52 protein-coding genes are annotated in these 48446 nt (G+C 76.5%); 27 read left to right on the top strand and 25 right to left on the bottom strand.

Annotated elements, in window-relative coordinates:
* Nucleotides 1–363 precede the first annotated feature (363 nt).
* The 4 genes from lepB to ACRYR7_RS07365 all read right to left on the bottom strand — a co-directional run bounded on the left by lepB (nucleotide 364) and on the right by ACRYR7_RS07365 (nucleotide 4649).
* Entirely contained in the window at nucleotides 364–1113 is a 750-nt protein-coding gene (lepB, locus tag ACRYR7_RS07380) for a signal peptidase I (RefSeq protein WP_432571429.1), read from the bottom strand.
* A gap of 114 nt (nucleotides 1114–1227) precedes the next feature.
* Nucleotides 1228–2910, bottom strand: coding sequence for an alpha/beta hydrolase domain-containing protein (locus tag ACRYR7_RS07375; RefSeq protein WP_432571428.1), 1683 nt, complete (start codon nucleotides 2908–2910; stop codon nucleotides 1228–1230).
* A gap of 208 nt (nucleotides 2911–3118) precedes the next feature.
* Entirely contained in the window at nucleotides 3119–3289 is a 171-nt protein-coding gene (locus ACRYR7_RS07370; protein WP_432571427.1) for a DUF1059 domain-containing protein, read from the bottom strand.
* A 151-nt stretch (nucleotides 3290–3440) separates the two neighbouring features.
* Nucleotides 3441–4649, bottom strand: coding sequence for an EAL domain-containing protein (locus ACRYR7_RS07365; protein ID WP_432571426.1), 1209 nt, complete (start codon nucleotides 4647–4649; stop codon nucleotides 3441–3443).
* A gap of 94 nt (nucleotides 4650–4743) precedes the next feature.
* On the opposite strand from ACRYR7_RS07365, the gene ACRYR7_RS07360 reads away from it, so the two are divergent.
* Together ACRYR7_RS07360 and ACRYR7_RS07355 are read left to right on the top strand one after the other, a co-directional pair.
* The gene (locus ACRYR7_RS07360) at nucleotides 4744–6360 is read left to right on the top strand and encodes a diguanylate cyclase domain-containing protein (RefSeq protein WP_432571425.1); all 1617 of its coding nucleotides are present in this window, start codon (nucleotides 4744–4746) and stop codon (nucleotides 6358–6360) included.
* Nucleotides 6361–6482: 122 nt separating this feature from the next.
* Nucleotides 6483–7910 carry a sugar porter family MFS transporter gene (locus ACRYR7_RS07355; RefSeq protein ID WP_432571424.1) on the top strand — a complete coding sequence of 476 codons (1428 nt, stop codon included), beginning with the start codon at nucleotides 6483–6485 and terminating at the stop codon, nucleotides 7908–7910.
* A gap of 334 nt (nucleotides 7911–8244) precedes the next feature.
* On the opposite strand, the gene ACRYR7_RS07350 is transcribed toward ACRYR7_RS07355, so the two are convergent.
* The 3 genes from ACRYR7_RS07350 to ACRYR7_RS07340 all read right to left on the bottom strand — a co-directional run bounded on the left by ACRYR7_RS07350 (nucleotide 8245) and on the right by ACRYR7_RS07340 (nucleotide 10535).
* Nucleotides 8245–9087: a hypothetical protein gene (locus ACRYR7_RS07350; protein WP_432571423.1), complete on the bottom strand. Its 843-nt coding sequence runs from the start codon at nucleotides 9085–9087 to the stop codon at nucleotides 8245–8247.
* 133 nt (nucleotides 9088–9220) lie between these two features.
* Nucleotides 9221–9457, bottom strand: coding sequence for a DUF4926 domain-containing protein (locus tag ACRYR7_RS07345; protein ID WP_432571422.1), 237 nt, complete (start codon nucleotides 9455–9457; stop codon nucleotides 9221–9223).
* Nucleotides 9458–9509: 52 nt separating this feature from the next.
* Nucleotides 9510–10535: a hypothetical protein gene (locus ACRYR7_RS07340; RefSeq protein WP_432571421.1), complete on the bottom strand. Its 1026-nt coding sequence runs from the start codon at nucleotides 10533–10535 to the stop codon at nucleotides 9510–9512.
* A 200-nt stretch (nucleotides 10536–10735) separates the two neighbouring features.
* Here ACRYR7_RS07340 and ACRYR7_RS07335 point away from each other — a divergent pair, with 200 nt between their 5' ends.
* Together ACRYR7_RS07335 and ACRYR7_RS07330 are read left to right on the top strand one after the other, a co-directional pair.
* On the top strand, nucleotides 10736–11077 hold the full coding sequence (locus ACRYR7_RS07335) for a hypothetical protein (protein ID WP_432571420.1): 342 nt from the start codon (nucleotides 10736–10738) through the stop codon (nucleotides 11075–11077).
* A 442-nt stretch (nucleotides 11078–11519) separates the two neighbouring features.
* Entirely contained in the window at nucleotides 11520–11942 is a 423-nt protein-coding gene (locus tag ACRYR7_RS07330) for a hypothetical protein (protein ID WP_432571419.1), read from the top strand.
* 22 nt (nucleotides 11943–11964) lie between these two features.
* Here the strand turns inward: ACRYR7_RS07330 and ACRYR7_RS07325 are convergent, their stop codons facing one another.
* Entirely contained in the window at nucleotides 11965–12153 is a 189-nt protein-coding gene (locus ACRYR7_RS07325) for a hypothetical protein (RefSeq protein WP_432571418.1), read from the bottom strand.
* Nucleotides 12154–12253: 100 nt separating this feature from the next.
* Here ACRYR7_RS07325 and ACRYR7_RS07320 point away from each other — a divergent pair, with 100 nt between their 5' ends.
* The 4 genes from ACRYR7_RS07320 to ACRYR7_RS07305 all read left to right on the top strand — a co-directional run bounded on the left by ACRYR7_RS07320 (nucleotide 12254) and on the right by ACRYR7_RS07305 (nucleotide 14992).
* Nucleotides 12254–12730, top strand: a complete 477-nt coding sequence (locus ACRYR7_RS07320; RefSeq protein ID WP_432571417.1) for a DUF6508 domain-containing protein — start codon at nucleotides 12254–12256, stop codon at nucleotides 12728–12730.
* 380 nt (nucleotides 12731–13110) lie between these two features.
* Entirely contained in the window at nucleotides 13111–13899 is a 789-nt protein-coding gene (locus ACRYR7_RS07315) for a hypothetical protein (protein WP_432571416.1), read from the top strand.
* A gap of 136 nt (nucleotides 13900–14035) precedes the next feature.
* Nucleotides 14036–14434 carry a hypothetical protein gene (locus ACRYR7_RS07310; protein WP_432571415.1) on the top strand — a complete coding sequence of 133 codons (399 nt, stop codon included), beginning with the start codon at nucleotides 14036–14038 and terminating at the stop codon, nucleotides 14432–14434.
* 138 nt (nucleotides 14435–14572) lie between these two features.
* Nucleotides 14573–14992, top strand: coding sequence for a hypothetical protein (locus tag ACRYR7_RS07305; protein WP_432571414.1), 420 nt, complete (start codon nucleotides 14573–14575; stop codon nucleotides 14990–14992).
* A gap of 110 nt (nucleotides 14993–15102) precedes the next feature.
* Here ACRYR7_RS07305 and ACRYR7_RS07300 read toward each other — a convergent pair whose 3' ends face one another.
* Nucleotides 15103–15564 (bottom strand): hypothetical protein, encoded by a 462-nt coding sequence (locus ACRYR7_RS07300; protein ID WP_432571413.1) that lies wholly within the window; start codon nucleotides 15562–15564, stop codon nucleotides 15103–15105.
* 152 nt (nucleotides 15565–15716) lie between these two features.
* On the opposite strand from ACRYR7_RS07300, the gene ACRYR7_RS07295 reads away from it, so the two are divergent.
* On the top strand, nucleotides 15717–16148 hold the full coding sequence (locus ACRYR7_RS07295; protein ID WP_432571432.1) for an SDR family NAD(P)-dependent oxidoreductase: 432 nt from the start codon (nucleotides 15717–15719) through the stop codon (nucleotides 16146–16148).
* A 37-nt stretch (nucleotides 16149–16185) separates the two neighbouring features.
* Here the strand turns inward: ACRYR7_RS07295 and ACRYR7_RS07290 are convergent, their stop codons facing one another.
* Nucleotides 16186–16659, bottom strand: coding sequence for a hypothetical protein (locus tag ACRYR7_RS07290; RefSeq protein ID WP_432571412.1), 474 nt, complete (start codon nucleotides 16657–16659; stop codon nucleotides 16186–16188).
* A 53-nt stretch (nucleotides 16660–16712) separates the two neighbouring features.
* On the bottom strand, nucleotides 16713–17291 hold the full coding sequence (locus ACRYR7_RS07285; protein ID WP_432571411.1) for a TetR/AcrR family transcriptional regulator: 579 nt from the start codon (nucleotides 17289–17291) through the stop codon (nucleotides 16713–16715).
* Nucleotides 17292–17350: 59 nt separating this feature from the next.
* On the opposite strand from ACRYR7_RS07285, the gene ACRYR7_RS07280 reads away from it, so the two are divergent.
* From ACRYR7_RS07280 to ACRYR7_RS07260, 5 genes are all read left to right on the top strand, one after another.
* The gene (locus ACRYR7_RS07280; protein ID WP_432571410.1) at nucleotides 17351–18232 is read left to right on the top strand and encodes an SDR family oxidoreductase; all 882 of its coding nucleotides are present in this window, start codon (nucleotides 17351–17353) and stop codon (nucleotides 18230–18232) included.
* Nucleotides 18233–18479: 247 nt separating this feature from the next.
* On the top strand, nucleotides 18480–19025 hold the full coding sequence (locus ACRYR7_RS07275; RefSeq protein WP_432571431.1) for an MOSC domain-containing protein: 546 nt from the start codon (nucleotides 18480–18482) through the stop codon (nucleotides 19023–19025).
* Between the two features lie 225 nt (nucleotides 19026–19250).
* Complete coding sequence (locus ACRYR7_RS07270; RefSeq protein WP_432571409.1) at nucleotides 19251–19670, top strand: VOC family protein; 420 nt, start codon at nucleotides 19251–19253, stop codon at nucleotides 19668–19670.
* 83 nt (nucleotides 19671–19753) lie between these two features.
* The gene (locus ACRYR7_RS07265; RefSeq protein ID WP_432571408.1) at nucleotides 19754–20098 is read left to right on the top strand and encodes a hypothetical protein; all 345 of its coding nucleotides are present in this window, start codon (nucleotides 19754–19756) and stop codon (nucleotides 20096–20098) included.
* Nucleotides 20099–20195: 97 nt separating this feature from the next.
* The gene (locus tag ACRYR7_RS07260; protein ID WP_432571407.1) at nucleotides 20196–20876 is read left to right on the top strand and encodes an NADPH-dependent F420 reductase; all 681 of its coding nucleotides are present in this window, start codon (nucleotides 20196–20198) and stop codon (nucleotides 20874–20876) included.
* Nucleotides 20877–20996: 120 nt separating this feature from the next.
* On the opposite strand, the gene ACRYR7_RS07255 is transcribed toward ACRYR7_RS07260, so the two are convergent.
* Nucleotides 20997–21620, bottom strand: coding sequence for a TetR/AcrR family transcriptional regulator (locus ACRYR7_RS07255; RefSeq protein WP_432571406.1), 624 nt, complete (start codon nucleotides 21618–21620; stop codon nucleotides 20997–20999).
* Between the two features lie 105 nt (nucleotides 21621–21725).
* Between ACRYR7_RS07255 and ACRYR7_RS07250 the strand changes: the two genes are divergently transcribed.
* Together ACRYR7_RS07250 and ACRYR7_RS07245 are read left to right on the top strand one after the other, a co-directional pair.
* A complete protein-coding gene (locus ACRYR7_RS07250; RefSeq protein WP_432571405.1) occupies nucleotides 21726–22523 on the top strand; it encodes an SDR family NAD(P)-dependent oxidoreductase in 798 nt (265 codons plus the stop codon).
* Nucleotides 22524–22635: 112 nt separating this feature from the next.
* Entirely contained in the window at nucleotides 22636–23646 is a 1011-nt protein-coding gene (locus ACRYR7_RS07245) for an aldo/keto reductase family protein (protein WP_432571404.1), read from the top strand.
* Nucleotides 23647–23674: 28 nt separating this feature from the next.
* Here ACRYR7_RS07245 and ACRYR7_RS07240 read toward each other — a convergent pair whose 3' ends face one another.
* Nucleotides 23675–24049 carry a MerR family transcriptional regulator gene (locus tag ACRYR7_RS07240; RefSeq protein WP_432571403.1) on the bottom strand — a complete coding sequence of 125 codons (375 nt, stop codon included), beginning with the start codon at nucleotides 24047–24049 and terminating at the stop codon, nucleotides 23675–23677.
* A gap of 84 nt (nucleotides 24050–24133) precedes the next feature.
* Between ACRYR7_RS07240 and ACRYR7_RS07235 the strand changes: the two genes are divergently transcribed.
* The gene (locus ACRYR7_RS07235) at nucleotides 24134–24823 is read left to right on the top strand and encodes an SDR family oxidoreductase (RefSeq protein ID WP_432571402.1); all 690 of its coding nucleotides are present in this window, start codon (nucleotides 24134–24136) and stop codon (nucleotides 24821–24823) included.
* 85 nt (nucleotides 24824–24908) lie between these two features.
* Here the strand turns inward: ACRYR7_RS07235 and ACRYR7_RS07230 are convergent, their stop codons facing one another.
* A complete protein-coding gene (locus ACRYR7_RS07230; RefSeq protein WP_432571401.1) occupies nucleotides 24909–25211 on the bottom strand; it encodes a helix-turn-helix domain-containing protein in 303 nt (100 codons plus the stop codon).
* 64 nt (nucleotides 25212–25275) lie between these two features.
* Here ACRYR7_RS07230 and map point away from each other — a divergent pair, with 64 nt between their 5' ends.
* Nucleotides 25276–26064 carry a type I methionyl aminopeptidase gene (gene map, locus ACRYR7_RS07225; protein WP_432571400.1) on the top strand — a complete coding sequence of 263 codons (789 nt, stop codon included), beginning with the start codon at nucleotides 25276–25278 and terminating at the stop codon, nucleotides 26062–26064.
* Between the two features lie 66 nt (nucleotides 26065–26130).
* Here map and ACRYR7_RS07220 read toward each other — a convergent pair whose 3' ends face one another.
* The gene (locus tag ACRYR7_RS07220) at nucleotides 26131–27141 is read right to left on the bottom strand and encodes an NAD-dependent epimerase/dehydratase family protein (protein ID WP_432571399.1); all 1011 of its coding nucleotides are present in this window, start codon (nucleotides 27139–27141) and stop codon (nucleotides 26131–26133) included.
* 216 nt (nucleotides 27142–27357) lie between these two features.
* Here ACRYR7_RS07220 and ACRYR7_RS07215 point away from each other — a divergent pair, with 216 nt between their 5' ends.
* The 4 genes from ACRYR7_RS07215 (at nucleotide 27358) to ACRYR7_RS07200 (ending at nucleotide 32043) form a co-directional block, all read left to right on the top strand.
* Nucleotides 27358–27843 carry a Chromate resistance protein ChrB gene (locus ACRYR7_RS07215; RefSeq protein ID WP_432571430.1) on the top strand — a complete coding sequence of 162 codons (486 nt, stop codon included), beginning with the start codon at nucleotides 27358–27360 and terminating at the stop codon, nucleotides 27841–27843.
* Nucleotides 27840–28271: a chromate resistance protein ChrB domain-containing protein gene (locus ACRYR7_RS07210; RefSeq protein ID WP_432571398.1), complete on the top strand. Its 432-nt coding sequence runs from the start codon at nucleotides 27840–27842 to the stop codon at nucleotides 28269–28271. The genes ACRYR7_RS07215 and ACRYR7_RS07210 overlap by 4 nt, the downstream gene beginning before the upstream one ends.
* Before the next feature lie 73 nt (nucleotides 28272–28344).
* The gene (chrA, locus tag ACRYR7_RS07205) at nucleotides 28345–29751 is read left to right on the top strand and encodes a chromate efflux transporter (protein WP_432571397.1); all 1407 of its coding nucleotides are present in this window, start codon (nucleotides 28345–28347) and stop codon (nucleotides 29749–29751) included.
* 150 nt (nucleotides 29752–29901) lie between these two features.
* On the top strand, nucleotides 29902–32043 hold the full coding sequence (locus ACRYR7_RS07200; RefSeq protein ID WP_432571396.1) for a GMC oxidoreductase: 2142 nt from the start codon (nucleotides 29902–29904) through the stop codon (nucleotides 32041–32043).
* A gap of 116 nt (nucleotides 32044–32159) precedes the next feature.
* On the opposite strand, the gene ACRYR7_RS07195 is transcribed toward ACRYR7_RS07200, so the two are convergent.
* A complete protein-coding gene (locus ACRYR7_RS07195; RefSeq protein WP_432571395.1) occupies nucleotides 32160–34796 on the bottom strand; it encodes a rhamnogalacturonan lyase in 2637 nt (878 codons plus the stop codon).
* Between the two features lie 457 nt (nucleotides 34797–35253).
* Here ACRYR7_RS07195 and ACRYR7_RS07190 point away from each other — a divergent pair, with 457 nt between their 5' ends.
* A complete protein-coding gene (locus ACRYR7_RS07190; RefSeq protein ID WP_432571394.1) occupies nucleotides 35254–36186 on the top strand; it encodes a hypothetical protein in 933 nt (310 codons plus the stop codon).
* A 67-nt stretch (nucleotides 36187–36253) separates the two neighbouring features.
* Here ACRYR7_RS07190 and ACRYR7_RS07185 read toward each other — a convergent pair whose 3' ends face one another.
* On the bottom strand, nucleotides 36254–36763 hold the full coding sequence (locus ACRYR7_RS07185; RefSeq protein WP_432571393.1) for a putative immunity protein: 510 nt from the start codon (nucleotides 36761–36763) through the stop codon (nucleotides 36254–36256).
* A gap of 34 nt (nucleotides 36764–36797) precedes the next feature.
* Nucleotides 36798–37622, bottom strand: a complete 825-nt coding sequence (locus tag ACRYR7_RS07180; protein ID WP_432571392.1) for a hypothetical protein — start codon at nucleotides 37620–37622, stop codon at nucleotides 36798–36800.
* Nucleotides 37623–37835: 213 nt separating this feature from the next.
* On the opposite strand from ACRYR7_RS07180, the gene ACRYR7_RS07175 reads away from it, so the two are divergent.
* Nucleotides 37836–38666: a CPBP family intramembrane glutamic endopeptidase gene (locus ACRYR7_RS07175; RefSeq protein ID WP_432571391.1), complete on the top strand. Its 831-nt coding sequence runs from the start codon at nucleotides 37836–37838 to the stop codon at nucleotides 38664–38666.
* Nucleotides 38667–38792: 126 nt separating this feature from the next.
* Here ACRYR7_RS07175 and ACRYR7_RS07170 read toward each other — a convergent pair whose 3' ends face one another.
* The gene (locus ACRYR7_RS07170; protein WP_432571390.1) at nucleotides 38793–39560 is read right to left on the bottom strand and encodes a TetR/AcrR family transcriptional regulator; all 768 of its coding nucleotides are present in this window, start codon (nucleotides 39558–39560) and stop codon (nucleotides 38793–38795) included.
* An 81-nt stretch (nucleotides 39561–39641) separates the two neighbouring features.
* Here ACRYR7_RS07170 and ACRYR7_RS07165 point away from each other — a divergent pair, with 81 nt between their 5' ends.
* The gene (locus ACRYR7_RS07165) at nucleotides 39642–40502 is read left to right on the top strand and encodes an NAD(P)H-binding protein (RefSeq protein ID WP_432571389.1); all 861 of its coding nucleotides are present in this window, start codon (nucleotides 39642–39644) and stop codon (nucleotides 40500–40502) included.
* A gap of 165 nt (nucleotides 40503–40667) precedes the next feature.
* On the opposite strand, the gene ACRYR7_RS07160 is transcribed toward ACRYR7_RS07165, so the two are convergent.
* The 3 genes from ACRYR7_RS07160 to ACRYR7_RS07150 all read right to left on the bottom strand — a co-directional run bounded on the left by ACRYR7_RS07160 (nucleotide 40668) and on the right by ACRYR7_RS07150 (nucleotide 43000).
* Nucleotides 40668–41681 carry an alpha/beta hydrolase gene (locus tag ACRYR7_RS07160; RefSeq protein ID WP_432571388.1) on the bottom strand — a complete coding sequence of 338 codons (1014 nt, stop codon included), beginning with the start codon at nucleotides 41679–41681 and terminating at the stop codon, nucleotides 40668–40670.
* Between the two features lie 78 nt (nucleotides 41682–41759).
* Nucleotides 41760–42548, bottom strand: coding sequence for an SDR family oxidoreductase (locus tag ACRYR7_RS07155; protein WP_432571387.1), 789 nt, complete (start codon nucleotides 42546–42548; stop codon nucleotides 41760–41762).
* Between the two features lie 56 nt (nucleotides 42549–42604).
* Complete coding sequence (locus ACRYR7_RS07150) at nucleotides 42605–43000, bottom strand: nuclear transport factor 2 family protein (RefSeq protein WP_432571386.1); 396 nt, start codon at nucleotides 42998–43000, stop codon at nucleotides 42605–42607.
* A 78-nt stretch (nucleotides 43001–43078) separates the two neighbouring features.
* Here ACRYR7_RS07150 and ACRYR7_RS07145 point away from each other — a divergent pair, with 78 nt between their 5' ends.
* Nucleotides 43079–43873, top strand: coding sequence for a MerR family transcriptional regulator (locus ACRYR7_RS07145; protein ID WP_432571385.1), 795 nt, complete (start codon nucleotides 43079–43081; stop codon nucleotides 43871–43873).
* 25 nt (nucleotides 43874–43898) lie between these two features.
* Here ACRYR7_RS07145 and ACRYR7_RS07140 read toward each other — a convergent pair whose 3' ends face one another.
* Nucleotides 43899–44714 carry an aminoglycoside 6-adenylyltransferase gene (locus ACRYR7_RS07140; RefSeq protein ID WP_432571384.1) on the bottom strand — a complete coding sequence of 272 codons (816 nt, stop codon included), beginning with the start codon at nucleotides 44712–44714 and terminating at the stop codon, nucleotides 43899–43901.
* Nucleotides 44715–44757: 43 nt separating this feature from the next.
* Nucleotides 44758–46254 carry a glycoside hydrolase family 15 protein gene (locus ACRYR7_RS07135; RefSeq protein ID WP_432571383.1) on the bottom strand — a complete coding sequence of 499 codons (1497 nt, stop codon included), beginning with the start codon at nucleotides 46252–46254 and terminating at the stop codon, nucleotides 44758–44760.
* A 151-nt stretch (nucleotides 46255–46405) separates the two neighbouring features.
* Here ACRYR7_RS07135 and ACRYR7_RS07130 point away from each other — a divergent pair, with 151 nt between their 5' ends.
* Nucleotides 46406–48028, top strand: a complete 1623-nt coding sequence (locus ACRYR7_RS07130; protein WP_432571382.1) for a peptide chain release factor 3 — start codon at nucleotides 46406–46408, stop codon at nucleotides 48026–48028.
* 57 nt (nucleotides 48029–48085) lie between these two features.
* Here the strand turns inward: ACRYR7_RS07130 and ACRYR7_RS07125 are convergent.
* On the bottom strand, nucleotides 48086–48446 hold a 361-nt coding region (locus ACRYR7_RS07125; RefSeq protein ID WP_432571381.1), incomplete at its 5' end, for a substrate-binding domain-containing protein.

Genomic DNA, 48446 nt, shown 5'->3' with positions numbered 1-48446 from the left:
CGCCTACCCAGTCCGGACCGACGGGGGCCCCCCCGCCGCCGGGCCGCCGCCCCCCCAGCCCCCAGGCCGTCCCGGGGGTGAGGACGGTGGCCGAGCCGGCGGCGAGCGTCGTCATCACGGCGCGGCGGGACGGGGTACCAGGCACGGTGGGCCTCCAGGACGCGAAGCTCGAGTGACGTCGTCATCACTACCGGTGACACCTCAGCACTTCCCGGTCCTGCGCACAAGCACCGGGCGTTCACGCGTGCCGGGTCCGCCGCTCGCTCGCCCCCGGTCCAGCGCCGTGGCGCGGGACCGCGACGGCAGGCTCGCCCGCGCGCTCGACGCCGTCGCTGAGCGACCCCCTCGACGTGCTCGAGGCCGTCAGCTGCGGACGGCGTCGAAGGCGGCCGGGGTGCCCAGCCACGCCCAGTGCCCCACCGGCCACACCACCGCGTGCGCGCGCCCCACCACCAGCTCCACCGGGACGAACCCGCCGTACGGGGCGTCGGGGTGCGCGCGCGAGTCCGCGGAGTTCGCGCGGTTGTCCCCCATCACCCACAACCGCCCCGCCGGCACGGTCACGTCGAAGGCCTCCCCGCTGGGCGCCACCCCCGCCGCCAGGTACTCGGCCTCGTCGACCGGAACGCCGTTGACGGTGACCGGGCCCCGCCCGTCGCAGGCCACGCGGTCACCGGGCAGGCCGACCACCCGCTTGATGAGGTGCTCGCCGGAGTCATCCGGCAGCAGCCCCACGAACGTCAGCGCCCCGGTCACCGCAGCACCCACCGGCCCGCGCTCGACGCGGACCGTCGGCGGCAGCCAGCCGCCGGGGTCGACGAAGACGACCACGTCACCGCGGTGCAGCTCGAAGGGGCCCGGGGTCAGCTTGCTGACCACCACCCGGTCGCCGACGTCCAGGGTCTGCTCCATGGAGCGCGAGGGGATGGAGAACGCCTGCAGCAGGAACGTCTTGACCACCAGGGAGACCACCAGCGCCACCACCACGACCAGCACGGTCTCCTTGACCGCGGCCAGCACCCCACCGGCAGCGCCACGCCGCCGCGGTGCTCCCGGGCGCGCCGCACCGCTGGAGGACTGCTCCGCCGGCCGATCCCGGTCCGCACCGCTCACGGCACCGATCATCGCCATGACCGGGTGCCCGACGGCACCGCCCGCCCGGCGGAGGGCTCACCCGTCGCGCCGGGGCCGAGCCGGGTCGGTGGAGCGACCCGGCTCGGCGGCGGTTCAGCCGCGCCCGACCTGCCGGGCCTCGCGCACCAGGCGCCGGGCGTCGGAGGCGGTGAGGAAACCGGCGCGCTGCAGACCGCGGACGTTCTCGCGCACCCGGCGCACGTACTCCCCGCGCGTGGGGTACAGGCGGTCCAGGACGGCGTCGTCGAAGGGCACCTCGTAACCGGCGATGAAGCAGAACGAGGCGCCGGTGGCCGTGCCGTACCAGGTGCTGCGCGGGACGTCGAGGTACGGCGAGCGCAACCCGCCCCGCACGTTGCCGAAGCGGTCCAGGACGGGCTGGCCGTAGCGGACCGCGATGGGGTCGGCGCGCGGGGGTGCGACGTCGTCGCGCACCCAGCGGTCCAGGTTGCGCAGCGCGGCGTCGAAGAAGATGGAGCTGGGGAAGCGGCTGCGCGGGCCCTGGTCGCAGGAGGCCGGGGGCACCTCGCGCCCGGCGGCGACGATGTCCACCGCGGAGGCGGAGAAGGCGAGCTCGTCGGGGGTGGCGTGGCCGGCGCCGGCCATCTCGTAGTGGCGGAACTCGTCGCCCTCCTGGTCGCTGTCCGGGCGGCGCGAGCCGATGCCGCGCAGGTAGTCCGACTGCGACATCATCTGGATGACGGGCACGCCGATGCCGTAGAGCTGCCGGCGCGGGTCCCCGGCGGGGGGTGCGGCCTCGCACTGGTTCATGGGGTAGGCGCCGGCGAACGCCCCCCCGGCCACGCCGACGAGGTAGGCGTCGTAGGTGGGCCGCCCCTGCTCCTGCACGACGAGCGGGTGCACGGCCTTCACGTAGTTGACGAGGTACCCGCCGGTCTGGGAGTACCCGAACCCGTAGGCGTGCTCGACGCGGGTGCGCTCGCCGCCGTAGGTGAGCGGGTTGCCCGCCCCGTCCCCGCGCAGCCAGTTGCCGACCTGGGTGTAGACGTCCCAGACCAGGCCGTTCTCGCTGGAGCGGGAGGTGTCCGCGGGCAGGGCGGCGGGCGGGGTGGCGGGGTCCGCGTCGGAGTCCACCGTCGAGCAGTTCGCGGGGTCGTCCAGCGGCAGGGGGTTGGCGAAGGAGAGGGCGGCGTAGCGCTCGGCGTCGAAGTTCTTCAGCGCGTCCACGGCGACGGGCTTGGCGGTGATGCCGACCCACGCGTCGCCGTTCTCGACGATCTGCCGGTGCGCCACCGCCCAGCCGATGTTGAGGTCGAACAGGTTGGAGGGGTTGAGCATCTCCACGACGACGTTGCCGCTGAAGCGCTGCGCCGAGGCGGGACGGCGCACGAGCACGCGCGTGGTGTAGGGCGCGTCGGCGGTGCGCACCACGGCGGGGCCGTCGGTGGGCCAGCTGTACACGTTCGACGTGCCGCTGGCGAGGAACTCCTCCTCGACGTACCCGGACCTCGACAGGTCCTGGGGTTCCTGGGTGCGGTCGGCGGCGCCGAAGGGGTGGCTGGTGGCGGTGACCGGCAGCGGGCCGGTGACCCGCGGGACCGGCGCGCTCGCGGCGGCCGCCGCCGGCTCGGGCGCGCTCGGAGCGGGCGCGCTCGGAGCGGGCGCGGGTGCCGCGGGAGCGGGTGGAGCGGGGGCGGGTTGCCCGACGGCGGTGACCGCGCCGGTGCTCACGAGCCCGGCGACCAGCGCCGTGGCCACCGCGGTGCGCGCCGCCAGGCGCGGTGCGCGGGTGCGACGCAGCGGGTGGGTGCTCACGTCTGCTCTCCTCCCGGGGGCCGGGTGGTGAGCTGCGCTGCGCACCGGCGACCTGACCCCTCGGCAGGTGACCGTCCCACGGGAAGGTGCTCGGCGCAACCACGGCGGCGGGGCGCGCCCGGCCCCGCGCGCGCCCCGCGGGCGGGGTGCGCGGTACCCGCTGGTCCTCGGCCCAGCACCCGTCCCGGGCGGTGGCGCAGCGGAACCCTCAGGCGTCCACCACGGCGCCGCGCACCTGCGCGAGCAGCGGCTCGGGTACCTCGGCCAGCCCGTGGTCGGCGCGGGCGTGGGCGGCCACGGCCAGCAGGATCTCGTCGACGGAGCCGGTGAAGGCCCTCGTGCAGCCGGGCACCACGTCGCCGCAGCGGAACTTCTTCATCGTCGCCTCCTCGGGAGTGCGCGCACGGCTGCTCGCCGGTGCGTCGCACCGGGCATCGGGTCGTCGGGCGACCACCTTGACGGGGTCTCCCCCGGGCGGCTCAGCACCCGGTGCGGACCCCCACGGGCCCCACCGGGCCCTCACCGGGTCCTCACCGGGCGCGGGCCAGGGCCAGCAGGAGGTCCGCGTGCGTGACCACCCCGACGACGACGCCCTGCCCGTCGGTGCACACCAGCGGCGCGGTCACGTCCGCGGCGTGGCGGGTGGCCGCGCGGCGGGCCACCTCGGGCAGCGGGGCGGAGGGGGCCACCAGCAGCGCCGGGGACCAGCGCACCGGGTCGTCCGGTCCGCTGCCGCCCCAGCGCACCGCCCGCGCGCGCCCGTCGGCGCCGAGCAGGACCTCGCAGGTCGCCGGGTCGGTGCCCACCCGCGCGGTGCGCACCAGGGACAGGACGTGCTCGTCGAGGGCGGCGCGCGCGGCGCCGCGCTGGACGCGGCGCACCAGCTCCTCGTCGAGCTCGGGCAGCATCACCGGGCCCGGGCGCGCCAGGGCGTAGCCCTGCCCCAGCGCCACCCCCAGGGCGACCACGGCGTCTAGCTCGGCCAGGGTCTCCACGCCCTCGGCCAGCACCCAGCCGTCCATGCGGCCCACCAGGTCCCCGATGACCTCCACCAGGGCCCGCTTGACCGGGTCGGTGTCGATGCCGGAGATCAGCTCGCGGTCCAGCTTGACGACGTGCGGGCGCAGGCTCAGCAGCTGGCTGAGGCCGGCGTAACCGGTGCCGGCGTCGTCCATGGCGATCAGCGCTCCGCGCCGGCGCAGCTGCTCGAGCACCTCGTGCAGCCGGGCGGGGTCCTGCGCGCGCGAGTGCTCGGTCAGCTCGACCACCAGGCGCGTCAGGTCGCCGTGCTCCAGCAGGGCGCCGTGCACCCGCTCGTCGGTGAGCAGGTGCGGCTCGACGTTGACGGTGAGGAAGGTGTCCGCCGGCAGCACCGCCCGCATGGCCACCGCGCCGGCCAGGACCCGCGACTGCAGCTGCGGGTTCACGCCCCAGTGCTCGGCGGCGGCGAACCAGCGGTCCGGTCCGGCGGTCAGCCCCACGTCGCGGAAGCGGGACAGGGCCTCGTAGCCGGCCACCGCGCCGCTGGTCAGCTCCACGATGGGCTGGGTGTGCAGGCTCAGCAGGCCCGGGTCGTGCAGCACCGCGTGCAGCGCGCTGCGCCAGCGCCGGTCGTGCACGGGGGGCACCAGCGCACCCGGCGCGGCGAGCGCCCCGCCCGCCCCCGCCGCGGTGGGCGCGGCGGCGTGCCCGGCGGCGTGCTGGGGTCCAGGAGTGGGCACCCACCCCCATCGGCGCACCGCGCGCGCACCTTGAGCCGCGCGCCGGGCCGCCTCCCCCGACGCGGGCGCCCCGCGGCGTTCGAGGACGGCGGGGTTCAAGGACGGCGGGCCGGTGGCCGATGCCCGGGAGGTGGACCGGTTCGAGCGGGAGGTCGAGGCGCAGCGCGTGGCCGCCGTGCACCGCTACCGCCTGCTCGGCGGCACCCCCGGCGACGGCCCCCGCACCGCCCCGGGCACCGACCCCGGCACCCAGGAGCAGATCGACGCCGTCGCCCGCGTGGCGGCCGCCGTCGCCGGCGTGCCCACCGCGGTGGTCAACCTCATCGACGAGCGCTCCCAGTGCTCGATCGGCGCGGCCGGCGCCCCGCGCGGCACCATCGCCCGCGGGGAGTCGCTGTGCGCGACCCACTTCACCGCCGGTGAGCCGGTGCACGTGCCCGACGCCAGCCGCGAGCCGCGGTACGCGGGCAACCCGTGGGTCGACGGGCGCCGGGGCTCCATCCGCTCCTACACCTCGGTGCCCCTGATCAGCCCCGACGGTCACGTGCTGGGCACCCTGTGCGCCCTGGACGGCGAGCCGCGGCGGCTCAGCGCCGGGCAGCTGGCGCGCCTGGGCGACCTGGCCGGCGTGCTGGTGGCGCTGTTCGAGCGGCACCGGCAGGCCGCGCTGAACGCGCAGCTGGCCGTCGACGCCGAGCACCAGCGCGCCGAGGCGGAGGAGCAGCGCGCCCTGGCGCAGGCGCTGGTGGCGCGCGAGCAGCGCCGCGCCGAGCAGCTGGCCGCCCTGGCGCGCGCCTCGCGCGCGGTGGCCAGCGCCGAGGACCCCCGCGAGGCCATCTGCGCCGCGGCGCGCGACCTCGCCGGCGCCGACGCCGCCTACCTGATGCAGCCGGAGAGGGGCCCGGACGGGCACGGGCGCCTGGTGGCCACCGCCGCGGTCGGCTTCGCCGAGCACGCGGCGCTGAGCGTGGACCTGACCGCCGGGCGGGCCCTGCCGCTGAGCGCCTTCCGCGGGGCCCGGCAGGTGTTCGTCGCCGACGTCACCGGGCACCCGGACGCCGACCCCGCGCTGGTGGAGGCGTCCGGCACCGTCTCGGGGTTGTGGCAGCCGGTCCTGCTGCGCGCGGGCGCCTGCACCGGCGTCCTGGGCGTCGTCTGGCGCCGGCGCGTGCCGGCGCTGGAGGAGGCGCTGGCGTCGGTGCTGCACACCCTGGCCGGCCAGGCGGCCCACACCATCGAGCGCGCCGAGCTGCTGGCCCAGCTGCGCCGGGCCTCCGAGCGCGACCCGCTGACCGGCGTGGGCAACCGCCGGTACTGGAACCAGGTGGCGGCCCGCGAGGTCAGCGACGCCGAGGGCAGCGGGCGGCCGGTGACGTTCGCCCTGATCGACCTGGACCACTTCAAGGCCTACAACGACGCCTACGGGCACCCGGCCGGCGACGACCTGCTGCGCGAGTTCGCCAGCGCCGCCCAGCGGCAGCTGCGCGAGGGGGACACCCTGGCGCGCTGGGGCGGGGAGGAGTTCGCCCTGGCCCTGCCCGGGCGCACCGTGAGCCAGGCGCGCGCCGTCGCCGAGCGCATCCGCGCCGCCGTCCCGCACGCCCAGACGGCGACGATCGGCCTGGCGGCGTGGACCCCGGGGACCAGCGCCTCCACCGTGCTGGCCCGCGCCGACGCCGCGCTCTACCGCGGCAAGCGCCAGGGCCGCGACACCACCGTGGTCGCGTAGCCGCGGCACCCCGGCGACCCGGCCGGTGCAGCGCGTCGGCGGGCGGCGCGTCACCGGGAGTGCTTTCCTGAGCGCGGTCCGATCACGAACCGTCACTGGCCGCGCCGACGCCGGGAGAACCGATGGCTGAGCCCCACGAGCACGAGCGCACCTCCACCGCGAGCCCGGGGGACGGCGGTGGCCTGACCGGCGCCGTGGTGGTCGTCGCGCTGGTGTCGGCCATCTCGGGCCTGCTGTACGGCTACGACACCGGCATCATCTCCGGCGCCCTGCTGCAGATCAGCGACGACTTCGACATCGGCAACGGCTGGGAGCAGGTGATCGCCGCCTCGATCCTGGCCGGTGCCGTCACCGGGGCGCTGGTGTGCAGCCGGCTCGGCGAGCGGCGCGGCCGCCGGGGCACCCTGCTCGTGGTGGCGGTGGTGTTCGTCGTGGGGACGACCGGCGCCTCGCTGGCGCCCGACCCCGTGACGCTGTCGCTGGCGCGCCTGGTGCTCGGCTTCGCCGTCGGCGGGGCGACGCAGACCGCGCCCGTGTACGTCGCCGAGCTGGCACCGACGAAGTACCGCGGACGGCTGGTGCTGTGCTTCCAGATCGCCATCGGCGTCGGCATCCTCACCGCCACCGTCGTCGGTGCGAGCCAGCGGGTCGACTGGCGCGTGGCGATCGGTGCGGCCGCGGTGCCGGCGCTGCTCATGCTGCTGCTGATGCTGCGCCTGCCCGAGAGCCCCCGCTGGCTCATCAAGGCCGACCAGGTGGACCGCGCCCGCCGCGCGCTCGAGCGCGTCCGCCCCCGCGGCGCCGACGTCGCGGGCGAGCTGGACGAGATCGGCGCCCTGGTCCACGCCGAGGGCGAGGCGAGCACCAGCGGCTGGCGGGGCCTGCGCGAGGCGTGGGTGCGGCCGGCGCTGGTCGTGGGGTGCGGGCTGGCGATCTTCACCCAGCTGTCCGGCATCGAGATGATCGTCTACTACTCCCCCACGATCCTCACCGACAACGGGTTCTCCGACAGCGCGGCGCTGCGCGTCTCCGTCGCCCTGGGCGCGACCTACCTGCTCACCCAGCTCATCGGGCTGGCCGTCATCGACCGCGTGGGCCGGCGGCGGCTGACCCTGCTGACCCTGCCCGGCGCCGCGCTGTCGCTGGTGGTGCTGGGGACCTTCTTCGTGACGGGCAACGCCGGGCCGGAACAGGTGCCGTTCATCGTCGCCACGCTGGTGGCGTTCATGGCCTTCACCGCCGGCGGCATCCAGCTGATGGGCTGGCTCACCGGTTCGGAGATCTACCCGCTGGCGACGCGCTCCGCCGGCGCCGCGGCGCAGTCGGCCTCGCTGTGGGGCACGAACCTGCTCATCACCCTCACGCTGCTGAGCATCATCGACACGATCGGCACCGGGCAGACCTTCTGGTTGTACGCGGCCTTCAACGTCATCGCCTTCGTCTTCCTGTACCGGCGGATGCCGGAGCTGACCGGTCGCAGCCTGGAGCAGATCGAGGAGCGGTTGTCCTCCGGCCGCTTCCGGCCCGCGGACTTCGCCGCGCAGCGCTGAGACCGCGGCGCGCGGCCGGGGCACCGCCTTCCCGGCCGGGGTCCTGGGCACCGACCGACCCGCCGCTCGCCCTGCGGCGGAACCCGCCGGACGGGCCCCGGCCGGTGCGCTCACGAGGCCGGTACCGACGGGTTCACCGCAGCGCGGCGCCGGGAGGAGGTGCTCCGCTCGACGAGCAGGCGGTTGACGCGGGCGACGGGGTCGTCGGCGGCCCGGACGCGGCGCCACGAACTCCTCGAACCCCTCGGCGGGTCGCCTTCTCACGCCGCTCCCCCGCCCTCCGTCTGCTCGTCCGGTGGACATGCTGTCGGCGGGCACGCCGTGCGCGCTTCCGTCAACCGACTGCAGGTGGCCGGCCCGGCACCGCCGCGGCGCGCGGGTCACCGGCCGCAGCCGGCGCGGGCGCGCAGCGCTGGCGCTCCCGCTGCTCGAACTGCGCGGGCGGCACCGGCGGGCCGTGCAGGTGGCCCTGGCCGAGGTCGCAGCCCATCCGGCCCAACGCGGCCCACTCCCCGGCGGGGGCGTCGGGTTCCAGGCCCAGGGCCAGGCGCAGCTGGCCGGCCAGCAGCAGGTCGCCCCCCTCGCCCGCGCCGCTCCCGGCGTCGCGGCCGTCGCCGGGCTCGTACGGGTGCAGCGCCGCGCCCCAGGGATTCGTTGGGGGCAGCGCCCGGCGCGGGCGCGTGGCGGCCACGGCGAACAGGACGATCCCCGCGACCCACAGCACGTCCAGCCCCGAGCCGAACGGCGGCTCCCCCCGCACGCTCAGGACGCTGAAGGCGACGTCGCCGACGGCGAAGACGCCCGTGCCTGCGGCCAGCAGCCACCAGCGCGGCTCGCGGCGGGCGCCGACGGCCACGACGGCGGCGCTGAGCGCCACGAGCAGGTCCACCGAGGGCAGCAGCACCCAGTACGTGAGGAACAGCACCGGCGCACCGCTGGCCCGGCTGAGCGGGACGACGGCGAACTGCTGCAGCAGCGCGGTCAGCAGCAGCAGCGAGGTGACCTCCGCGGCGTAGCCGACGCCGCCGGTGCGCTGCGGCCACAGCAGCTGCCCGAGCGCGCGCAGCAGGTACACGTGACCCAGCAGGTGGAAGACCTCCAGGCCGGTGACCGCGGCGTGCACCGGCAGCACGAGCAGCACCACGTCGAAACCGACTTCGGCGGTGTCGTCGGGCACGCTGTTCACCGTGTCGGTACCGGCACCCTGCGGGCGCGTCCGCTCGTGGCAGCGTCCGCACTGCCGCGAACCCCCGACGACCTCCGGCAGGCCCGCACAGCCCGCACAGCCCGCACAGCCCGCACAGCCCGCGTCAGGATCCTCCCGGCCCGCACGGCCGGTGCGGCGCGAGGTCCGCGTGGGCGACCGGCCCCCACCACAGGGTCCGGCCGCCGTCGTCGGCCACCTCGACCTCGCAGTGCGTGGAGGAGGGGTCGGGGACGTGCACGACGGTGCCCACCGCGCCGGCAGGCACTCCCGCACCGGGGACGCCCTCGGTGAGGACGACGACGTCCAGGAGCGAGAAGCGCACCGGCACGGGTGCCTGCACGTGCTGGTCCCCAGCGGACGGACCCACCGGCACCGGCTCTGTGCTGTCGGCCTCAGCCACGTGGTGCTCGCCCGCCGCGCACCCGGGTCCACCAGCTGCGCCGGGACGCGGGCGCCTGCCGCCGGCCGGCGTGCTGCGCCCGCGCCGCCGCTGCTGCCTGTGCCTCGCGCGCCACGAGCACCTCCAGCGTCGTCGCGGGGTACGCCCCCGCACCGTAGGCCGCTGCGACCTCCTTGACCGTGCGCCCCACCGTGCGCCGGAACAGCGCCACGTCCGCAGCGTCGGTCGGGCCGAACTCGGCCAGCTCCCGCCGTCCGGGCTCCTCGTCCCCCGCTCGCCACACCGCCGCCCAGCCGTGGCGGTGCTCCACTGCGATCCCGGCGACGGGGTCGGGCAGCGCTGAGCCGCCGACGAGCGTCGAGCCGACCAGGGCCACCAGCCAGGGCGCCACGACCTCGTCGGCGTGCAGGTGGCCCCGCACCCCGTGGGGGGTCCGGACCCAGGTCGTCGGGCGGGAACGCTGGACCGTCCACACCTCCTGCCCGATGAACAGGCGGCAGACGTCCTCGGTGTGCACGTCGACACGGGCCCCCAGAGCGGTCAGGACCTGGACGGTGGCCGGGTCCAGCAAGTGCGTGACGACGAAGGGCTCGTGGGCGCGCAGCGCCGCCACGGCGCGCTCCTCGGCGACCGCCTCCCACCGCGCCCGCAGCGCCCGCTGGTTCAGGGGTTGGCCGGCGCGCAGCTGCGCCGGGAGCCAGTCGGGGTCCACCTGCTGCCAGTACCGGAGGACCAGGCGCGGGGTGCGCACGTCAGCACCCTCCCCGGCCGGCAGGTCGGCCAGGGTGCGGTAGCGCGCCTGCCACACCCTGCCCTCCCCCCACGCCGAGGCGTGCACGGCGAAGGGCACGTCGTTCCAGCAGCAGATCCCGGTCGATCCGCTGTTCACGCAGACGTCCGGGGTGACCGTGCGCAGCAGTTCCTCGACGGTGAGGTCGTCGGGGACCTCCACGGTGCGCTGGTGGCCCTCGACGTCGTCTCCCACGTGGACGCTGTCGCGGTCGACGAGGAGGTGCACGCTGCGATCCTGCCCGACTGCCCGGGGCCGGGACGCGCTCCTCGCGCACCGCGACCGGGGTTCCAGCCCCGCGCACGGGCCGGTTCCACCCGAACGGGCGCACCCGCGCGGTGGACCTGCACCGCCCCGCGCCCCGGGGCCGCCGGTGCGCACCCCGTCGCCCGGGCGGAGCGCTGTCTCGACCTCCCTACCCTGCATCGGTGACCTACGAGCGCTACAGCGCGCGGCAGCGCACCGAGCAGCTGCGCGCCCTGGCCGAGCTGTGCGCTCGGCTCGAGAGCCTGCTGAGCTTCGAGGGCCGAGGCGGCGAGCACTTCGGCCGCTACCGGCGGGTGGTGCAGAGCCTGCTCGACGAGGGCTGGAACGCCGACGACCTGCAGCAGCTGGGCCCGCACCTGCCCGCCCTGCCCGTGCAGACCAACGGCAAGGCGCTGGACAGCCCCGGGGCGTGGACGCCCTGGCTGGAGGAGGTCGCCGCGACGCACCGGCGTGCGCAGGACGTCGCCCTGCACCTGCGCGCCGCCGGCGGCGTGTGGCCCTGAGGCCCGCACGAGCAGCCGCGGTCAGCGCAGACCCGGCAGGCGCGGCAGCGCCGACGCTCAGGCGACGGGCCTGCTCGTCGGTGACGGGCGCCTCGCCGACGACCCCCTCGTGGAAACAGCGTCCGAACCCGCTGCTGACGTCCGCTCCGGGGGTCACCGGGAAGAGGGTGAGGGGTCGCAGGCGCAGGCCGGGCGGGAGTTCCTGGATCGCTGGTCGTCGTGCCACTGGTCGTCGTGCCGCTGCTCGGCTGGTGGCCGCTGCGCGGAGGTCGACGCGGCTGCGGCGAACGGGTGGTGCAGGACGGTGCCGTGCACTGGTGCACAGGCACACTGCTGCCGTGGGTGCCGCCTCGAGGAACCGTCCGGGGCGGGAGCCGGACGAGCGCACCGCGCCGCCGGCTGCTGTCCGGAACCCGGTGGGCCGCGATCGGGAGGTCGTCCCGTGCTGCACTCGGTGAGCGGAGTCCTGGCCTTCCTGACCCTCACCGTCGTGCCGCTGGTGCTGGTGCTCGGGCTCCTGTACGCCCGCCGCACGATGCCGCAGGTGGCCCGGGCGTACAGCGCGCGGACCACGGCGAGCGTCACCGCCGTCCAGCTCAGCGTCAGCGGCTCCCCCGTGCCGTCCGTCACGTACGCCGCCACCTTCACCTACCGCGACGGCGCCGGGCAGCAGCACACCCTGATCGACCACGTGCCCTGGTACGCCGGTCGCCCCGGGACCGGGCAGACCCGCGAGGTCGCCTACATCCCCGACCTGCCCTCCGCCGGGACCTTCACCAGCGACCTGCGCGTGCCGCTCAGGCTGCTCGCGCTCCCCTGCGCGTTGATCGCCTTCGCGCTCACCGTCGGCATCGCCACCTGGTGATCCGCTCAGGGCACCGGCGCTCTCACGCCGGCCAGCTGGGCGCCGAGATCGACGAGACCGCATCGGCCAGGCCCAGCCGGGCACCCGCGCGGCGCAGCACGCGCACCTGCTCCACCCGGGAGGAACCAGCGGCGCCGGCCGCGGCCAGGGCCTGACGCGCCCGCGCCGGGGACCACTGCTGCACGGCCCGCGCGCAGGCCCGCAGGCGCACGTCGAGTCACGACCGCAGGGCGCGACACGACCCCGCCCGGCCGCGTGGTCCGCGGGACACGTCCAGACCCGCCCACCCGGTCGGCGCTTACGCTGGCGCGGTGCAGCAACCCAGCGACGCCGACTACGAGGCCGTGCTGGCCGCGGTGCCCGAGCAGCTGTGGCGCGAGATCGAGCAGTCCCTGCGCGCGCTGCCGGAGTCCACCGCGGGCAACGAGTGGAAGGGCGGGCACGAGACCCGGCCGGGCGTGCGTCACCTCCCCTACGTCCAGTACAGCCCCGGGATCGAACTGCTGCGCACCCAGCTCAACCGCTCGGGGGTGCTGCTGCCGCACGACTGGGTGCACTGGCACGGGCGCAGCACGTACACCGACGCGGCCTCGATGCGTCAGGCGCCGGTGGCCGACGCGGTGCGCTACCTCGTCGGTCTGCTGCGCAACGAGCGCTTCAACGAGGGCGCCATCGACGCCGAGCTGCGCGTGGGCAGGGTGGCGGCAGCGCTGGAGAACATGAGCGCCTGGCGGCAGCAGCACACCGGCGACCACGCCGACGCCGCCCCGGACAGCGGTGGTGGCTGAGCACGGTCGTCAGGAGGCCACGCGCGGCCCCGGCAGACCCCAGAAGCAGACGCGGTAGACCGGCCGATCGATCTCCCAGCCGGTGTCTCGCGGGTCCACGCCGTCGACGTCCACCTCGGCGTGCTCTCAGGACTCGTCACCGCTCGAACGGGCACGCGCGGTCGCGTCGCTGACCGAGGCGTTCCTCGAAGCCTCCGGGTCGATCCGGCCCCCGTGACCGGCCACCGCCCCGCGGCCGCCGAACGCCCTCCTGCGCGAGGACCTGCTGAGCACCGCCGGTCCCCAGAGCACCGGAGGCCGGGTTCCCCGCCCGCTCCCCCGCAGCCAGCGGTTCCCGGGAGGCCCTCGGGGGGGTTCGCGTCCCCGGTAACGTCCGCCGGGTGGACGAGGCTCCGGGGACACCCGCGCTGTGGTCGGCCCTGCGGCGGGGCCGCCGCGACGAGACCGTCGAGGTGCTGCTGTCGATGCCCGCGGCACAGCGCCGGCGCCTGCGCCCGGCGGTGCGCGCTCACGAGCGCCTCGTCACCGCCCACCCCGACAGCGCCCGCGCCCCCGACCGGGAGTGGTCCGGTCCGCTGCGGTCCGGGCACTGGTCCGCGGCCGCCGCCGCGGTCCTGGCCTGCTCCACGCTGCCGCAGGCGGTGAAGTACTGGCCCTTGGACGTGCCGGACGCCGTCGACCTGCCCAGGGCCTTCTTCCCCGACGACCTCGACGCCTTCGTCGAGGAGTGGTCCGCCCGCTTCCTGCGCAACCCCAAGGCCTGGGACCGCATCCGCGGCCTGGAGGCGATGTTCGACTGGGCGCACCAGGGCCTGGTGCCCGCCCCGACGCAGCGCGGGGCCGTGCTGCACCTCATCACCAGCGTGCCCCGCACCCACACCGGCACCCTCCTGCTGCGCTACCTGGAGCAGCGGCCCTGCCTGATCGAGGTCACCTTCGCGAGGATCTTCGACGTGGACGGCATCGAGGGCGCCTCGCTGGCGCAGCGCGACGAGACCACCCCCTGGCGCAGCCGACGGCTGGACAACCACGTCATCCCGCAGCTGATCCGGCGCGGGCACTGGAGCCGGCAGATGGTCCTCGAGGGCATCGACCGCGCCCTCGGCCGCGGCCAGACGCCGTACCTGCAGCGCTGGTTCCACGGCCTCGCGCAGATCGTCGGTCCCTGACGAACCCGCGGACACGGCGCCGGCTCCGCGCGTCCGCCGCAGGGCGCGGTCGTCAACACGCGGCCGTCGCGGCGGGACGTGCCGCCAGAACGGTGGAGGCCCTGCTGGGCGCCTGCCCGTGGGGCATCCTGGGCCGGTGGAGGAACGCCGCCGCTACCGCCCCCGCGGCGGCGCGGGCCCGAGCCCGTGGTGGCGAGCGGAGGTCGGCACCAGGCCCCTGGAGAGCCAGCGGGCACCACGCCCGGGACCGCTCACCGATGCCGACGACGAGCGGCTGGCCACGCTGCGCCGACGGGTCGTCGAGCCGGTGGTGAGGAGCGTGCTGGAGCCGGAGGAGATCGAGGGCCTGAGCGTGCACTGGGGCGTCGACGGCCGCGAGGGCGACGTCTGGGTGCGCATCGACGTCCCCGACGAGCGGCACGAGGAGCTCCTCCTGTCGCCCTGGTGGGTTCCCGTCCCCGGTGAGCCCGGCGAGGACGTGGACGTGCCCGCCGGGGAGGCCCGGATCGCCGCCCGGCTGGCCGACCGCCTGTAGGACTGGGTGTGCGAGACGGGTTTCGCTCGGGGCCGGCAGCGACGGGCGCGCTACGAGCTGCCCGAGGCGTAGGAGGGCACGACCCGCACCACCGACTCGCCCGTCGCGGCCCTGGCCGCTCAGCGCACCCCCGAGGCGATGCGGCAGCTGTGCGCCGAGAACGACGGCTGCCCGGGCACGTCCGGCTCCATCGAGCACACCCCGCAGCAGGCCCCCGGCCCGCAGCAGGCACCGCGCGAGCTGTGCACGGTGGCGCTGCCGCCCACCCCTTCGCAGGCCGGCTCGCACCTGGTGGTGCTGGAGGGCACCGACGGCGACGGGCGCGCCTACGTCAGCCAGGTGCTCGTCGACCGCGCGCGCCCGAGCGAGGACGACGAGGACGGCGTGCAGGTGCAGGAGCCCGGCTTCTGGCTGGGCGTGCGCTACACCGCGCTGCAGCACGGGCGCGCCTGGAGCTCGGCCGGCCACGGGCCGGTCCAGCCGGAGGTGAATAACGAGCAGGCGCGCCGGGCGTGCACCGACACCGCCTCCTGGCTGTCCCTGGTCGCCACCCGCTGATCCGGGCCGGGGTGCCGTGGGCGGCGGCTCCGCGGGCCCCCGGTCCCGGGTGCGGACCCGTCTCGTCCCGGTGGTCCCGCGCGGAGGGGGCGGTGCACCCCCTGCGGCGCTCAACCCAGGGGGCGCACCGACCTGCGCACCTGCCACAACGCCAGCGCGCCGCTGACCAGGGCACCGGGTGCGACGACCACGGCGGGCAGCAGCACCCCACGGGCGGTCCACCAGCCGACGACGAGGACCACCACGGCGACCAGCGCCGCCGCGGCAGCGGCCGCGACGCTCCAGCTCCAGGCGCGGCGCCGCTCACGGCGCTCGGCGGCCGCCAGCACCGCGAAGGCAGCGGCCGCGGCCAGCGCTCCGCACACCGCTCCCGCCACGGCCCCGATCGCGGCCAGCCCCAGGCCCAGTCCCAGCTCACCCCCGCCGGCGCGCAGGCCCGCCGCTGCCACCGCCGCGCCCGGCAGCGCGCCCGACGCCGCTCCGCACAGCACCCCGCGCAACAGGCCCCAGCCGACCACCGCGTCGAAGAGGCGCTGACGCGAAGCGCCCTCGGGCACCGCCTCCCGGCTCATCCCCCGATGGTGGCAGGAGACGGCGGGCACCGGGCGCCCTTCCGGGACGAGGGCGCAGGCGCCGGCGCCCGGCTCGCCCTGCTGGCCCGGCGCCAGGACCGCCTCACGGCCCTGGCCGAGGAACTGGGGCGGCGGAGGGCAGAGCCCTCGCGCTGCGGCGCGACGTCACCGACGCCGACCAGGTCCGCGCCGCGCTGCAGCAGGTGGTGGACGTCTTCGGGCGGGTGGACGTCGTCGTCAACAACGCCGGTCAGGGCCTGCAGGCCACCGTCGAGGAGGTCGACATCGCCGACGCCCGAGCGGTCCTGGAGCTCAACGTGCTCGCACCCCTGGTGGTGATGCAGGCGGCCGCACCCCTGCTGCGCGCCACCGGCGGCGGCAGCATCGTCAACGTCAGCTCCGGCACGACGCTGGCCGCCGCCCCGGGCACGGGTCCCTGCGCCGCGTCCAGGGCCGCGCTGGAGATGACCTCCGGAGCGCGGTTCGACCCGCCCGAGAAGGTGGCCGAGGCGGTCCTCGAGGTCGTGCGGACCGGTGCCGCGCAGGTCGACGTGGTGCCGGCGGCGTACGGAGGGAGCGCGTGAGCGCTCCACCGCACACCCGGGCCGGGTGCCGCCCGCCTCAGGTCGAGGGAGCACGCCAGCGGGCCAGGTAGGCCTCCAGCGCGGCGGCCTCCTCCGCGCTGACGTCCGGCTCGAAGTCGAGGTCCTCACCGGGGTGGATGCCGGTCCCCGAGCCGGGAACGGTGACGAACCAGGCGCCCTCGTGGCCGAACCAGTGCGCCTGCCCCACCGCGCCGAGCAGTTCCCGTTCACCGGGGTCCTCAGGGTCCTGCACCGAGGTGATGCGCACTCGCTGCCCTTCGCGCCCGTACGGCGGCTGCGGCACCGTCAGGTGCACGCGCCCGCCGTGGAGCGCTGCCGCCGGCACGCCGAAGAGGGCGGCGGCCCCGTCCAGCGCCAGCGCGTGGACCTCGCCCGTGCGCCGGGTGGAACCCACCAGCACCTCTCCGTCGGGACCGGTCACCAGCACCGCGTAGGAGCGGTCCGGCTCGTGGCGCACCCGCGCACGCACCTCGTCGGGGATCTCAGCCACCACGCGATCGTGCACCACCGGCCACCGCTCGCGCAGGCGGTGGGGAGATCCCCTCAGCCCAGGGAGGCGCTGGCCGCCCGCAGCTCCTCGAACGCGGAGGAGACCCGCCCCCACAGCGCTCCGGCGAGTTCCGGGTCGGCGTCCACCCAGGAGGAGTAGCCGCGCTTGAAGGCCATGACCCCCACCTCCCCCGCCAGGTGCGCGGTGCTCTCGGGCACGCCGCGGGCCAGCAGCGCCGTGGCCATGGCCGCGGCCAGGCCGACGCTCTTGAGCGCGTCCCGCTCCTGCAGCTCGGTGCTCGCGGCCACGGCCGCCCTCAGGCGCGGACCGAGCTCGCGGTTGGCGGGACCCATCGCGTCGCAGGCGCGCTCCAGGCCGGCGGAAACCGCCTCCAGGGGGCTGGCCCCGGCGGGAGCCGCGGCGATCCCGTCGGCCAGCAGCCGGCTCAGCGTCTCCTGCCCGGCCACGAGCAGTTCCCGCTTGTCGGGGAAGTGGCGGAAGAACGTGCTCTTGGTGACCCCGGCGCGCTCGGCGATCTGGGTCACCGTCGTCGCGTCGTAGCCCTGCTCGGTGAACAGGTCGACAGCAGCCACCACCAACCGCTCGCGCGCTCCGGGTTCCCATCGTGCCACCGGTCCATCCTAAGTGACGGAACTCTTGTCCCGTCATCGATCGAACACCGGGGGTCCTCATGCGCGTCTTCGTCACCGGCGGCACCGGCACCATCGGCTCCGCCGTCACCGCCGAGCTGCTCGCCCACGGCCACACCGTCCTGGCCCTGGCCCGTTCCGACGCCTCCGCCGAGGCGGTGCGCGCGGCCGGGGCCGAGCCGCTGCGCGGATCCCTCGCCGACCTGGACGCCCTGCGCGCGGGAGCGTCCGCCAGCGAGGGGGTCCTGCACCTGGCCTTCGACCACGACTTCTCCGCCCCCGACGCCCTCACCCGCGCCATCGAGCAGGAGAGCGCCGCCCTGCACGCCCTGGGCGAGGAGCTCCTGGGCAGCGACCGGCCCCTGATCACCGTCTCGGGCACGCCCCGGGCAGCGGGACGCGCTTCCACCGAAGCCGACCCGCTGCCCACCGACGGACCGGTCGGCGGCCGCAGCCGCACGGTCACGGCGACCCTCGGCCTCGCCTCGCGGGGGGTGCGCACCGCAGCCGTCCGCATGCCGCGCACCGTCCACCACCACGGCCGGGGCGGGTTCGCCGGTCTGCTGACCGACGCCGCCCGCCGCAGCGGGGTGGCCGGCTACCCCGGCGACGGCACCCAGCGCTGGCCGGCCGTGCACGCCCTCGACGCCGCCACCCTCTTCCGCCTCGTCCTGGAATCCGCACCGGCAGGCACCTCTTGGCACGCCGTCGCCGACGAGGGCGACGCGGTGCGCGACATCGCCACCGTCATCGGCCGGCGACTGGACCTGCCGGTCCAGCCCGTGCCCGAGGAGACCTTCGGGCCGTTCGGGCCGGTCTTCGCCGCGGACCAGCCCTCCTCCAGCACCCGCACCCGCCAGGTGCTCGGCTGGGAACCCCGGCACCCGGGCCTGCTCCAGGACCTGGAGGGCCTCGAACGCTGAGCGGCGGCGCCGGTCCCGCGCGACGACGGTGAGCGCGACCCCGGGCACGACGACAGGGTGGGGTCGGCCGTCACCTGCGACGGCCTGCCGCTGGTGAGCGTGGTCCGCCGGCGGCTGAGCGCGTGCAGGGACGGACGGGGCGGTGACGCTCACCTCGCCGTCGCCGTCGCCGTCGCCGTCGCCGTCGTCGTCGGCCGAGACGGCGACGCGCGGCAGCGGACTGCGCCAGGATCGGTCCGTGAACGAGATCCGGGCAGGGCACGTCAGCGCCGTCAGCCGCGACGGCGCGCACCGCTTCAGCAAGGGGACCACCGACGCCATCACGCTGCTGGCCGGGCTCGGCGTCGAGGACGACGCCCACGCCGGGACCACGGTGCAGCACCGCTCCCGCGTGGCCGTCGACCCCACCCGGCCCAACCTGCGCCAGGTGCACCTCATCCACGGCGAACTGCACGACGAGCTGAGCGAGCAGGGTTTCCAGGTCGGTCCGGGGCAGCTGGGCGAGAACATCACCACCCGCGGGCTGGACCTGCTCGGCCTGCCCCGCGGCACCCGGCTGCACGTGGGCGAGCGGGCCGTGCTCGAGGTCACCGGGCTGCGCAACCCGTGCGCGCAGATCAACGCCTTCCGGCCCGGCCTGCTCAAGGCGCTCACCCCCCGTGACGCCGACGGCGAGGTGGTGCGCAGGGCGGGCATCATGAGCACCGTCCTCGACGGCGGCCTGGTGCGCGTCGGCGACCCCGTCACCGTCGAGGTGCCCCCGCGACCGTGGGAGCGCCTGCAACGGGTCTGACCGGCGCCGCCGACGAGGCGTTCCCGGCGAGCGTCGTGCGGCGCGGTGGTGGCCACGGTATGGGTCATGCAGCCCCGGGACCCGGGCTGCGCCCGCGCCGGGCCGCGGGAGGGACTGCACGCTCCCGCGCACCGGTGAGTCCGGTGGCGCCGGCGGGTCACCAGGGGGACGGCCCGGATCCCGCCGGACCGCGCGGTCCACCCGCCCCGACCCCAGGAGGTCCTCGTGGCACCCCGTCTCAGCCCCTACGCGTCCCTGCCCGGCACCGCCCGCGAGGCGCTGGCGTTCTACCGCTCGGTGCTCGGCGGGGAGGTGAGCACCTCCACCTTCGCGGAGTTCGGCGGCGGCGCCGAGGGCCTCGACCCCGACGGCGTCATGCACGGCCAGCTCGACACCCCCTGGGGCTTCACGCTGATGGTCGCCGACGCGGTGGCCGGGACCGGGGCGCCCCCGGCCGCGGGCGGCAACCTGGCCCTGTGCCTGTTCGGCGACGACCTGGAGCAGCTGGGCGGCTTCTTCACCGGCCTGGCGGAGGGCGGGCGCATCAGCACCCCGCTGCAGGCGCAGGTGTGGGGCGACCACTACGGCGCCTTCACCGACCGGTTCGGCGTCGAGTGGATGGTCGACGTCTCCGCGCGCGCCTGAGCGGGTCCGGGCCGGCGGGTGCGCCGCAGCCGCGCCGTGGCACGCTGAGCGGGCCACACCGGTCCACGTCGCCTGGAGGTCCCGTGCCGGCCCCAGCACCCGGGGACGAGGAGCACCCCGCGCCCGGGGCGCCGGCGCGCGGGGCGTCCGTGCTCGCCGCCGGTCTCGGCGGTGCCGTGCTGATCACCGTGGCGCTCCCGCTCCTGCTGCAGGCGGTGGCCTGGTCCGTCTTCGACCCGGGAGCGGCACCGCGCGGGCACCTGGTCGCGATGGCGGTCCTCGCCCTCTGCGCGCCGGTCTGCACGGCGGGCGCGGTCGCGGCCCGGCAGCGCGCGGACGTGCGCGTCAGCGTGCTGCTCGTCGTGGTCCCGCAGGCCGTGCTGTTCGCGCCCGTGCTGGCCCTGCACCTGCTGGGGCGGGGGTGGTGAGCACGTCGCGTGACGGGCCGCGGGGGCCGTTCACCCGAACGGCGGCGACGCGGCCGGTCGCGGGAATGCCCTCCACCCGGGCCTCCTTGGACCAGGCATGAGCACGATCGGAATCATCGGCAGCGGCAACATCGGCAGCGTCCTGTCCCGGCTGGCCGTCGACGCCGGCTACGACGTCGTCATCGCCAACTCGCGCGGACCCCAGTCCCTCACCGAGCTCGTGGACGGGCTCGGCCCGAAGGCGCGCGCGGCGACCGTGGCCGAGGCCGCCGCGGCCGGGGACCTCGTGGTGGTGACGATCCCGCTGGGGCGCGTCGAGGAACTGCCCGCGGACCTGCTGACCGGCAAGGTGGTCATCGACACCTGCAACTACTACCCGGAGCGGGACGGCGACATCGCCGCCCTCGACAGCCACGAGCTGACCACCAGCGGCCTGGTGCAGCGGCACTTCGCCGGCGCCCGCGTCGTGAAGGCCTTCAACAACATCTTCGCCGAGAACCTCGGGGTCCTGCAGCGCCCGGCCGGTGCGCCGGACCGCACGACGCTGACGATCGCCGGTGACGACGAGGCGGCCGAGGAGGCCGTCGCGCAGTTCATCGACGCGATCGGCTACGACACCTTCGACACCGGCAGCCTCGCCGACAGCTGGCGCTTCCAGCGCGACCAGCCCGCCTACGCCCCCGCCTACACCGAGCACGGCGACCCCTCCGAGCCGCGGCGGCTCACGCAGCAGGACCTGCAGGCCCTGCTGGAGCAGGCGGACCGCTCCGTCCGCTGACCGGCTGAGGACCTCCTCGGCGCCGCGCGGCGGACCCCCCCCGCGCGGTCCCGCGGTGCTGCACGCTTCCTGTGCGGGACGTGCAGCACCGCGCGGCGGCGACGAGGAGCCGACGGTGCTTCAGCCCCCGCGTGCAGCACCGGGGCGTCCGGGGACGCCCGGTGCCCCGAGGTGGCCGGGGAGTTCGGCGACGACGGCGTCGAGGAACCCCCCCAGCGCCCCCGGCTCGGCCGCGGCGGCGATCCAGCGCCGGTAGGACTCCCGCCAGATCGTCAGCACCAGCCCCGCCGCCAGGCTCGCCTCGTCGTGCGCGACGCCCTGCCCGCGCAGGAACCCCTCGACGTGCTGCTGCCACCGCAACTGCTGCACCAGTTCCCGGGCGCGCAGCTCGGGGTTCTCCTCCAGCACGCGTTCCCGGGCGCACTTGTCCTCGGCGTCCTCACCCAGCGACGCGGCGAGCGTGCGCACCCCCTGCAGGAGCCGCGCCAGGGGGGGAACGCCGGTGCCGGCGGCGCTCGCCGCCTCGACGACCTCGGCGAAGACGTCCTCGTCGGCGGCGAACACGGCCTCGCCCTTGTCGCGGACGTGGCGGAAGAAGGTGCGGGTGGACATGTCCGCGGCGTCGGCGATGTCGGCGACCGTCGTGCCCTCGTACCCGCGCTCGTCGAACAGCCGCAGGGCGTGCTCGGCCAGCGAACGCCGGGTGGCGGCCTGGCGCCGTTCGCGGGGGGTGAGTCGCTCCACGACGTCATCTCAGCACACGGCACCTTGACAGCTCGAGTCGAAGTGTCACACTGTGCCAATAAGGCGCGATGAGACGCCTCATACCCACCCCGACAGGAGCCCCCCGTGGACGTCACCGGTTCCACCGCGCTGGTCACCGGCGCCTCCGGCGGCATCGGCGCCGGCATCGCCAGGGCCCTGGCCGCCCGCGGCGCCGACGTCGTCCTCGCCGCCCGCAGCGAGGACGCGCTCGAAGCCCTGGCCGCCGACCTGCGCACCCGGCACGGCCGCGACGCCCTCGCCGTCCCGATCGACCTGTCCACCCCCGACGCCGGCACCCGGCTGCAGGAGGCGCTGGCGGGGCGGCGGGTCGACGTCCTGGTCAACAACGCCGGTTTCGGGCTCAGCGGCCGCCTGGCCGACACCGGGGACCCCTCCCGGCTGAGCGCGATGATCACCTTGAACTGCGTCACGCTCACCGACCTCACCGCCCGGTTCCTGCCCGCCATGGTGGAACGGGGTCGTGGGGCGGTGGTCAACATCGCCAGCATGGCCGCCTACATGCCCGCCCCCGGCTTCGCCGCCTACGCGGCGTCCAAGGCGTTCGTCCTGTCCCTGACGCAGGCGCTGTGGGCCGAGACCCGCGGCACCGGGGTCCGGGTCGCGGCCCTGTCCCCGACGGTCACCGACACCGGGTTCTTCGAGGTCGCCGGGGAGGCTGCGGGCGCGGGGCTGCGCCGGCGCAGCGTCGACCAGGTGGTCGCCACCTTCTTCGACACCCTCGACGCCGACCGCCCCGTCGTCGTCGACGGCCGGCGCAACGAACTGCTCGCCGCCGCGGCCCACCTCACCCCGCGAGGACCGTTCCTGCGCGCGCTGGGCCCCCGCTTCGCCGACAGGGTCTCCGCGGCCCCCTCCCGGTGAGCGTCCGGGCGCGGCCGGGGCGGACGCCCCACCGCGCGCGAGCGCTCCTCGTCGGTGCGCACGGCCGGGCCCCGGCGCGCGCGAGCGGGGCGCAGGGACGAGCATGCAGCGTGTGGAACACCGACACCTCGGCCGCTCCGGCCTGAAGATCTCCGAGATCACCTACGGCAACTGGCTCACCCACGGCTCCCAGGTGGAGAACGACGCCGCCGTCGCGTGCGTGCACGCGGCCCTGGACGCCGGGATCTCCACCTTCGACACCGCCGACGTCTACGCCAACACCGTCGCCGAGAGCGTGCTGGGCTCGGCCCTGAAGGGGCAGCGGCGGGAGTCCCTGGAGATCCTCACGAAGGTCTTCGGCCCGATCGGGCCCAAGGGGCACAACGACACCGGCCTGTCGCGCAAGCACGTGCTGGAGGCCTGCGAGGGGTCGCTGCGCCGGCTGGGCACCGACCACATCGACCTCTACCAGGCCCACCGCTACGACTACGCGACGCCGCTGGAGGAGACGATGCAGGCGTTCGCCGACCTCGTGCGCTCCGGCAAGGTGCTCTACGTCGGGGTCAGCGAGTGGACCGCCGAGCAGTTGCGCGCCGGGCACGCGCTGGCCCGGCAGCTGGGTTTCCAGCTCGTCTCCAACCAGCCGCAGTACTCGATGCTGTGGCGGGTCATCGAGGCCGAGGTGGTGCCGACCTCGCGCGAGCTGGGCGTCTCGCAGGTCGTGTGGTCACCCATCGCCCAGGGGGTGCTGACCGGCAAGTACACCCCGGGCGGCCGCCCGCCCGAGGGCTCGCGCGCCACGGACGCCAAGGGCGGCGCGGACATGATCAAGCGGTTCATGGACGACGACGTGCTCACCCGCGTGCAGCGCCTGAAGCCGATCGCGAGCGACCTGGGCCTGTCGATGGCGCAGCTGGCCGTGGCCTGGGTGCTGCAGAACGAGAACGTGGCCACGGCGATCATCGGGGCCTCGCGCCCGGAGCAGGTCCGCGACAACGCCGGTGCCGCCGGCACCACGATCCCGGCCGACGCGCTGGCGCGCATCGACGAGGTCCTCGGCGAGGTCGTCGAGCGCGACCCGGCGAGGACGCTGGAGAGCTCGCCCAAGCAGCGCGAGGTCTGAGCGCGGCGCCCCACCCGGTGCGCGCGGTTCAGGACGCCCGTGCGCACCGGGCGGGGTCCGCGCGGTACGCCTCGCCCAGCCGGATCACCTCGTCGAGCTTGTCCCGCGTCGCGGTGAGCTCCTCCAGCTGGGCCTGAACGCGCGCGCGCTCGGCGAGCAGCCGCTCGTGCATCTCGTCGGTGAGCAGGCCGTGCTCCACGCAGGGCAGGATCTGCAGGACGGCCCTGCTGCCCAGCCCGGCGGCGTAGAGGTTCTGGATGAACCTCACCCGTTCCACCGCCGAGGGCGGGTAGTGGCGCTGACCGCCGGCGGTGCGCTCGGCGACCAGCAGGCCCTGCTCCTCGTAGTAGCGCAGCGCGCGGACGCTGACGCCCGCCAGCTCGGCGACCTGTCCGATGCGCACTCGTCCTCCCGACGACCCGGCCGGGTGCTCCTCCCCGACCGGGACTTGCACCTGACGTCAACGTGAGGTTCTAGCGTAGCCCGCATGACCACCGCACTCGTCACCGGAGCCAACCGCGGCCTCGGCCGCCACTTCGCCCTGGAACTGCTCGCGCGCGGCGCGACCGTCTACGCCGCCGCCCGCCGACCCGACACGATCGACCTGCCCGGCGCCCGGCCGGTCGCCCTGGACGTCACCGACCCCGACGCCGTCGCCGCGGCCGCCGCGCTGGCCGGCGACGTCGACCTGCTGGTCAACAACGCCGGCGTCTCCACCGGTGCACAGCTGCTCGGCGACCTGGAGGGCGTGCGCGCCGAGATGGACGTGAACTTCTGGGGGACGCTGTCGATGGTGCGCGCCTTCGCCCCCGTCCTGGCCGCCAACGGCGGCGGGAAGGTCGTCAACGTCGCCTCCGCGCTGTCCTGGTTCGCCTACCCGGGCACCGGCGCGTACGCGGTGTCCAAGGCCGCGAACTGGAACATGAGCAACGCCCTGCGCCTGGAGCTGGCCGGGCAGGGCACGCAGGTCACCTCCGTCCACCTGGGCCTGGCGGACACGGACATGGCCAGGGCGGCCGAGGGGCCCAAGACCGACCCGGCCGTGGTCGTCCGCAGGACGCTGGACGCCGTCGAGGCCGGCGAGCTCGAGGTCGTCGTCGACGACTGGAGCGCCATGGTCAAGGCGTCCCTGGCCGAGGACCCGCGCAAGTTCTACGGGCAGTTCCTCACGGCCTGACCCCGCACGACCGCACCCCGCACCCCGCACCCCGGCGCCCGGCCCGGGTGCGGGGTGCGGTCGCGCGAGCGCCGGGGCTCGGCCCCTACGAGGCCAGCCGCTGGCGCGCGCGCCGCCCCGGTTCCACCGGTCCGGCCCCGCCGTCGGGCCGGCTGATCCGGGCCCACACGTCGTCCAGCGACAGGCCCAGGACGCCGGCGATCGCGGCGATGGTGGGGAAGGCGGGGGTGGCCACGCGGCCGGACTCGATCTTGCGCAGGGTCTCGGGCGACAGGCCCGCCTCCAGCGCGACGTCGAGCACCGGGCGCGTGCCGCGGGCCCGGCGCAGCAGGGCCCCCAGGCGCTGCCCGCGCTCGAGCTCGGCGGGGGTGAGCGGCAACCTGACCATGGCGCCGATGGTAGTACCGGTACGATGTTACCGGTATAGTTGTTGGCACCCGAGGAGGGCACCCGTGATCGAGATCCTCAACCCCGCCGAACTGGCCCGCGCCAGGCGCACGGGCGCCCTGGTCGCCACCATCCTGCAGACGCTCAAGAGCCGCACCGGGGTCGGCACCAACCTGCTGGACATCGACCGGTGGACCCGGGACATGATCGTCGAGGCCGGGGCGCAGTCCTGCTACGTCGACTACGCGCCGTCCTTCGGGCGCGGACCGTTCGGGCACTACGTCTGCACCGGCGTCAACGACGCCGTCCTGCACGGCCTGCCGCACGACCGCACCCTCGCCGACGGCGACCTGCTCACCCTGGACCTCGCCGTCGTCCTGGGCGGTGTCGCCGCGGACGCCGCCATCAGCTTCGTCGTGGGCGAGGAGCGCCCCGCCGAGAGCCTGGCGCTGATCGAGGCGACCGAGCGCGCGCTGAGCGCGGGCATCGCCGCGGCCCGCCCCGGGGCGCGCGTCGGGGACCTCTCCCACGCCATCGGCTCCGTCCTCGGCGCCGCGGGTTACCGGGTCAACACCGAGTTCGGGGGTCACGGCATCGGCTCGACGATGCACCAGGACCCGCACGTGCCCAACGCCGGGCGCCCCGGGCGGGGCTACGCGCTGCGGCCGGGGCTGATGCTGGCCCTGGAACCGTGGGTGATGGCCGACACCGCCGAGCTGGTCACCGACGCCGACGGCTGGACCCTGCGCAGCGCGACCGGTTGCCGCACGGCGCACACCGAGCACACGATCGCCATCACCGAGGACGGGGCCGAGGTCCTCACCCTGCCCACCGCGGGCGCACCGCTGGGCTGAGGCCGGGCCACCGGCCGCGCCGACCCCGGGCGCACCGAGGGTTCCGGGGCGGGTTCCGGGGCGGGTTCAGCGCCCGGCCAGCAACCGCGCCTCCACCTCCGCGTCCGGGCCCACCCGCAGCGGCGGCGCGCCGCGCTCGCGGTCCCACGCCAGCACGTCGGCCGCGGTCCGCGTCAGCGCCGTCGCCGGCATCCCCGCCGCGCGCGCCCGCGCGGCGCTGCGCTGCGACATCACCACCCACGAGGGGTCCGGCGCCACCAGCGGCAGCGGCGGGTGCAGCGCGGCGGGGGGCACCGGCACGACCTCCACCTCGCTGCCCGCGGCGTGCGCGCACGCGCGCACCAGACCCGCCAGCGTCGTGGCCGGTTCGGGTCCGACCGCGTTGTAGACCCCGGCGCGCCCGGCGGTCAGCAGCGCCACCACCAGCGCGGCCAGGTCGCGCGAGTCCACCACCTGCACCGGCTGGTCCGGGTCCGCCGGCAGGGCCAGGCGCCCGCCGGCGGCGGCCCGGCGCACCCACCAGGTGAACCGGTCGGTGGGGTCGTGCGGACCGGCCACCACCCCGGGGCGCACGATCGTGGCGCGCGCGCCGCAGCGGGCCAGGACCTCGTCCTCGCACGCCACCTTCAGCGGGCCGTAGGTGTCCTCGTCGACCTCCTCGGTGTCCCGGCGCGGCGCCAGGCGCGGGGACCCCTCGTCCAGGCCCGGCACCGCCCGCAGCCGGTCGTAGACGGAACCGGTGGAGATCAGCAGGTAGCGCCCGAAGCGGCCGGGCCACCGCGCTCCCCCCGGCGCCTCCCCGGCGTCGTCGACGCCGGGGACCCCCAGGGCGTCCAGCACCTGGCGCACGTGGCGGGGGACGTAGGCGCTGACGTCGACCACGCAGTCCCAGCGCGTGCCCGCCAGCGACCCGTAGTCGCCCGGGGCGCGGTCACCCAGCGAGCGCCGCACCCCCGGGAAGAGGTCCGCACCGGTGCGCCCGCGCCCGAACAGCACCACCTCGTGCCCCGCCGCCAGCAGGGCCTGCACGATCGCCCGGCCCACGAAGGCCGTCCCGCCCAGCACCAAGACCCGCACCCGCCGAACCCTAACCACCACCCGCCACGGGCACCCGCCACGGGCACCCGCCCGGCGGGTCGCGGCGCCGGGGTCTGGACATCCGCGGTGCAACCACGGTTGCATGGGGCCGTGGTGATCGGGACGGGACCGGGCGACCCCGGCGCGACCTCCCCCGCGCCCGCGCTCGGCGCCGCCCCCGGCGCCCCGGCCGGGCAGCGGGCGCGCGGGGAGTGGGTGCTGCTCAGCTACCGCGTGCCGCGCGAGCCCTCCACCCCGCGCATCGCGGTCTGGCGCAAGCTCAAGCGCTGCGGCGCGGCGCAGCTGGGCGACGGGCTGGTGGCCCTGCCGGCCGACGCGCGCACCCGCGAGCAGCTGGAGTGGATCGCCGAGGAGGTCGTGGAGGCCGGCGGCAGCGCCGGGGTGTGGCTGGCGCACCCGGCGACCGAGGCGCAGGAGCGGGCCCTGGCGCGGGAGATGGCCGCCGCCCGCGCCGAGGAGTACGCCGCGCTGGGTTCGGCCGCCCGCGCCGCGCTGGAGGCGGGTGCGGCCGAACGCGCCCGGGTGCTGCGCCGGCTGCGCTCGCAGTGGCGCGAGGTCACCCGCCGGGACTTCTTCCCCCCGCCCCAGCGCGAGGTGGCGGCCGCGGCGCTGCACGCCCTGGCCGACGCGGGTGCCGGTGCCGGCGGGCACGCGGCGGCGCGGGAGCGGGTGACGCGGTGAGGTGGGCGACCCGTGCGGGCGTGCACGTCGACCGCGCCGCCTGCGCGTGGCTGATCCGGCGCTTCCTCGACCCCGACGCCGAGTTCGTCTTCGTCACCGACCCCGCCCACCTGCCGGCCGACGCCACGCCCTTCGACGTGCGCGGGGTGGACCTGGGCCACCACGGCGGTGACTGCACCTTCGAGACGGTCCTGCGCCGGTACGAGCTCACCGACCCGGTGCTGTGGCGCATCGCGCAGATCGTGCACGAGGCCGACCTGGACGACGCCTGCTTCGACGCCCCCGAAGCGCCCGGCCTGGACACCGTGCTGCGCGGGCTGTCGCTGATCGGCGACGACGAGGCGACGCTGGCCGTCTCCGGCCCGGTCTTCGACGGGTTGTACGAGTTCCACCGCCGCGCCCTGCTCCTGGGCCGCGAACCCGCCTGAAGCACCCACCCGGAACACCCGCCCGAGCCCACCCGCTCCGGCCCACCCCGGCCCCGACGACCGAGGACCTGCGATGACCACCGACGACACCGCGCGGCCCGCCCGCTCCGCCCGCTCCGCACGCGCCGGCGAGCGGGACCTGGTCCCCTTCGGCGAGGCGGTGCGCACCTGGTTCGCCGTCTCGCTGCAGACCTTCGGCGGCCCCGCCGGGCAGATCGCCGTCATGCAGCGCACCCTGGTGGACGAGAAGCGCTGGATCGGCCAGCAGCGCTTCCTGCACGCGCTGAACTACTGCATGCTCCTGCCCGGCCCGGAGGCGCAGCAGCTGGCGATCTACACCGGCTGGCTGCTCAACGGCACCCGCGGCGGCCTGGTCGCCGGAACCCTGTTCGTCCTGCCCGGCGTCGTGGCGCTGCTGGCGCTGTCGGTGCTGTACGCCGCCGCGGGCGACACCGCCCTGGTCACCGGGCTGTTCGCGGGCCTGGCGCCGGCGGTGCTGGCCGTCGTCGTGCAGGCGGTGCTGCGGGTGGGGAAGCGGGCCCTGGCGCACCGCGCCCTGCTGGTCCCGGCCGTGGCCGCCTTCGTGGCGCTGGCCGCCTTCGGCGCCCCGTTCCCGCTGGTCCTGGCCGGCGCCGCCGCGTTCGGCTGGGGGCTGCACCGCTGGGCCCCGCACGTGCTGGCCGGCGCCGGCGGGAGCCACGGCGGCGCCGGCGCCGGCGGGCCCGCGCCCGTCGTCGCCGACGACGCCCTGCACAGCGAGAGGCCCTCCACCGCCCGCGCGCTCAAGGTGCTCGCGGTCGGGCTGGTGCTGTGGGCCGTGCCCGTGCTGGCCGTGGCGCTGCTCACCGGTGCGGACAGCACCCTGACGCAGCAGGGGCTGTTCTTCTCGGGCACCGCGCTGGTCACCTTCGGCGGCGCCTACGCCGTGCTGGCCTTCGTGGCCCAGCAGGCCGTGGAGCGCTACCAGTGGCTGGCACCGGGCGAGATGGTGCGCGGGCTGGCGCTGGCCGAGACCACCCCCGGCCCGCTGATCATGGTGGTGCAGTTCGTGGCGTTCCTGGGCGCCTACCGCGCCCCGGGAACCCTGGACCCGTGGGTGGCCGCGGTGCTGGCCTCGCTGCTGACCACCTGGGTCACCTTCGTGCCCTGCTTCGTCTTCATCTTCCTCGGCGCCCCCCACGTGGAGCGCCTGCGCGCGAACCGCGCCCTGTCGGCGGCGCTGAGCGGCATCACCGCCGCCGTCGTCGGGGTCATCGCCAACCTGGCCCTGTACTTCGCGGTGCACACCCTGTTCGGCGCCACGACGGCCTGGCGGGCGGGCCCGGTGGACCTGGAGGTGCCGGTGCTCACCTCGCTGCGCTGGACGGCGCTGGCCACCGCCGCCGCGGCCGCCGTGATGGTCTTCGCGCTGAAGTGGTCGGTGCTGCGGGTGCTGGGCGCCTGCGCCCTGCTGGGGTTGGCGACCACCCTGCTCACCTGAACGCGGGCCCCGCTCGCGTCGTCCGCGACCTCCTGGACGACCGGGTGCGCGCCGGGGTGCCCGCGCCGGCGCCGGCGCTGCTCACCCGCCGGCGCACGACGGTGTCACCGGCGCCGCGGCGGGACGGCACCGCTGGCTACGCTGCGTCGCGTGGAACCCACGGCGCGGCGGGCGGCGAGCAGCGGTACCGAGCCCCCCGGGCCGGCCGGTGAGCTGCTGGACGCGTTCGTGCGCACGGTGCTGGCGTGCCCACCGGCCACCGCCGCCGCCGTCGGCGCCGAGCTGGTCTCCGTGCTGCGCGACGAGCGGCCCGAGTGGCGCGCCCGCTTCGAGGGGCTGCTGGCCGCGGTGGAGGCCCGGGCGGCCGGGCGCGGTTCGACCTTCGCGGCGCTGGGGGACGACGAGCGCCTGAGCGTGCTGGAGGAGCTGGAGGATGACGAGGACCACCGCTCCGCCTGCGACCTGATCGGCGACCTGCACCTGGCGGCACCGGCCTCCTGGGAACGGCTGGGCTGGCGCCCCGGCGCGGACGCCGGGGGTGCGGCGCGGACGGGCACCGGCGTGCGGGTCGCCGCCGGGGCGGACGCGCCCGCGGACGCGCTGGCCTCACCGCCGCAGGTCGAGGACCGCTACGACGTCGTGGTGGTCGGTTCCGGGGCCGGCGGCGGGATCGCGGCCTGGTTGCTGGCCCGGGCCGGGCGGCGCGTGCTGCTCGTCGAGCGCGGCGGGTGGCCGGCGACCGCCGACCTCGCGCGCGACCACCTGCGCAACCCCCGCGCCGCCACCGGCCTGGACCCGTGGACCGGGCCGCGCGGCACGGCCGACCCGCGCACCCTGCTGACGGGGGCGGGTCCCGCCGTGCTGCGCCCCGGCGACGGCGGCTGGAACGCCAACGCGATGCTGCTGGGCGGGGGCACGCGCGTGTACGGCGCCCAGGCGTGGCGCTTCTGCCCCGAGGACTTCCGGATGGCCTCGCGCTACGGCGTGCCCGACGGCAGCGCGCTGGCCGACTGGCCGCTCGACTACGACGACCTCGAGCCGTACTACGACGAGGTCGAGTGGGCGCTGGGGGTCAGCGGCCGGCCCGGCGGGGACCCGTGGGCCGGCCCGCGCACGCGGGGCCTGCCGATGCCCGCGCTGGGCGGTGGCTCCCAGGCCCGGGTGCTGGCCGACGGCGCGCGCGCCCTGGGGCTGGGCACCACCGCGGTGCCGCTGCTGGTGAACTCCACGCCCCGCGCCGGGCGCGCGGCGTGCGTGCGGTGCGCGCAGTGCGTGGGTTTCGCCTGCCCCGTCGACGCCAAGACCGGCACCCACAACACCGCCCTGCCCTGGGCGACGGCCACCGGCCGCTGCACCGTCCTGCCCGGCACGCGGGTGGAGCGGGTGCTCGCCTCGCGCCGCGACCGCGTGGAGGGCGTGGCCCTGGTGGGGCGCTGGGCGGGCGCGACCTGGCGGCGCGCGGTGCACGCCGAGGAGGTGGTCCTGGCGGCGGGGGCGGTGGAGACGGCCCGGCTGCTGCTGGCCAGCGCCCACGACGCCGACCCCGCCGGCCTGGGCAACGGCACCGACCAGGTCGGCCGCCACCTGCAGGGCCACGTGTACGGCGGGGCCACCGCCGTCTTCGCCGAGGAGGTCGTCGACCTGCTCGGGCCCGGGCCCTCCATCGCCACGTGCGACTTCCGGCACGGCAATCCCGGCCTGGTCGGCGGGGGGATGCTCGCCGAGGAGTTCGTGCCCACCCCGGCCGCCACCCGCCGCTGGCTGGTCTCCTCCGGCTTCACGCCCCGGCACGGGCCCGCGGGGCGCGACGGGCTGGACCGGCTGGCGCGCCGCGTGGTGCGGGTCGTGGGCCCCGCGCAGGAGGTGACGACGGCGGGATCGCGCGTCCGGCTGGACCCCGGCGTGCGCGACGGCGACGGCAACCCCGTCGCGGCGCTGTCCGGCGGCGTGCACCGCGAGGACCGCCGCACCCAGGAGTTCCTCTCCGCCCGCGCCGCGCAGTGGCTGCACGCCGCCGGGGCCGAGCGCATCGCGCCCCTGCCGGTCCTCGCGCCCTGCGGCGGTCCCAGCGCCGGGCAGCACCAGGCGGGCACCGCGCGCACGGGCAGCGACCCGGCCACCTCGGTGACCGACCCGTTCGGCCGGGTGTGGGGCTACCGCAACCTGCGCGTCGTCGACGCCTCCCTGCACGTGACCAACGGCGGGGTGAACCCGGTGCTGACCGTCATGGCGGGCGCCGCCCGCATAGCCGAGCACGTGCTCACCGGGCGCACCCGGCGCCGCAGCGGCTGAGCGGGCCCCGGGGGGCGCCGGACCGCCGGGAACCGGGGCCGGCCCTGGACGCCGCGGCGCCCGGCGCCGGCCGTCGCGGGGACGGTCGGCACCGGGCGCCGTGCAGCGGTGGGGCGTCAGCGCAGGGCGGCCGCCGCGGAGGTGGCGCCGTGGCGCAGCACCTGCTCGGCGCGCCCGGTGATCCGGGCGCCGCGGGGGTGCTCGAGCCGGTCGAGGAAGCGGTCCAGCTCGCGCACGGCCTGCTGCGGGCGCGAGGCGTCCAGGTGGCGCTGGGCGTTGCGCGCGTGCGCGCGCAGGGTCTTGACCAGCGGCCCGGTGACCTCGCCCCGCGCGGAGAGCTCCTCCAGCCGCGCGGCCAGGAGCCCGGGCGTCGGGGCCAGGAGGTCCGGCACCGGGATCCGAGCGGGGTCGGTGTCGGAGGCGAGGTGGAAACCGGGGTAGGAGGGCTGGTTGTAGGCCGTCTGCTGGCGGGCGACCTCCGCGCGGTACTGCACGTCGTGCAGCAGCGTGTACAGCTTGCGGTCCGTCACCTCGGTGCTGAGGAAGATCCGCAGCGCGCTGCTGTCGGTGGTGCGCAGCACGAGCTCCTCGCGCCAGTCGCCGAAGAGGTCGGCGACCAGGGACGGGTTGCCCTTGGTGCCGTTGTTGGTGAGGGTGCCGGTGGCCTCCAGCAGCACCCCGCGGGTGCGGTCGCGCACGAGGGGGGTCTGGGCGCCGGAACCCTCGACGATCTGCGTGGTGCCGTCGCCGGCCCAGCGGATGGACTGGTTGGTGCCCGGCGTGGCCGCGTCCAGCCGATCGCCCTCCGCGCTGAGCAGGCCGGTGCCGAGGGTCCCGTCGGGCATGCCGGCCCACACCTCCAGCCCGCGCCGCCCGGGCACGACGTCGCCGACCATCCCGCGGCCGGTGTCGCGCCCGGAGTAGGTGCCGAAGATCGTCTCGCCGGTCGCCGCCTCGCGCAGCGCCATCCCGTAGGGGGCGGAGGTGCCGCCCTCGTGGACGGTGAAGATCTCCAGGCCCGGGCGGTCGGGGTCGATGTCGGTGACGTGCAGGGCGTCGCCGTGGCCGAGCCGGGCCTCGGCGCCGGGGTTCGCCGACCCCGCCGGCAGCGTGGCGGTGGAGGAGTACAGCAGGGAGCCGTCGTCGTCGAGGGTGGCTGCGCCGTAGACGACCTCGTGCTTGCCGTCGCCGTCGACGTCGGCGGCGCTGAGGGAGTGGAACCCCTGCGTGGTGAGCTTCCCGTACACCGGGTCGGTGCCGTCGCGCCCGTGCGGGCCGTCGTTGAACGGGTTGGTCATGGGGGTGAAACCGCTGTCGACGAACCAGCGCTTCGAGAGCTCCCGGCCGTCCCAGTCGTAGGCGGCCACCGTGGTGCGCGTGTAGTAGCCGCGGGCGAAGACGGCCGAGGGGCGCCGGCCGTCGAGGTAGGCGACGCCGGAGAGGAACCGGTCGACGCGGTTGCCGGGCTCGATGCGGCTCATGGCGTAGTCGCCCCACAGCAGGCCGTCGTCGGTGCGCCCGGGTTCGTACGCGACCGTCTGCAGCTCGCGGCCGGTTCCGGCGTCGAAGACCGACAGGTACTCCGGCCCGTCGAGGATGAAACCCTCGAAGGCGCGCAGCGCGTTGCGCGCGGAGCGGCCGGGGGCGTACACGTCGATGAAGTGGTCCGCCAGCGCGGCGGCGTCGGCCTGCGAGAGCGGGTAGGCGTAGCGGGGCGCCAGGCCCAGGGCCTGCTCGACCGTGGCCGGCCAGTGCCCGGCGACGACCTCGGGGTGCGCGTGCCAGCCGCGCAGCACCCCGATGAGGTGATCGCGGTACTGCGCGGCGCTGAGCCGGTAGTCGTCGCCGTGCCGCACCCCCGCCGCGACGTCCCGGGGCAGCAGGGTGATCGGCGCGGTGGAGACGGGTCTCCCGTCGGCGTAGCGGGTGCTGCGGGTGCCGGGCGCGGTCTTGAGCATGAGTTCCGCGCGGCCGTCGCCGTCGAAGTCCTGCACGAGGAACTGCGTGTAGTGCGCTCCGGCGCGGATGTTCACGCCGAGGTCGAAGCGGGCGAGCAGGGTGCCGTCCAGCTCGTAGGTGTCCAGGTAGACGGTTCCGGTGTAGCCCACCTGCGAGACGTCCTTGGAGTTGGACGGGTCCCACTTCACGACGAGCTCGAGCTGCCCGTCGCCGTCGACGTCCGCGGCGCTGACGTCGTTGGCGGAGTAGGTGTACGCCTCCCCCGCGGGGGTCCTGCCGTCGGCCGGCCTGCTCAGGGCGACGTCCAGGGAGGCACCGCCCCACGGCTGCGCCTCGCCGCTGGGGCCGGTCTCGCGGCCGCCGGCGAGGGGGACCACGCGGTAGCGGGAGGTGGTCCTGCCGGCGGGGTCGAGCCAGTTGGTGCTGTCGGTGACCGTGGCGACCAGCGCGCCGTCGCGGTAGACGCGGAAGTCCGGTCCGCTCAGGCCGCGCGCGGTGGTGCCGGTGACCTCGGTGCCCAGCAGCCGCCACGACAGGTACACCCCGCGGTCGGTGGCCGCGGCGACCAGGCCGCGGTCGAGCCACTCCAGCTGGGTGCGGCCGCCGGCCGCGCCACCACCGGTGGCACCACCGGTCGCGGTGCCGGTCGCGGTGCCGGTCGCGGTGCCGGCGGGTGCCGGGGCGGGGGTGGCCGAGGCGCTGCCGGCGCCCAGGGCCAGGCCCGCCACGAGGGCGACGCTCGCACCACCGCACAGGGCCAGGCGGCTCGCTGCCGCCCGGGGAAGGAGCTTCATCGTCGAATCCTTCGTCCGTGAGGGCCCGGGGGTGCGGCACCTGCGCCGTGAAAGGATTCAGTAGCCGCCGGCCCTCTTCCGCGCCGACCCTACGAGGCGGCGGGAGCTGCTGGCAAGCGCTTACCAGAGTGAGGCGTCGGTCGGCAGCGCACGGCGCGCGGCGCGACCGCCGGAACGCGGTCGAGACGGGGTCGAGATCGGCGTGCCCCGCGGCCGGCGCCTCGGGGAGGATGGGGCGTGGACGTCCCGTCGATGATCATGGGTGCGGCGATCGCCTCGGTGGTCTGGATCGCGCTCTGGCCGCGCAAGGGGGCCGACGAACGCGGTGACGGGTCTTGAGCACCCGGCCCACCGGTGGGGCTGACCGCGGCGACCTCGCGGGGCCGGCGGGGAACGGGTCGCGGCCCGGCTGCGTCGAAGCGCCGTGACCCCGCGCCTCGTCGTCCCGGTCGGACTGGTGGCCCTCCTGCTGGTGAGCGCGTGCGGGCAGCAGGCCGCTGCGCCCGGTGGCCCGCCCGCCGGCGCTGCACCCGCCGCCGAGCCCTCCGCCGAGCCGGCCGACGTCGCACGAGTCGACCTGGTGCCCGACGAGCACCCCGGGCCCTTCCGGACCACCGGCTTCGTCCTGCAGGACGCCGGCCACGGCCCGCAGCTGTGCGCCGGCGGGATCGCGACCTCGCTGCCCCCGCAGTGCGGGGGCCCGGACCTGATCGGCTTCGACTTCTCCGCGATGCCCGCCGGCTCCTACGAGTCGGTGCTGGACAGCCGGTACGGCTCCTTCGTCCTCACCGGGGTGCCGCAGGGCGAGGCGATCCGGCTCACCGCGCCCGCCCGGCCCGCCGGCCCCGCCGACCTCCGCGAGCAGGTGCGCGCACCGGAGCCGTCCTTCGCCAGCCCCTGCCCGGAACCGGAGGGCGGGTGGCGGGCGGTGGACCCGGCGCGGGCCACCGAGGAGGCGCTGCAGACCGCCTCGGTGCGGGCCCGGGCCGTGCAGGGGTACGGCCTGCTGTGGATCGACCGGTCGATGCTGACCGGGGAGGAGATCGCGGCGGAGGCGGTCGACGACCCCTCGCGCTACGTCCTGAACGTCTCCACCACCGGGGACCTCGCCGAGATGGAGGCCGCGGTGCGCGCGGTGTGGGGCGGCGCCCTGTGCGTCAGCGCCGCCGCGCGCTCCGAGGTGGAACTGGCCGCAGCGCGCGACGCGCTCGACGAGGACGACCCGTCCGCTGCGGGGCTGGTGCTCGTGGACCTGCAGACGGACGCGGTGGCCGGGCAGGTCGCTGCCACCGCCCTGCTGGCCCGAGAGGCGGACCAGCGTCGCCTGGACGAGCGGTTCGGGGCCGGTGTCGTGCGCCTGAGCAGCCTGATGCGTCCGGTCTCGGGCTGAGGCGGGCGGCGCGGGGCCTCGGTGCCGGCCCCGCCCGCTCCCGGGGGCGCCGTGACCGCGGGTCCGGTCAGTCGTCGAAGACGGACCAGCAGATCGCGTTGCGCCTGGCCTGATCGTCGAGCACCAGGGCCCGGACGCGCTCCGGGAGCCGCTCGCGCTGCCAGTCGCGCTCGCGCCGCCCGGCGGCGGGACCGGCCGCGCCCGCGGCCCGTGCCGCCTTGATCGCGTAGGCGGCGGCGCCGAGGTCGTGCTCGGGCACGTGCGGCACGCACGCGGCCTGGCCGGCGGCGTACGCGGCGTGGCGAGCGGCTCCCCGCAGCGGGCGAGCCGCCCCCATCGCGTGGCCGCCGCGGGCCCGGGCGTCCATCACCCCCGTCCTCCCCTCGGCCCAGGCGCGCGCCGCCTCGACGGCCTCGCGCGGCCGGGTGTCCGAGGGCTGTTCGTCCTCGAAGAGGTGCAGGACGTGGTCGGCGCACTCGGCGGCCCACAGGGCCAGGAGCCGGTGGTCCCCGTCGGTGAGTCCTCCCCCGCGGCGGATCGTCACCAGTCGCGGGTCGCGGACCTCCGGCAGGATCACGTGACCAGCGTGCCAGGGACGGGTGGGTGTGCGGTCAGGTGTTGAGGTGGTCGGCGAAGGCCGACAGGTCGTCGTCCTCACCGACCCGCCACGCCTCCACCCCCGGTGCGGCCAGCACGGCGTCGATCAGCGCGGCCGGGCCGCCGACGAGGGTGGAGTCCAAGTCGATCTCGCTGGCCAGGCACCAGGAGCGGTCCGCCGGCCAGATCAGGTTCGGCGACTGCGGACGGAAGCAGTCGTCGGTGACCTGATCACCCGTGCTCAGCGCGGCGTGCAGCGGGCCGGCGAACAGCAGGTGGTCGCGCCCGGGCAGCGACAAGCGCGGGGCGTTCAGCGCTTCCTCGACCACGTCGGGCAACCGCGTCCACACCGGCGCCCGCGGGTGGGGACCGGGTCCCTCGTGGAAGGCGATGAGCAGGGTGCCGGAGCCGGTGAGCCAGCCCCAGCCGTCCCACAGCGCGTGGTAGCACGCCCGCCGCCCCGCGTGGTCGGCGGTGAAGGGGACCAGGAGGTCCAGCAGCGGGCTCAGCACCTGCGGGGCCAGGCAGCCGCGCTCGACCCGGACCTGTTCCCAGCGACCTTCCCCGGACAGGGGCAGGCCGGCCGTGCCCGGGGCGGGGGTGGTGATCGACTCCCACTGCACCAGGGCGTGGGCAGTGCGCCCGGTGCGGGCGCAGACCCCGGCCCAGGTGGTCGGCTCGGCCGCTGGTTCCGGGTCCACCGGGTGCAGGACGCGGGCGTAGGCGGCGTAGCCGCGCGGCACGGTGAGGCCCACCGCGCCGAAGGCACCGGACAGGCGCGGGGCGATCCAGTCGCCCGCGGCGGGGTCCGGCACGGCGTGGAGACCTTCCATGCTCACCGGCCCATCGTGCCTGCCGCGACCCCCCGGAAACAGGGGCACCCGCTCCCCGGCGAGCGCGAACGGGGGGGCGGGCCGGACACCGGAACCGGAGGACCCGGCTGAGGGCCGTCGGGACCGAGGAGCGCGGGCGCACCCGAACACGCCCTTCCCCGATCGACCGGCGCTAGCGTGGTCCGCACCGGCCCGGACCGCGGCGAGGAGCCAGAGCGCATGACCGCACCAGCGGAGCAGCCCGCAGCCGATCCCCGCACCGCACGCTTCGGCCGGCTCGTCGAACGCGACGACGGCGCCGACTTCCCCTACTACCGCGACGCCCCACCGCGCATCAGCGCCGGGCAGTGGCTGCTCGTCGTCGCCGCCTGCGCGGTCGGCTTCGCGGTGCTGGCCCTGACCCCGCAACCGGACGACTACCTCGCCCTCGTCCCGCGGATCCTCTTCGCCGCCGTCCCCCTGACCGTGCTGGCCCTCGTCGCCGCCCGGTCCGGCCGCTCGTGGCGGGCGCTGTTCCGCCCCGTGCACGGCCGTGACGTCCTGACGGTGATCGCCTTCGCCGCGCTGAACCTGGCCGTCACCTCGGTCCTGGCCCTGATCGTGCGCGCCCTCTTCGGCGCCACGGCCAACAGCGCCACGCAGGGCCTGGACCAGCTCAGCGCCGGGGAACTGACCGCCTTCTACCTCGGCACCGGCGTCCAGCTGCTGGGCGAGGAACTCTTCACCATCCTGCCGTTCCTGGCCGTGCTGACCTGGCTGCACACCCGCACCCCCGGTCGCACCGGGGTGCCCCGCACCCGCGCGGTGCTCGTCGCCTGGCTGGTCACCGCGATCTGGTTCGGCGCCGCGCACCTGCCCACCTACGGCTGGAACCTCGCCCAGGCGCTCGTCGTCATCGGCGGCGCCCGCCTGGTGCTGACCCTGGCCTACCTGCGCACCAAGAACCTCGCCGTCTGCACCGGCGCGCACGTCCTCAACGACTGGTCCACCTTCACCTTCGCCCTGCTCACCTCCGGCACCGCCGCCGGCGCGGCGAGCGCCGGGACCTGACCCGGCGAGAGCGGCACGTCGCTCTCGTCCCGCCGTCCACGCGGTCACGGCGCCCTGCGCGAGCACGTGGGAGACCCGCTCCGCGAGCCCCCGGCCAGCTGCTGGTTCCCGGCGCTCGACGCGGTGTCAGTCGTGCGCCGCGGCCTCCGCGCGGTGCAGCCAGTCGACGAGCAGGCCCCGTTCGGCGGCGTTCAGCCCGGGCAGCTCCGGCGCCATGGCGCGAAAGGCCACGAGCGTCGCGGCGCTGGCCTGCTCGGCCGCGGCGGGTGCACCGGCCGAGGCGGTGTCCTGGACGAGCACGGCGGCCACCACCGCCTCCCACATCGAGGCGGCCAGCTGAGGGTCCCGCTCACCGGCGGGGGTCGCCAGCAGGGTCTGGATGACACCGGTGCCCGCGGACTGCACCAGGTCGACGCAGCGCTGCTCCGGCACGCGCAGGCGCCCGGCCAGCGCCACCCGGTGCACCCGCGCGCGCAGCACCGCCAGCCCCGCCCGCGCCGCTCCCGAGCGCAGCACCCGTGCCGGGTCGCCCAGCAGCCGGAAGACCTCCGGGTTGGCCACCCCGAAGTCCACCTGCGCGAAGAAGGCCGAGCGCAGGTCCTCCAGCGGGTCCGCGCCGCGCCCGGCCTCGTCCCGCGCGGCGCGCGCCTTGGCCGCCACGAACTCCTGCGCGGCCCGCTCGGCGACGGCGTCCAGCAACCCGTCCTTGTCCCCGAAGACGCGGTAGATCGTCGGAGCCTGCACGCCCGCGGCGGCGGCCACCGCCCGGGTGGTCACCGCCGCCGGTCCCTGCTGCGCCAGCAGGTCGGCTGCCACGTCGATGAGCCGGCTGCGCACGGCGTCCCTACCGGTGGACGCGCCACCGGGCGCGTGCGGACCTGCCTCGAGCGTCATGTTGCCAACGATAGCAAGCGGGTGGTACCACTGTGATTCCAGCGTTCCCACAATTTCGATACCAACGATAGCGAGGCTGCGATGATCGTCGTCACCGGCGCCACGGGCGCGCTCAACGGCGCCACCACCGAGCACCTGCTCACCCGCTTCCCCGCCCGGGAACTGGTCGTCGTCGCCCGCGACCCCGCCAAGGCGGAGCGCTTCGCCCAGCGGGGCATCGCCGTGCGCCACGGCGACTACGCCCGGCCCGACACCCTCGTGCCCGCCTTCGCCGGCGCCGACCAGCTGCTGCTGGTCTCCTCCAGCGACCCCTTCGCCGACGCCGTCGCCCTGCACACCGCCGCCGTGGACGCCGCGGTGCAGGCGGGCGTGGGGCGCGTGCTCTACACCAGCCACCAGGGAGCCTCGCCCGGGACGCCTTTCGGGCCCGGTCGCGACCACGCCGCCACCGAGGCCGTGCTGGAGCGCTCCGGCCTGCCGTGGACGTCGCTGCGCAACGGCTTCTACGCCCACAGCCTCACCTGGCTGGCCGGTGACTGGCGCTCCACCGCAGCCATCGCGGTGCCCGCGGACGGGCCGGTGTCGTGGACCGCGCGCGAGGACGCCGCCGAGGCGGCAGCGCTCGTCATCGCCGAGCTCGCTGCCGGCGGGACCGGTCTGGACGGTCCTCTGACGCTGACCGCCGAGGAGGCGCCCACCTTCGCCGACATCGCCGCCCAGCTCTCGCGGGCCACCGGACGGCGCATCGAGCGCGTCCTGCTCGAGCCCGAGCAGTGGCTCGCCGCCCAGGTGCGCGCGGGGCGCCCCGAGGCGGTGGCGCGCTTCACCCTGGGCGTGTACCGGGCCGCCGCCGGAGGTTTCTTCGCCGGCACCTCACCGCTGCTCGCCGACCTGCTGGAACGCCGGCCGGCCCGCGCCCTGGACGCCCTGACGACTCCGTGACGACGTCCTGACGACGTCCCGGCCGCTCGACGTCGCGCGACACCCGGCGAGCCCCGAAGGGGCACCTCCCGCGCGAAGCGCGGGGGCGTGGGGAACACGCCGCTGAGACCAGGGGCGGGGAGCCGGCGCTGGTACCGGACCCCCCGCGACGCCCGGACCCGCCCCCTACTCGCCCAGCTGACGCCGCAACCACGCCGCGCGGGCGGCGACGGCGTCGCGGGAGATCGCCGCGGACGGTGCCACGACGTCGAACCCGTGGAAACCGCCGGGCCAGACGTGCAGCTCACCGCGGCCGCCGGCCTGCCACAGGCGGCTGGCGAACGCGACGTCCTCGTCCCGGAACGTCTCGGCCGAGCCGACGTCGATGAAGGTGGGCGGCAGGCCGGACAGGTCCGCGGCGCGGGCGGGCGCGGCGTAGGCGGACACACCCGGCCCGCCGCGCACGCCCTCGCCGAGGAGCGCGTTCCAGCCGGTCTCGTTGGAGCGGCTGTCCCAGACACCGCGGCCGCGCATCTGGCGGGCGGAGGGCGAGTCGTTGCGGTCGTCGAGCATGGGGCTCAGCAGCAGCTGTCCCGCGATCGCCGGCCCCCCGCGGTCACGGGCCAGGAGGGCGACGCCTGCGGCCAGCCCACCGCCGGCGCTCATCCCCGCGACGACGACGCGCCCGGGGTCGAGGTCCAGCTCCTCGGCGTGCTCCGACAGCCAGAGCAGGCCGGCGTAGCAGTCCTCGACGGGACCCGGGTGGGGGGTCTCGGGCGCGAGCCGGTACTCGACCGAGACCACCGCCGTGCCCAGCGGTGCGGCCAGGTCCAGCACCTCCGGCAGGCCGAACCGGTTGTCGCCGACGATCATCCCGCCGCCGTGGACGAAGTAGACCGCCGGGACCGGCGTGCGCACGTGCCGCGGGAGGCAGAGGAGCAGGGAGACGTCCGGGGCCCCGGCCGGACCGGGCACGCTCCTCTCCTCCACGCGGTAGGCGCCCTCGCGCGACAGGAGCTCGTCGGTCGGGGCCGGCACACCGGGGACGGGCCGGCGCATCCGCACGATGGTGTCCGGGCGGTACGCGTCCGGGGGACGCGTGCTCGTCAGCACGTCCACGACGGGGGCGAGTTCGGGGTCGAAGGGCGGGGGTGGCCCGACCGGCGGGAGCGGGGACGGTCCGGTGACGTGACTGGTCACGGTTTCCTCGTCGTCGGTGTGCCTGCGGGGAGCGGGGCCGGCGCGGGGCGGCGGTTCCGACGCCGCCCCGCCGTCGGCTCAGACGGTCGGGACCGTGCCGCCGTCGATGACGTACTCGGCGCCCACGATCGCGCTGGCACGGTCGGAGACGAGGAACCCGACCAGGTCGGCGATCTCCTGCGGCTGCGCGAACCGTCCCAGCGGCACCCCGCCGAGGGAGTCGTAGATGCTCTGCTTCGCCGCCTGCCGCGTGATCCCGCTGCCCTCGGCGATCCGGTCCACGAACCGCTCGTAGGCCTCGGTCTCGATCCCGCCGGGACTGACCGCGTTGACCCGCACCCCGCGGGGCGCGAGCTCGTTGGCCAGACCCTTGCTGTACGTGCGCAGCGCCGCCTTGGCCGCCGCGTACGCCAGGGACGCCTCGTACAGGGGCTGCTCGCGCTGGATCGAGGTGAAGTGCACCACCACGCCCGAGCCCGCCTGCACCATCGCCGGCAGCAGCGCCCGGTCCAGGCGCACCGCGCCCAGGAGGTTCAGGTTCACCTCGGTCAGCCACTGCTCCTCGGTGATGACCGCGAACCCGCCCGGGGGCGTCGAAGCGCCCCCGACGACGTGCACGAGGACGTCGAGCGCGCCGACGGACCCGGCGATGCGGTCCGCCACGAGCTGCGCGCCCTCGATGCTCGCGGTGTCCGCCGCGATGAACCGGTCAGGACGCTCGTAGCCCTCGGGCACGGTGCGGGCCGTGGTCCACACGTCCGCGCCCATCTGGCGCAGGCGGGCGACGACGGCCTTGCCCGCCCCCTTGGAGCCACCCGTGACGAGCGCGCGGCGGCCGTCGAGACGGTCGCGTTCCTCGCTGGACATCCTCCCTCTCCCCTCTGACGATCTGCGGTGCGGTGCGGTGCGGTGCGGTGCGGGGCTCAGGCCTCGTGGTCGGCGATGACGAGCTCGGCGATCAGGCCCTCGCGCAGCGTGAACCGGTGGTCGAGCTCGGCGACGCCGCCGGGGAAGGTGCCCTCCAGGCGCAGGGTCACCACCCAGTGCTCGTCGTCGACGCGGCGGGCGCCGGTCTGCTCGGTGGTGTACTCGAACTCGGCGCCGGCCTCGCGCACGAACGCGTGCACCTGCTCGCGCCCCCGGAAGGTCTCGTCCTGGTCGACGACCACGACGTCCTCGGCGAGGAACGCCGAGGCCGCGTCGGCGTCGTGGACGGTGCTGGCGGCCAGGAAGTCGCGGACGGTGCCCGGGAGGGCGTCGGCGCGGGGGTCGGTGCGGGGGTCGGTGCGGGGGTCGGGGCGGGGGTCGGTGCGTGTCATGGGTTCACCGTGCGGCCTCGCGGCGCCGGAGGGTCAAGCGCTGGACCCTCCCCCGGGGGGAGCCCCCACACTGGCGCGGTGCTGACCATCGGGGAGTTCTCGCGCCTGACGCACCTGAGCGTGCGCACCCTGCGCCGCTACCACGAGGGCGCCCTGCTGGAGCCGGCCGTGGTGGACGAGGCCACCGGTTACCGCTACTACTCCGTCGAGCAGATCCCGACCGCCCAGGTCATCAACCGCCTGCGCGAGCTCGACGTCCCCCTGAGCGACGTGCAGCGCATCCTGCGCACGCCCGACCCCGGCGTCCGCTCGGCCCTGGTCGCGCAGCACCTGCAGCGCCTGGAGGAGCAGCTGGACCGCACCCGGGCCGCGGTCACCTCGCTGCGCCGCCTCCTCGCGCCCGGTCCCGCGCCGATCGAGGTCGAGCTGCGCGCCGAACCCGCCCGCACGGTCGCGGCGGTGCAGGCCGTGATCGGTGACCGCGACGTCGAGGCGTGGTTCGCCGGTGCGATGGCCGAGCTGGAGGCGGCCGTCGGTGACCGCGTGAGCGGACCGCCGGGCGGCACCTACGACGACGCGCTGTTCGAGCAGGGCCGCGGTCGCGTGCTGGTCTACCTGCCGACCGCCTCCCCGCCGCGCACCGGGCGGGTTCGCGCCGTGACCCTGCCGGCGGCGGAGCTGGCGGTGACCACCCACGTCGGCGAGCACGACGGCGTGGAGGTCACCTACGGTCAGCTCGGGAGCTGGGTCGTGCAGAACGCCATGTCGGTGGCGGGACCGGTGCGGGAGGTCTACCGCGTCGGGCCCCGGGACGTGAGCGACCCGGCCGCCTGGCGCACCGAGATCGGGTGGCCGGTGTTCCGCGTGACGTGAGGACCGGTGGACAGCGGACCGCCGGTCAGCGTGCGGCCAGTTCGGGCCGCACCGCCAGGACCGCCTCGACCTCGGCGCGCAACCGCTCGTGCGCGAACGGCGCCAGGCCCAGCCGGTCCGACAGGCGCACGGCCAGGCGCGCGAACAGCGCCACGCTCGCGCGCAGCGCCGCGGCGGTGTCCACCGCGTCGAAGCGCCCCCAGCAGCCCTGCAGCTCCGCGCGCACGTCGGCGTCCATCCACCACCCCATCCCGGTGCCCAGGTGACGGGTGTCGAAGCCGGGGCCGTGGCGGGCGCGGTGGTCCCACTCGACGAGTAGCAGCAACTGCTCCTTGAGGTCCCGGTCGCGCACCTCGGCCGTCCACAGCTCCTCGCGCACGGCGGCCTTGGCGCACATCAACGCCGCCGCGTACCCCCAGTGCAGCGCCTGCTCGACCTGCGCGGCGCTGGGCGCCGGCGCCGCGGGGCGGTGCACCGACGGCCCCGCTGCGCGCCCGTCCTTGTCCACCAGCACCCGGAAGGGGCGCGGCCGCGGGAGCGTGCCGGTCAGCCGCGCGTCGACGACGGTCAGGTCCAGCTTGCCGCCGGCGTAGTACACGATCCTGGAGGGGTGCCAGTCGGGTGCGTGCAGGCGCTCGACCACCAGCACCTCCCCCAGGCCGTTCCACCAGGAGTCGTCGGCCAGCAGCGGGGCCGGGTCGAGCGCGTAGACCTCCAGGTCGCGGTCCGAGAGCGGGTGCGCCTGCCCGGCCGCCGCCGAGCCGGTGAGCACCAGCGCGCGCACGCCGTCCTCGGCCGACGCCCACCGGGTCAGCCTGTCGAGCACGTCGTCGTAGTCCACGCCGCGACGCTGCCAGGACCTGCGCCCGGGCGGCAAGGAGCCGTCAGCCGGCGCCGCCGGCCGCGCCGTCCAGGTGGTCCAGGGCGAGCAGGACGTTGGCCGCGGACCAGCCCAGCGGCGCCGGACCCGCCGGGGCGCCGTCTGCCAGCACCTTCTCCGGCAGGCTGCCCTCGGGCGTGCGGTGCGCGTCCAGCCAGTCCAGCCAGTGCTCGGCGACCTCGCGCCGCCCGGCCGCGGCGGCGGTGAACGCCACCAGCGACACCTCCGGCGTCCAGGAGATCCCGTCGTCCTTCCACCCCGCCCCCGGCGCGAAACCGCCGGCCGGGCGCGCGGCCCGCTCCTGGTAGGTGCGCCACGCCGCCAGCACCCCGGTCTCGGCGGTCCCGGTGAACGGCGGCAGCAGGAAGCACGTGGCCGCGTCCGGGCCGGTGCCCTCCCCCTCCCCGTCGGAGACGGCGTAGCGCTGGTAACCGCTGGAGGCGAACGCGGCGTGCACCAGCCCCTCCTGGCGGGACGCGGCGCGCCGCAACGGGTCCGCGGCCGGCAGGCCGAAGTGCTCGTGCACGGCCGCGGCGTGGCGCAGGCCCAGCAGCACGCCGGCGGCGGTGCCCAGCGTCAGCCGGGACTCGCGCCGCTCCCAGTAGTCCGAGGAGGGTTCCGGCAGGCGCCGGCCGTCGTCGGTGAGGGTCAGCAGGTGCTGCCCGGTGCGGCGCACCAGCGCGGACAGCGGCGTGGGCGGCGGGCAACCCGGCACACCGTCCCGGCAGGTGGGGGGACCCGTGGCCGTACCCGCAGCGCCGGCGGGCACGTGGGACTCACCCCCCAGCGTCCAGGGGTAGGGCCAGCGGTGGCGGTCGTCCAGGTCGGCCACGGACCGGAACGGCGAGCCGGGGCGGGTGAGGACCTCGGCCGTCGCCCAGGCCGCCCACCCGGCCCCGTCGGCCTGCTCCCTGCGGCGGTCCGGGGTACCACCGGTGGTGGTGTAGCGGGCCTCGAAACCGCCCCCGCCGCCGTCGGCGAGGCCGAGGTCCTGCACCACCCGCAGCCAGGTCAGGATCCACAGCGCCTCGGCGTGGTGACCGGTGCGGGTGAACGCCACCGCGGCGAAGGCCGCGTCGCGGGGCCAGGAGTAGCGCCACGCCCCGTCGGGCCCGGCGATGAAGGTGTAGGGGAACTCCGCGGAACCGTTGACCTGCATCAGCCGGTGCAGGTCGACCAGCGCCTGGCGGGCCATCGGCTCGAACCTCGTCCCCGCGCCGGGCAGCGTCCCCGCGGCCAGCCACGCCCGCTCCTCCCCGGCGCCGGCGGTGACGTCCTCGTGCGCCGGCCAGGTCGTCAGCCCCGGCGGCGCCGCGGCGCCCGGGCGCGGCCACCACAGCGCCGCCGCTGCGGCCCCCAGGCCCAGGGCCCCGGCGGCGGCGCCCCCCAGGGCCGCCCGCCGCGACAGCGCACCCCCGCGCCCGCCCACCGGTCGGGCCGGTCGGGCCGGTCGGGCCGGTCCTCGGGCGGGGCCGGCCGGCGGTGAGGGTGCGCGCTCCACGGGCGGCAGTGTGCCGGGCGCCCGGGCGGCGCGGGCGCGCCCGTCCCGCTGAGCCGGGCGGGCGGCCGGGGGCCGCGGTCCGCCGCGGACGGTCCCCGCCGCGCCCGCGGGTAGGGTGGCGCGGTCCGCAGCACGAGGAGCAGGAGGTGCCGTGAGCGCATCGCCCGCGGGCACGACGGAAGCGGCGGGGCCGGTGGGAGCGCAGGTGGTGGCCGAGGCCGCGCGCCGGCGCACCCTGGCGATCATCAGCCACCCCGACGCCGGCAAGTCCACGCTGACCGAGGCGCTGGCCCTGCACGCGCGCGCCATCCGGCAGGCGGGCCACGTGCACGGCAAGGCCGGTCGCGCCGGGGTGGTCTCGGACTGGCAGGAGATGGAGCGCCAGCGCGGCATCTCCATCAGCTCCGCCGTGCTGCAGCTGCACGCCGGCGAGCACGTGCTCAACGTCCTGGACACCCCCGGCCACGCCGACTTCTCCGAGGACACCTACCGGGTGCTGGCCGCCGTGGACGCCGCGGTGATGCTCGTCGACGCCGCCAACGGCATGGAGCAGCAGACGCGCAAGCTGTTCGCGGTGTGCCACCACCGGCGCATCCCGGTCATCACGGTGGTGAACAAGTGGGACCGGCCCGGCCTGGAGGCGCTGGCCGTGCTCGACGACATCGCCGAGGCCACGGGCCTGCGGCCCACGCCGCTGAACTGGCCGGTGGGCATCGCCGGCGACTTCCGCGGGGTGCTGGACCGGCGCACCGGGGACTACACGCGCTTCACCCGCACCCCGGGCGGTGCCAGCCTGGCGACCGCGCAGCGGATGGACGCCGCCGCCGCCGCGGAGCTGGAGGGCGCGGAGTGGGAGCGGGCGCAGGAGGAGGACGAGCTGCTGCGGGCCACCGGCGGCGACTTCGACCCCGGGTCGTTCCTGGAGCACCGCAGCACCCCGGTCCTCTTCACCGCGGCCGTGGTGAACTTCGGCGTGGGCGAGGTGCTCAGCGCCCTGGGCGAGCTGGCCCCGGCCCCGCAGGCGCAGCGCGGCACCGACGGGCGCGAGCGCGCGCTGCCGTCCCCCTTCAGCGCGCAGGTCTTCAAGGTGCAGTCCGGGATGAACCCCGCCCACCGCGACCGGCTCGCCTTCGCCCGCATCCGCTCGGGGTCCTTCGAGCGCGGCATGGCGGTCACCAACGCCCGCACCGGGCGCCCGCTGGTCCTCAAGCACGTGCAGACGGTGTTCGGCGCCGACCGGCAGACCGTCGACCAGGCCTGGCCCGGTGACGTCATCGGCCTGGTCAACGCCACCCACGTGCACGTCGGCGACACGCTGTTCCAGGGTCCGCCGGTGACGTTCCCGCCGATCCCCGCCTTCACCCCGGAGCACTTCGGCGTCGCCCAGGCCCTGGAGGTCGGCCACGCCAAGCAGTTCCGCCAGGGGCTGGCCGCCCTGGACGCCGAGGGCGTGGTGCAGGTGCTGCACTCCGAGCGCCGCGGGCGCGGTGAACCGGTCCTGGCCGCGGTGGGCCCGCTGCAGTACGAGGTCGCCGCCCACCGCATGAGCCGGGAGTTCCACGCGCCCCTGCGCATCGAGCCGCTGCCCTACTCCGTGGTGCGCCTGGTCGACGCGCGCGACGCCGCGCTCGTCGACGCCGACCGCGGCAGCGAGGTCGTCTTCCGCTCCGACGGGCAGGCGCTGGCGCTGTTCACCGACCGCTGGCGCCTGGCGAGCTTCCAGCGGGCCCACCCGGACGTGGAGCTGGCGCCGGTCATGGCCAGCGCGGACTGAGGAGGCGCGGGCGTCCCCGGGCCCCGGCGCGGCCCCGGGCGCACCGGTGGGGGCGGTTCACCCCGCGTCCGCCCGCGCCCGCCGGGACGGCGCGGCGGGCGCGGCGGTGGTGCGCCGCTGCACGAGGCGGGGGGCGACGACGACCTCGGTGGTGGGCACGCCCCGGTCCTGCGCGCGGGTGACCGCGCGCTGCACGGCGTGCGCGGCCAGCGCGGCGGCGTCCTGGCCGACCGTGGTCAGCGCGACCGCGGACAGGGCGGCCGCGGCGGTGTCGTCGCAGCCGACGATCGACAGGCGCCCGGGCACCGCCGCGCCGCGGGCGCGGGCGGCGGACAGCAGCCCGGCCGCGCACGCGTCGTTGAAGGCGAACACCGCGCCGGGGCCGCCGCGGCGCAACAGCTGCGGCGCGGCGGCCTCG

The sequence above is a fragment of the Kineococcus gurbantunggutensis genome (assembly GCF_050871925.1).
Classification (GTDB): domain Bacteria; phylum Actinomycetota; class Actinomycetes; order Actinomycetales; family Kineococcaceae; genus Kineococcus.
The sequence above is the reverse complement of the archived record's forward strand: the minus strand, read 5'-3'. Positions and strand labels throughout refer to the sequence as shown.

Excerpts from the sequence above, each read along its gene's own strand:
- ACRYR7_RS07165 (WP_432571389.1), top strand. The coding sequence starts at position 39,642 with ATGATCGTCGTCACCGGCGCCACGGGCGCGCTCAACGGCGCCACCACC.
- ACRYR7_RS07355 (WP_432571424.1), top strand. The coding sequence starts at position 6,483 with ATGGCTGAGCCCCACGAGCACGAGCGCACCTCCACCGCGAGCCCGGGG.
- ACRYR7_RS07280 (WP_432571410.1), top strand. The coding sequence starts at position 17,351 with ATGCGCGTCTTCGTCACCGGCGGCACCGGCACCATCGGCTCCGCCGTC.
- ACRYR7_RS07150 (WP_432571386.1), bottom strand. The coding sequence starts at position 43,000 with ATGACACGCACCGACCCCCGCCCCGACCCCCGCACCGACCCCCGCACC.
- ACRYR7_RS07235 (WP_432571402.1), top strand. The coding sequence starts at position 24,134 with ATGACCACCGCACTCGTCACCGGAGCCAACCGCGGCCTCGGCCGCCAC.
- ACRYR7_RS07230 (WP_432571401.1), bottom strand. The coding sequence starts at position 25,211 with ATGGTCAGGTTGCCGCTCACCCCCGCCGAGCTCGAGCGCGGGCAGCGC.
- ACRYR7_RS07370 (WP_432571427.1), bottom strand. The coding sequence starts at position 3,289 with ATGAAGAAGTTCCGCTGCGGCGACGTGGTGCCCGGCTGCACGAGGGCC.
- ACRYR7_RS07300 (WP_432571413.1), bottom strand. The coding sequence starts at position 15,564 with ATGAGCCGGGAGGCGGTGCCCGAGGGCGCTTCGCGTCAGCGCCTCTTC.
- chrA (WP_432571397.1), top strand. The coding sequence starts at position 28,345 with ATGACCACCGACGACACCGCGCGGCCCGCCCGCTCCGCCCGCTCCGCA.
- ACRYR7_RS07260 (WP_432571407.1), top strand. The coding sequence starts at position 20,196 with ATGAGCACGATCGGAATCATCGGCAGCGGCAACATCGGCAGCGTCCTG.
- ACRYR7_RS07175 (WP_432571391.1), top strand. The coding sequence starts at position 37,836 with ATGACCGCACCAGCGGAGCAGCCCGCAGCCGATCCCCGCACCGCACGC.
- ACRYR7_RS07305 (WP_432571414.1), top strand. The coding sequence starts at position 14,573 with ATGCGGCAGCTGTGCGCCGAGAACGACGGCTGCCCGGGCACGTCCGGC.
- ACRYR7_RS07170 (WP_432571390.1), bottom strand. The coding sequence starts at position 39,560 with ATGACGCTCGAGGCAGGTCCGCACGCGCCCGGTGGCGCGTCCACCGGT.
- ACRYR7_RS07195 (WP_432571395.1), bottom strand. The coding sequence starts at position 34,796 with ATGAAGCTCCTTCCCCGGGCGGCAGCGAGCCGCCTGGCCCTGTGCGGT.
- ACRYR7_RS07155 (WP_432571387.1), bottom strand. The coding sequence starts at position 42,548 with ATGTCCAGCGAGGAACGCGACCGTCTCGACGGCCGCCGCGCGCTCGTC.